Genomic DNA, 57671 nt, shown 5'->3' with positions numbered 1-57671 from the left:
TCGGGTACTGGAACAAAGCGAAGATGGTCGTTTTAATCGCGTTGAACTCAGCTTTAAAAAACCTGATGGTTCTTTGAGTTGCACTCAAGCAGATGTGGTTGAAGATGAAAGGAAAAATCTTTATTTGATGGGGGAATGTCATGGTATGGAAGCAGAGAAAACGCCTCAATTTTTTGTGAAAAATCTTGTCAATGTTGAACGAGTGGCTAGTAGAATTTAGCCATGAGTAAACGATTGAGTCGTAGTATTCAGCTATTTTTTCTAATGACCTTCGCCTTCTTTTTGGTGACGGCTTGCTACAGCAACGCTCCTATCAACACTGGCTCCCCAAAGGCACAGTTAGCAGCATCTGAGTGTCGCGTCATTCAGCATAAATTGGGCAAAATCTGTGTTCCTCTTAACCCGCAACGTATTATTGTTACGGATGAAACAACGTTGGAAGCGGTGGTGGAACTCGGCTTAAAACCATTAGCCGTACCAAAGCCAAATATTTTGGGTAGTAAAGTCAGTCTTTTTGGAGAAAAATTTGAAGGTATAACTTATATCGGTACAGAGAGCCAGCTGAATATAGAAAAAATAGTGCAGCTGCATCCGGATTTAATCCTAGGGCTTGTTGGTGCTAACTTGAGTCATTACAAGCTGTTGTCGCACATAGCTCCAACAGTTATACTCAACTTCACTAACACGACTTGGAAAGATACTTTTCTACAGATTGGTGAAATCCTAGGCAAAACAGAAAAAGCTAAAGAAGTGCTTGCTCAATATCACCAACGAGTAGAAAAATTGCGAAAAGTTCTAGGACAGAAACTGTCGAAAACAGAGGTTTCTGTGAGCCGCTTTTACATGGGAAGGCAAGCTACACAATTCCGAACGATAAACTCATTCCCTGTCAGTGTTCTACAAGAGGTGGGGTTTTCTATCCCGGTTGTACAACGTCAGTTGACTGTCGGCAAGCAAACCTATGTACACCTCAACCTAGAACGTCTCGACTTACTAGATGCAGATGTTCTGTTTGTGGTAATAAACCCAGGAGCTGAAGAAATCTTTGAAAAATATCAAAAAAGCCCAGTTTGGCAACTGCTGAATGTGGTCAAGAACAAGCGAGTCTACACTGTTGATTCTAGTTACTGGATATTTGGTAACATTTGGTCAGCTAACGCCATACTGAATGACCTGTTTAAATACTTGGTAGGTGCAGAGGTTCATGGTGATTAGTCAGTAATGCGTATTTTCTTTATCATTTGGCTTGGTCAGCTGGTTTCAACTATCGGCAGCTATATGACCAGCTTTGCTATCAAAATCTGGGCTTGGGAACTGACGGGTCAAGTAACAACATTAGCTTTGTTGGGGTTTTTTTCTCTTCTACCAAGCATCTTTATAACATTGGTCGCTGGAGTGATTGTAGACCGTACGAGTCGCAAATTTTTGATGATTATTGGCGATACAGTAGCGGCTGTTACAACTGTGGCAATTCTCTGGCTCTACCTCACAGACAATTTACAAATTTGGCATCTCTATGTCAGTGGTGCGCTCAATGGTGCTTTTAGTGAAATCCAGTCACTAGCCTATTCAGTATCAATCACAACGCTGGTTAGCAAACAGCACTATACCCGTGCAACTAGTATGAATTCTGCGCTTCATTACAGTTCAGTTATTATTGCTCCTGCACTATCGGGTATATTATATTACCTTATTCGTTTGAACGGAATTTTAGTCATCGATCTTGTTACCTTCTTAATTGCTGTTGGCACTGTCCTCAAGGTTCACATTCCTCAACCAAAACCCAGCAGCAATGTAGAACATCAGGAACACACAGGCATCTTTTGGCAACTTATCTTTGGATTTCGCTATGTGATTGCGCGTCCGAGTCTGCTAGCTATCATCGTGATTGCGTCCTTATTTTGGTTTGCTCATGACATAGGCGCTGCCTTGTATTCGCCGATGATTTTGGCACGCACAGGAAATGATGCCAAGATACTAGGCAGTATCTCTTCAGCTGCTGGACTTGGTGGTGTGATTGGAACAATATTGTTAAGTGTTTGGGGTGGTCCTAAGCGCCGCATCCACGGTTTTCTTCTAGGAATGGCTGGCGCTGGGTTGAGCAAAATAGTATTTGGTCTCGGTCAAGGATTACTCATTTGGCTTCCTGCACAGTTTTGCTCTTCGCTGAATTTTCCCTTACTCAGTAGTTCCAACACTGCTATTTTGTTATCCAAGGTAAAACCTGATGTCCAAGGACGAGTTTTCGCTGTCCGATCTACAATTCAGCAAGCTGTTTCTGCGATCGCTGTCTTAATAGCTGGGCTACTAGCCGATTATGTTTTTCAACCAGCGATGATGCCGGGAGGTAGTCTCACACCAATATTTGGCTGGTTATTCGGCACTGGAAAAGCTGCCGGCATGGCACTGCTGTATGTTATTTCTTCACTGTGCTTGTTAGTTTTTGGCTTGAGTGGATATGCCTTTCGTGTGTTACGTGATGTGGAAATGATTGTGCCGGATCATGATGCGGCTGATATCAAGTGAACCTGCAACTTGTGAAAAGTATGTGGTCTAGATGCTTACGCAGAAAATCATTGCAAATTTTACTATTGATACTTAGTTTCATTTTTGCTTTGGTTGTGGGAATCCAAAGCAATGGCTCGCACTCAAGTACTGAAATACTTTGGGACACTTATGGAGTGCCACATATCTATGGAAAGGATGTTCCAAGTGCTTTCCAAGCTTTTGGTTGGGCACAGATGCAAAGCCACGGAAACTTGCTTTTGCGTCTTTACGGTGAAGCACGGGGACGTGCTGCCGAGTACTGGGGAGAGGAATACTTAAAATCAGATCGTTGGGTACTGACAATGGGAGTCCCAGAACGCGCCCGTTCTTGGTACAAAGCACAAAGTCCAACTTTTCGCAGCTATCTTGATGCGTTTGCCAAGGGAATTAATGCTTATGCTCTTGAGCATAGCAATTTGATTGATGACGAAGTCAAGGTCGTGCTACCAGTCAAGGCAGAAGATGTGTTGGCTCACATACACCGGGTACTTCATTTTACTTTTGTTGTTAACCAAGAGCGAGTTGCAGGCATAAGTGAGCAAGAGCCACCGGGATCAAATGGTTGGGCGATCGCCCCATCACGATCCGCAAGTGGCAAAGCAATGCTGCTAGCTAACCCACACCTGCCTTGGTCAGATTTATTCTTATGGTATGAAGCACAAGTCACCGCCCCAGGTATTGATGCTTACGGAGCAACACTTGTGGGAATTCCCGTGTTGGCGATCGCATTCAACGACTCTTTGGGCTGGACTCACACCGTTAACACTCACGATGGTTGGGACGCTTACGAACTCAAACTAGTTGACAACGGTTATCGCTTTGATAACCAAGTTCGCGCTTTTGAGACAAAAACTTTATCCCTAAAAGTCAAGCAAAAAGACGGCACGCTGCAAACACAACCCCTCATTGTTAAACGTTCTGTTCATGGACCTGTCGTATCAGAAAAAGGCGGTAAAGCCGTAGCGATAAAGGTTGTAGGGCTTGACAAACCAGGTGTGTTGCAGCAGTGGTGGGATATGGCACGCTCCCAAAACCTCAAGCAATTTGAAACCGCACTGAAGCGATCGCAACTTCCAATGTTTACCGTGATCTATGCAGATAGAGATGGGCATATCATGCACTTGTTCAACGGTGACGTTCCGGTTCGGCAAAAGGGAGATTTTGAATACTGGCAAGGTATTGTCCCAGGCGATACTAAAAGCACATTATGGACAAAAATTTACCCCTATCAAGATTTACCACGCATTGTTGACCCACCTAGTGGTTGGTTACAAAATGCCAACGAACCACCTTGGACAACCACATTTCCAACCGCCATCAAACCAGACAATTATCCGCCTTATATGGCACCGCGTTTCATGGATTTTCGAGCGCAGCGTTCTGCAAGAATGTTGGCAGAGGATGAAAAAATCACTTTCGATGAAATAGTTGAATACAAGCACTCAACCCGCATGGAACTTGCAGATCGCATCTTGGATGACTTAATTGGAGCTGCACGCAAGCAGGGGGGCGAATTAGCACGAGCTGCTGATGTGTTAGAAGCTTGGGATCGGGAAGCGAATGCAGATAGCAGAGGTGCAGTACTCTTTGCTGCTTGGGCAGAAGAGATAGATTTAGATAAAGTGTTTAGCATACCTTGGAGTGAACAATCCCCGCGCACCACTCCTGATGGTTTAGCTGACCCCAAAAACGCAGTTGCCAAATTGGAAGTAGCAGCAGCTAAAGTTCAAAAGGCTTATGGGGCGTTAGATGTCAAGTGGGGAGACGTGTTCCGACTACAGCATGGCGATGTCGATTTGCCAGCCAATGGTGGCGATGGATCTCTTGGTATCTTCCGCGTTCTCAAATTTGCGCCAACTTCAAATGAGCGCTTTCGAGCAGTTGCAGGTGATTCTTATGTCGCTATTGTTGAATTTTCTCAACCAGTACGGGCGATGGTACTGACGAGCTACGGCAACGCAACTCAACCAGGTTCGCCCCATGTTGGGGATCAGTTGCAATTAGTTGCGAAGAAACAACTGCGTCCGGCTTGGCGATCGCGTCAAGATATCCTCTCTCATTTAGAAGAGCGCAAGGTGTTTTGAGACAAAGTAGGGGCGAATTATTCACCTTTACAATAGAGGGTATTTCACGTCTGCTTGACAGAAATTATCATTCATTTTAATCTTTATTGAGAAGTTGTATTAACTAGTACCAGACCTTAACCGTCAACGAAAGGAGATATCGCGGTCATTGCTAGGAATAAGATTTATGGAGAAGCCTTAGCTTTATGCAACCACAATCCAAACCTCTGATTGGCTTAGTTGTGGGTTGTCTCGTTCTCCTACTCTGCCTTATTGCAAGTATTTCCTATGGGGCGGCAGATATTTCATGGAAAACGATTTATGAGGCGTTCACAGCCAATGGTTCAGCAGATCACCTGATCATTCGTACCGTGCGATTACCGCGATCGCTCCTTGCCATATTACTAGGTGCTGCCATATCAGTCGCTGGTGCGATTATGCAAGGCATCACCCGCAATCCCTTAGCTGACCCAGCAATTTTGGGAATCAACGATGGTGCAGCGATTTTGGTCGTCACCGCCATATTTGTTTTCGGGTCATCCGAGCCGAGTTTGTATATTTGGTCTGCTTTTGTGGGTGCTGGTGCGGCTGCCATAGCTGTCTATTTCATTGCTTCCCTTGGTCGTGGTGGTATCACTCCCCTCAATCTCACCATCGCAGGTGCAGCAATCAGTACCTTACTGTTTTCACTCAGAAGTGCCATCCTCATTCTCAGTCAACGCACCCTTGAAGAAATCCGCTTTTGGTTAGCAGGTTCAGTTGCAGATGCTGAAGCCGCCATCATTTGGCAAGTGCTGCCCTACATCAGCATTGGCATGATTTTAGCATTCGCCATAGCAAAACAAATCACTATCTTGAACCTTGGTGAAGATGTCGCTAGAGGCTTAGGTCAACAAACCGCATGGGTGAAACTGACCGCTGCTGTGATTGTCCTGTTGCTAGCAGGTAGTGCAGTTGCTGTCGCCGGACCAATTGGGTTTATTGGTTTAGTCGTTCCCCACATTGTCCGCATACTTATTAGCACACATTATTACTGGATTATACCATATAGTGCCGTATTTGGAGCAACATTGTTGCTTTTATCAGATATTGTTGCCAGATTGATTATTCAGCCTCAAGAACTGCCAGTTGGAGTCATAACAGCTTTAGTCGGAGCGCCCTTGTTCATTTATCTAGCGCGAACAAAGGTGAAAAAATGAAAAAAGACTCACTGGTTTTCCGTTCCAAAACGCTTTCTGTATCCTTACGCATTCCCCGGCGCGTCCCCACTGTCTTGTTCATCTTGATACTTATCACTTTGACGGCGATGGTGATCAGTTTGTCTCAGGGAGAATATCCAATCTCGCCATTAGCAGTTATTCAAACCCTACTAGGATTAAACACAGGCAATCCTGACCACGCATTCATTATCAATACATTACGACTACCGAGAATCATCACTGCCTGTTTTGTTGGTATGGCATTAGCGGTTTCTGGAACCATTTTGCAAGGTATAACCCGCAATCCTCTTGCCGAACCAGGAATTATCGGGATGAACGCTGGTGCTGGTTTTGCCGCTGTAAGTCTGATTGTTGTGTTCCCAGATGTCGTCAGCGCGGAAGCCTTGCCTCTCTCTGCCTTTACAGGAGCATTAACTGTTGCAATCCTTGTTTATTTACTGGCATGGGATAAGGGGAGTTCCCCAATTCGACTGATTTTGGTTGGTATTGGCATTGATACTTTTCTCAACGCCTTCACAACGCTTATGGAGACATTTGGTGAAATTGACGATGTTAGTCGGGCTTTAGTTTGGTTAGCGGGGAGTGTTTCTGGGCGCAGTTGGGAAGAGGTTTTATCTCTGCTACCCTGGTTGATTGTATTTGTCCCCTTGGCTTTGGTCAAAGCACAACAATTGAATGCTCTTGCCTTGGGAGACGATATAGCCAAAGGTTTGGGGAGTCAGGTGGAGTGGCAACGCGGTTTGTTATTGCTAACGAGTGCAGCGCTTTGTGGTGCTGCTGTTGCCACTGCTGGCACAATTTATTTTGTGGGATTAATGGCTCCCCATATTGCACGTCAGTTGGTAGGTTCAACTCATGAGGGGTTAATTCCTGTTTCAGGAATGATCGGGGCGATGATTGTGGTTGTAGCTGATTTACTGGGACGAACACTTTTTGCTCCCACAGAAATTCCTTGTGGCATTGTGACTGCTGTAATCGGCGCTCCTTACTTTATCTATTTGTTAGTGCAAAATCGCAAACGATGATCCCTAAAGTTCACACGCACAACCAACTCTCAACCCGCAAGCTCACTTTAGCTTATGATGGCACAGCGATCATTAAAAACCTAGATTTAGCCATACCCGAAGGCAAGATGACTGCCTTAGTTGGTGCCAATGGTTGCGGTAAGTCAACACTGCTACGGGGTTTAGCAAGATTGCTCAAGCCGCGTGCTGGTACCGTTTATCTTGATGGAGCTGACTTGTTCAAGTTATCAACTAAAGATGTTGCCAAGCAGTTAGGTATTCTGACTCAAGGACCAGTAGCACCTGAAGGGTTAACAGTGAGAGATTTGGTTGCTTGTGGGCGTTACCCCTATCAAAACTGGTTGCAGCAGTGGTCAAAAGAAGATGAGCGGTTAGTCGAGTTAGCATTAGCAACGACTGGAATGACCGAACTGGCAGAACGTGAGTTAGATACTCTTTCTGGTGGACAACGGCAACGAGCCTGGATTGCAATGGCGCTGGCTCAGGATACGGATATTTTACTGTTAGATGAACCCACGACTTTCTTGGACTTGGCGCACCAAATAGAGGTTTTGGATTTGTTGTTGGAATTGAACCAGAAACAAGGACGAACTTTAGTCATGGTGCTGCATGACTTAAATCATGCTTGTCGTTATGCCGATTACTTAGTTGCAGTGAAGCAGGGGGGCGTTTATACCCACGGAACGCCAGAACAGGTGATGACACAAACAATGGTGCGCGAGGTATTTGGGTTAGATTGTCGAATTGTCCCCGATCCCGTAACCAGGACACCAATGTGTATTCCTATAGGGCGATGCAAAAGCTGAAGGATAGGTTGTGGAACGTGGTAATCGTCAAATGAGCGCGTCACGAAATTGCCCCAGCGTGCATCGAGAACGGATTCTTCGGTCAGAGCCATTCCGATACCGCTTGTAAAAACCTACGTATATCTGGGCAATAATCCTCAAATCTATGTAGAGGGAAGTTAGCGGTTTATCTTCCAAGAATACTATCCCCTGGCAAAAGCTAGAAAGGAAAGTATTTAAGTTGCAAAAACGCATCTACAAAGCCTCGCAACGTGGTGATGTCAAGGCAGTTCGTAAACTCCAAAAAACGTTGTTGCACTCCTGGTCAGCGAAGTGTTTAGCGGTTCGTAGGGTAACACAGGACAACCGAGGTAAGAAAACGGCTGGAATAGATGGGTTGAAAAACTTGTCCCCAAAAGCACGTCTTATCTTAGTACAATCCCTGAAGCTAGGTCAGAAAGCCGCTCCCACCCGAAGGGTGTGGATACCAAAACCCGGCTCAGAGGGAGAAAAAAGACCCCTTTCTATACCCACTCTGTACGACCGCACCTTGCAATCGCTAGTAAAACTAGCCTTGGAACGAGAATGGGAAGCTCGCTTCGAGCCAAACTCGTTCGGCTTTCGACCAGGAAGAAATGCCCATGATGCGATTAAGGCAATTTTCAACTCTATTAAGTTCAAACCTAAATATGTGTTGGATACCGATATTGCGAAATGTGTGCGCCGCGACAGTTAATGCGGTATCCCCAACCAAGTTGGGAGAGAATAAGGAGAAAGTCTCTAGGTCAACCAACTAACCTGGAGTCGAAAGACAAAAGGGACAACAGCATGTTGGTAAAGCTGGGAATAGAGAAAAGGCGTGAAAACTATTGTTCGGCAAGACCTGTGTGACATGGTGAAAGTTAAACTACCTGAAGCCCAATTCTGACGGTATACGCGATTGCCTATTCCTACAACGCCTAAAAGGAATAATCGTTTGTGTGTGGTTTTAAACATTTAAACCATACAACTCCTTCAAACGAAGTCAGCCAGCGATGAGATGGCTTAACGAATGAATGGGACACCTAAATCACACTGTTACGTACCGAGTTAATAAAGCGCGGGATGACTTACAGGGGGCGACCCCTATGGTTACAGAGTTCTCATAGTAGTCCGAGGACGGGAAAGCCGCCCACATGGCGAAGGAGAACAGGTATTCTTCACACTTACATCGAGAGGTACGCGAGATGCGAAACGCCGAAACGGTTTTAAGTGTAATCCGAGACAGAGGTTATCGTGACTTACCCCTGGATGATGTCTACAGGCAACTTTTCAATCCCAAGCTGTACCTACTGGCGTACAGTCGCATCTACAAAAATGATGGGGCAATGACACCAGGAGTCACAACTGACACTGCTGATGGGATGTCCATTAAAAAGATTGAAAACCTCATAGAAAATATTCGCTATGAACGTTTTCGGTGGACACCAGTGCGGCGAATTAATGTTCCCAAGAAAAATGGGAAAACTCGACCCCTAGGAATTCCCACTTGGAACGATAAATTGGTTCAGGAAGTAATACGTTTGATATTAGAAGCGTACTACGAACCCCAATTTTCTAACAGCAGTCATGGTTTTAGACCCAATCGTGGATGTCATACGGCACTAACAATAATAGACCGTACTTGGCAAGGAACCAAATGGTTTATCGAAGGAGATATTCGTGGATGTTTTGACAACATAGACCATAAAATCTTAATGTCAATTTTACGCGAGAAAATCCTAGATAATCGCTTCTTGAGATTGATTGAAAACTTGCTAAAAGCAGGTTACTGTGAGCAATGGAAATATTACTCTACCGTTAGCGGAACGCCGCAAGGCTCGATAATATCACCCATACTCGCAAATATATATCTTGACAAATTCGATAAATTTATCGAAGAGACACTCATTCCAGAATATACGCGTGGTAAATGTCGGACAGAAAATCCGGAGTATTCAAAACTCGTAAAACTCGCCTGGTACTACAGGAAAAATGGACAATTTGAAAAAGCGCGTCAACTGGAAATACAATACCAGAAAATGCCTTCTAAAGATGTCCGTGACCCTGGATATAGGAGGTTAAACTACGTCCGCTATGCAGATGATTTTCTGCTTGGTTTTATTGGCTCGTTTCAAGAGGCAAAGGAAATCAAGGAAAAATTAAAGACATTTTTGGCTGAAAATCTTCAGTTGGAACTGTCACCAGAAAAGACCTTAATTACTAATGCCAGAAATGAAGCAGCAAAGTTTTTAGGTTACGAAATTTTAGTTCAATATTCCGACACTAAGCATACCAATGGTAAACGCTCAATCAATGGAATTATTGCACTAAGAACTCCAGCAAGCTTTATAGAAGAAAAGTGCGCTCTATACATGAGGAATGGTAAACCCATTCATCGCCCTGAATTAATAAATGATGACGATTTTACTATTGTCAACATTTACCAGTCAGAATTTAGAGGATACGTACAATTCTATAGCCTTGCTCAAAACATTGCATGGCTGAGAAAACTTCAATGGGTTATGTCGAGTTCACTGATGAAAACCCTTGCCTGTAAACACAAAACTAGCGTGGCTAAACTCTGCGCCAAGTACTATAAGACGGTAAAACTTCCACAAGGTCTAAGAAAGTGCGTTGAAATAACCGTCCCAGTAGAAGGTAAGAAACCTTTGGTGGCTCGCTTCGGCGGCATACAATTAAAACGCAACCTAAAAGCAACCATACAAGACCTGCCGACAAAGAGAAAGCCCGCGTTCAGAAATGAACTAATCAAACGGCTTCTTGCGGATGAATGCGAGATTTGTGGAGCAAAAGGTAACATTGAAGTTCACCATATTCGCGCCCTTAAAGACCTTAAAACCAAGGGCAGGAAGGAAAAACCGCAATGGATGCAAGTTATGTCCGCACGTAGAAGGAAAACTCTCATGGTCTGCCCGCAATGCCATGATGCAATACACGCCGGTAAACCAAGATATAAACGAGTCTCGTGATGCATAGAATACTGGAGAGCCGTGTACCTGGAAATCTCGTAAGCACGGTTCGGCGGGGGCTAGTTAGAAAAGGAGCCAAATCTTTGGAAACCTCGCTAGCTAGCTACCCACTTTTGACAAAATTAATCACAATGTTCTGCTGTCAAAATTAAATACATTTCCCACCATCCGCCGACAAATTCGAGCATGGTTGAAAGCGGGAGTGATTGATTTCTCTGAATATGCTTTTAGAGAGAAATCTGACAACAAAACATCAATGGGAGTGCCACAAGGTGGGACGATTTCGCCATTATTAGCGAATATAGCCCTCCACGGCATGGAAAATAGAATTAAACAAATTGCTCTAACTTTACCCGAATGTAAAAGGGATAACCGTAGCGCAATAAGCTTAATTCGATTTGCAGATGATTTTATCATTCTGCATAAAAACCTTTCCGTCGTCCAAAGATGTCAGCAGATTATGGCGGAGTGGTTAAACGAATTGGGGCTGGAATTGAAACCAAGCAAAACCCGAATATCCCATACACTTAATATGTATGAAGGTAACGTTGGTTTTGACTTTTTGGGTTTCACTGTTCGACAATTTCCTGTAGGAAAATATCACAGTGGTAAAAGCTCAAACGGAAAATTACTTGGTTACAAAACTCTTATTACCCCAAGCAAAACAAAGCTAAAGACACACACGCAGAAGATAGGTAAATTGATTGATGGGCATAAGTCAGTTCCACAATCTGATTTAATAGCTCATCTGAATCCCGTCATCCGTGGATGGACGAACTACTACTCAGGTGTCGTTAGCAAACGCATATTTAATCAGGCTGATACAACATTATTCAGCCAGCTAAAAGCATGGGCAGAACATCGTCACCCCAATAAATCTTCAAGGGTGGAGTTGTCAAAAATATTGGCAAACCGTAGGGTCTGATAATTGGGTATTTAAACCCCATAATCAGAAGATTCGCTTACTAAAGCACCGTGAAACTCGTATCGTGAGACACATACAAGTGCAAGGAAGCCGTAGCCCGTTTGACGGTGATTGGGTGTACTGGAGTTCCAGGATGGGCAAACATCCTGAAGCGCCAACAAGGGTGGCAACACTCTTGAAGATGCAGAAAGGCAAGTGTGCTCATTGTGGGTTATTCTTCCACGATGAAGATTTGATGGAAATCGACCATAAAGTCCCCCGCTCAAAAGGCGGTAAGGATAAGTATGACAACCTTCAATTACTTCACGGACATTGTCACGATGCTAAAACGGCAGCAGATAAAGCTGTCGTCACAGTTCAAGAGATAGATGAGGATTATCTCAACCGTAATCCCTTTTAACTCTGAATTCATGGGTGTGCTTGACAAGCACCAAATCATCGAGGAGCCGTGTGAGGTTAACATCTCATGCACGGTTTTGTAGCCGAGTCAGGAGGGTGACTTCCTGGCTTAGGCATCCAGTTAGTTCATATAGCAGCTTGATTTGTTACGCTTCCATCATTCAGTGCTTGTGTGGGCGCGGGTGCTGCTGGTAGTGCTGCCGGAGTAGGTCCTTACCGTAGTCGTTCCCATTTGGCGTCCGCACCACGGTGTGGATGTGCTCGCGCGTAGGCTTACCACGTTCCAAATGCCGCAGCGCGATCGGCGTCTGATGATCGAACTCGATCAAGATTACCGGGCTGTGGATGCGGTAATAGAAGACGCTGTTCGGCCTCGTCCCGCCGATCCAAGCGAACCGGGTCTCGTCTAGATTCCACCGCACCTCGTCCATCTTGACCTTCGCGTGCCCATCGCGCATGTTCCCCACATACTCGCCGATCAAATCGAGCAATTGCTCCTTCTGCTTGGTCGTGAACTCCGTGGCGCGGATGCCGGCGTAGTCGAGAACGACGTTGTCCTTGAACGCTTCGCCCACGTTGTGGTTGCCGGTCTTGGAGACCTCGATGATCGCCTTTCGGCGTTGCGCTTCATCTAGCGCGTTGATCAGCGCCAGGCCGCGGTTCTGCTCGGTTTGCAGTACCGTCGTACCTTTGTACTTACCGGAGGAGGCCGTCACCGGCTCGGAGCCCATGAAAGTGGGCGTCATCACCACCTGGTCGCCCAGCACGAAGTAGTTAATGACCAGATGGTGACCGTCGAGCTGCCAACCCCACGGCTCCTTGTCCGAAGGCGCGCCCATCACTGTGATCCAGTAGAGCCACTCGCCGTATTCTGCGAAGTTCTTATTCAGCTCGCCCAGCGTATGGTTGAGCCGCATGATGTCGCGCGACTGCTTCAATCCCTTAGCGCTCAGGGAGGCGCGCAGCAGGTCGAAGGCCGCCTCGCGCTGTGCCTCAGTCATCTCATTGAAGCCCGTGCCCTGACGGATGTAGAAGTGCTGGTTCATCCACTTGCGCCATTCTGGGTCCTCAACCGAAAATATCGTCTTGGCGCGCTGCTCCGGAGTCAAAGTGGCGAGGAAAGCTTCGGCGGTTCTGCGGACGGGCGCGGTGGAGACTCCGGTCGAGCGGATGGGGAAGAGACCTGGGACAACGTCACCGTTTGTGGTGACGCCCTTAAACGGCTCGGCCAGACCACGGGCTTCGGCCTCTTGCGACATGCGCCGGAAGCGCTCGGCGAGAGCACCTGAGAGTTGCTGCGAGCGGGATTTAATGCCATGCGTCAAGACACTGACGAGACTGACGACGACGCTGATGCCTCCCATCATCAAGAATTTACGACGATTCATGTTCACAATGACCTCCTAGAGTTAGCTTTAACGGTTGTGTTGCAAAAACTTGTTGAGAACAGAAGACTCCTTAAAAAAGGGGCGTTGCATAATGGCGGTATGAATTGCTGACTTTCTGAGTGGGCAATACCAGCACTTCGTGGATTGCTGTCGCTGCGTTTCCGCCTGTTTGGGTTCCGCCACCAAACACAAAAATTCGATTACCAACTGTCGATGCCCCTAATCCATGTCGTGGGGTTGGCAAGGGCGGCAAAGCTTCCCAGCCATCGGTTTTTGGGTCGTATACCCAACTTTCGGCAAAAACTTTCTGCTCTGGAACCCACTGTTCGCCACCAAAAACGTAAAGCTTGCCGTTGAGTGCGGTCGCAGCCAGACCACCTTGGGCTTGAGGCATAGGCTCAAGCGCCTCCCAACGATCAAGCTTCGGCTCGTAGACCTCAAGATTTGGCACATTCACCTGCTGCGTCGTGCCATCAGCATTCTTGACAAACTTGCGACCACCAACCACGTAGATCTTTCCATCAATGACAGCCGACGCTGCACTGTTTCGCGCTGTTGGTGCATCGGCACGGGCTGCCCAGCGCCTAGTCGTCGGATCAAATACTTCGTTTCTCACGCTATCAATATGATCATTGAAAAGCCGAGCATCCTCAGTGGCTCGAACGCGCCCGCCAATTAGATAGATTTTATTATCAACTACTGCGGATATGCCCTCGGCGCGAGCCACTGGCAGGTCAGTCCCTCTAGTCCAAGTATTAGAGGCAGGATTGTATATAAATACCGTCGGCTGTGCACGCCAGTCCGGAAACCCACCTATGAAACCGCCAACAGCATAGAGCAAACCATTTACTGCCGACAGTGTGATATGATGGCGTGCTTCAGGGAGCGGTCTTAATACTGTCCACACATCCTTGAGCGGATCGTAAGACTCGAAATGCGCTGAGAACCTGGTGGGTGGGCTGAGTACACCGCCGACCACATAAATTTTGTTGTTCAAAACCTCTGGATAAAGCTCTTGCCGAGCTACCGTTGGCGGAGCAGCTTTTGTCCAATATAGCATCTGGCTTTGCGCTTGACTTAGTACGGGCGACCATAACGCAATGACCGAAAAGATTGGGAGCGACAGGGCAAGCAGATATCTAGGCGGCATAATACATACTCCATAACTCAAACATCTTTAAGCTAAGATCTTGCATCTAAGATGAAAGCCTATTAGTTGACAGATTACAGTGGGTAAGTAGTGCGGGCAAAGTTGCTGGTAGTTTAGCGAGAGCTAAGTAATAGAAAAGATCTGTCCTCCAAAAATTTTTGCAACACAACCAAATTCATCGCTGAAATTTTTGGAGTGGCTGCATAACCAATTCCCTTTGCAAGAAGTTTTCTGTCCTTAACAACTTTTTGCAACACAACCCTCTTGTCATCTCTGTGCTTAATTTGAAAATATCTATCAAAGATTACGCTCAATCGGCTCTTGTTGGGTCGAGGTTTCTGCTACAAATCCGCGAGACTTGTGACTGGATTGAAAGCGATCGCGGACATTACCAATGACGATGTATAGTACTGGGACGACAAATAGCGTTAAGAAAGTAGCGATCAGCATCCCGCCAAATACAGCTGTACCCAAAGATTGTCGGCTAGCTGCTCCTGCTCCTGTTGCAACTGCCAGCGGCCAAATCCCCAATAAAGTAGAAATCGCCGTCATCAGAATTGGTCGCAAGCGTTGTTGCGAGGCTTCTACCACCGCTTTAGTCAGTGGCAAACCCTGCTGCCGCAGCTGATTAGCAAATTCCACAATTAAGATCGCATTTTTGCTGGCTAGACCAATTAACATCACAAGACCAACTTGGCAGAACACATCATTACTTAAACCGCGTAACGACTGCGATAACAGCGCCCCAAAGATTGCCAGGGGAACTGCTAGCATAATAATTAAGGGGTCAACATAGTTCTCGTACTGAGCTGCGAGCACGAGAAAGACAAAGACAAGACCTAAAGCAAAAATAATTGGTGCCTGAGTGCCAGACTCTTGCTCTTCCAAGGCTATTCCCGACCACTCGTAGCCCATACTTGGCGGCAAAGCTTCTGCAGCTAGTTGCTTCATTGCTTCAATTGCTTGTCCGGAACTATAACCCTCAGCAGCTGAACCATTAATTTCAATAGCCCGGAATAAATTGTGGTGATTAATCACTTGTGCTCCTGTAGTCGGAGTCATTCGCACCAGATTACTTAAAAGAATCATTTGATTAGTTGCGGAACGGACGTAAAGTTTACCAATATCTTCCGGATTAGAGCGAAACTGCGCGTCTGCCTGCACATACACCCGATAAGTCCGCCCCTGCAAGTTAAAGTCGTTGACGTAGCGCGAACCGATGTAAGATTGCAGTGTAGTGAAGATATCGTCTATGTCGACTTGCAACGCCTCCGCTTTATCGCGGTCAACTTCAATCCGCATCTTGGGCGAATTTGCGGCAAAAGTGCTAAATAAAGATTGTAACTGAGGTGTTTGATTGCCTCGTCCTGTCAAATCTCTCATAACTTGCACCAGGTTATTCAAGCCACTGTTGCCTGCTTGATCTTCTAGATAAAACTGGAAGCCACTAAAACTACCTAGACCTTGAATTGCTGGCGGATTCGTCACTACTATTCTGGCTTCTGGGATTGCTGATAGTGTAGAGCGCAACTTGCCGATCATCTCTGCTGCTGACTGACCAAGACCTGTGCGCTCGTCCCAAGGCTTAAGATTGATAAAAATCACGCCACTGTTGGCAGTGGTGCCATTACCAAAACTAAAGCCACCGTTGACGAAAGTGCTCTCAACCTCTGGGAGTTTAAGGATTTCTTGTTCTGCCCGCCGCATAACTTCGCTGGTGTAGTTGAACGAGACTCCCTGCGGTGCCTGGATAATTGCAAAAATTCGTCCTTGGTCTTCTTCAGGAAGAAATGCTGTGGGTACGGTTTGGTAAAGCCAAGCTGTGAGTCCTAAAGAGGCAATGAATAGCAACACAACAATCGCTTTGACGCGTGTTAGGAGCCAAAGCAATCGCTCGTACCCTCGCTGCATGCCATTAAGAAACCAATAGACATCTCCGAAAATACTCAAATTGTTTGCCGAAGTGACTTTTAGCGTGCGATTGCCCAAGGGGCACTGCGCTTCGCGCAATCGCCAATTCCAAAAGTGAGCTAGACAACACGTAACAATAAGGGTTTGAGATGTTTCTTATTAAGAAGAGGGCAAAAATAAGTGGCTATGTACAGGAATTGTACTTGAGAATTATTCCGCTCTTTTATGATGAGAAAACTAAGGTTCCAAGTCGGAGTCTTACAAGTCCACAAATAGTCATAATTATTTGTTCATATTTATTAGGATTTAACCGAAACCGTTCTTGGGCTACTCGGAATATTTTCACGACACGAATTAAATGTTCAACAAATATTCGTTCCTTGGCCAATTCTTTATTTCGTTCTTTTTGTTCCGGAGTTAATTCTTGTTTTTTTGGCTTTTTCGTTGGGGTCTTGATTGATTCTTCTCCTGCGTATGCTTTGTCACCATGAAACCTCTGATTGGGGTCAAATCCTTTTTGATGTTCTCGAAATAAATTGATGTCACTTTTTGTTCCTGGTTTTCCTGCTACTACATCAATAATATCTTTCCCCTCAGGTAAAACGATAATTTGATTTTTCATAGTATGGTTTTTCTTTTTGCCAGAGTAATATTCTTTTTGCTCTTCATATTCCCCAGGCCGCTCTCTTGGCTGTTCATAGCTATCTACTATTAGCTCAAACTCGGTTAAAATTTCTTGAACAACTTGGTAGTCACTTGAGTTTTTTTTTACCTGCTCAAGTAGGCTTGGTGGTAATAATTCTCCTAGAATTGGAAACCAATAATTGAATGTATCGTTTGCAGTTGTCTCACTTACCCCAAATTGGATGCCCAGCAATTGAAATGTTGTTAAATGTCTGAGATATGTCAAAGTTAAAATTATTTGCTCTTCCAACGACAGTTTAGGTCTGCGACCTCCTCCACCCGCAATAATTCTTACCTTTTTAGACTCAGATGATACTTGTTTTTGGTTATGCACCTCTCTCGCTTGTTCTAAAAGTTGCTCTAATTGCTCATACTTGAGACCAATTAAACGCTGTGCATCTAGAGGATGATGTTGAATATGCTCAAATAGAGAACCCACAATAGTTTGGTAAAAATACATTTGTATATGATTTTACCAGGAATTATTTATTTTCCGGAGATGTCTAGTGGTTTCGGTGGATTTGCCGCTGTGTGGATGTGCGATCGAGGCGACACCCGAGCAGCCGTATCTAGGATTTAAGCTAGATTTAGACCCCGTTCAACTTTGTGACATTATTGCTCAAACTAACCCAGGTATAGATAAGAAGGAAAACTCGGTTAAAGGTTGGTTTATCAGCGATGCCGAGCCATCGTTGATTGATTGTGCGATCCGGCTGACCCGGCTTTTAGACACACCGCAGGATATTCCCTTCCTAGCACCGATGATCGTCCGCGAAATCTATTACCGTCTTCTGAGCAGGGCTGTTTCATTCCACAAGGGCAAGAAGTTTGTCAATATCATTAGAGAGAAATCTATGAGCAATTGTGATGGAAGTATGACCATTACGACGGAGTATATTGAGAGCGATTGCGCTCTGCGCAGTGCCCCTTGGGCAATCGCTCTAATAACTGAAAGATTAGCAGGAGCGTTACCCAGACGTATGGTGGAATCGTCTTCATCAAGAACTACATCTTTCACCCAATGCAGGCAATTTTCGATACTCCAATGACCGCGAATACCACAAGCAAATTCTTGTGCGGTACGAATCAGGCTACTAATGTAACAAACAACCTCATGGTATTGTTTTCTACCCCGTGTCCCAACTCGTTCAACCCGAATTAAAGACTTAATCCCAGTCCATCCTAGGTCTATTCCATTCAAATCATGAAAAACTTCTACTGTACGTGTTGTTAATCTATCTCTGGTTTTTTCGGTGGCTATGTAACGACTGGCTGGTGATCTGAGTGCAGCAACGCGTTTAATGTGACGATGTAGTTTTGGCTGATTGTCTTTAACAGCAATTACATAATCGTTGCCACTATCGATGATTAATTGACAAGTTTTTTTTGGCAATGTAAAGAATCAAGGCTGAATACAGCATCTTTGATCTCCAAAACGGCAATTAAATTTTGCACAGTTACGATTTCGCTCTCCGACTTGTTCTCAAGCTTTGAGATGCCCAAAACCAGTCCTTTTTTGCTCGCAAATACTGATACGATGCTGACAAAATTCTGACAAGCTTTTTTGTAGTTAGTGACTGTTCCTTTAATGCTTTTGCCATCGATGCTACACCACTCTGACTCCTGTAGTTCAACGTAGTTTTCAGCCCACTGATTAAATATTTCCACTAGCTTATCAAAGTCTACTCCCATCACTACACGTCGTATCGTTGAATACGAAGGAACGCCATGTTTTTGTATTTCAAACGTCTGGATCAATACTCGACGATGCCGTTTCACGAAATCTCCCCATGCACGATACCCAATATATCCACTCATGGTGCCCATTATGACAAACAGCAACACCAACCACAGAGGATGCCTTCGACCATCTAAAGTTCTGAAATCTTCAACAAGCTGCAGTTGTGAAATCAGATTTGCACCCATGATTTTTTCTCCCCTCAACAGTTGCAATTTTACCTGTTTTAGGGAATGAAACAGCCCTGGTCTTCTGAGGGGTGAACAAGGGGAAGCGGTTCGTCAGATTGCTACGTCTGGCAGTACCATGCAGCGCATTGCTGAGGTGATCAAACAGATCAAAGCTGATTTTACAAAGCCGCTGCGAGTTGAGGAGCTGGCTGTTGCAGCCAATATGTCTCCTTCGTCGTTTCATCGGCACTTTAAGGCAGTCACTTCCATGAGTCCGTTGCAGTATCAAAAACAATTAAGACTATTGACAGCGCGTCAGATGCTGCTTGCCGAGAATGTTGACGCGACTAATACTGCCTATCATGTGGGGTATGAGAGCACCTCACAGTTCAGCCGCGAATATGCCCGTATGTTCGGCGCGCCGCCAATTCGAGATATTGAACGTTTACGGACAGCTTGAGCGGAGGATGCAAGAAATAGCATGGCACTCACTCCCGAAGTTGCCAGTCGGATGACGCGATCAACCTTATTCGTCCGGCGCGATTCTCTGTTTCTCTCAGGTTGGCGTAATTTACGCCAGCTCGATCGCGATTTTGCCGAAGAGTTCCGGCGATAACTAGGCTTGGTAAGCGTCCTTGGCGTCCTCAAAGCGGAACCTGCGATCGATAGGCGGTCGGATTTTGTGGGTGTCGATCAGCTGCACCATCGCTTCATACATTTGGGCGTTGCCGACGGCGATGCCCCGGACAGTCGCACCCTTACCCATCAGCGAACCAAATTCCAGCAGACCATCATCAAACGTCATTAACCCCATTAGGGCGACTTCGCCACCATAGCTGAGTGCCGCCAGTGACTGGTTCAGCGCGCCTGTCCCGGCGGCATTAACCACCTTATTAACGCCACCAAACCGCTCGAACACCGCTTTTCCCCAATCTGGCATGTTCCTCATTCAGCAACACTTCTTTTTTTCCCTGCACCACAATTGTTCATAAATAAATTTAGGGGCTTCAAACCCTCTTGGCTTAAGAGAAACTAGTTCTTCCCTTCTGCCTCCTGCCCTCAGCATAGCTGCCTTTCTTCGGTGATGACGAAAAACCAGAAAATCTGGTTGATCACGGGTGTCTCCCGTGGTCTCGGAAAAGCACTTGCCCAGGCTGTGCTGGATAAAGGTGATATTGTGATTGGCACCACACGGGATGGAAAAGCCGATCTTAATGGAGACTCCAACAATCTTAAACTCTTTAAGCTTGAATTAACCGATTCGGCGCAAATTAAACAGACGGTAGAAGCGGCTTATCAGTTACATGGGCGCTTGGATGTGATTGTCAACAATGCTGGATATGGCTTGCTGGGTACGATCGCGCGAAGCCAGCGATGCAGAAATCAAACATGTTTTTGATGTGAATTTCTTTGGTGTGGTTCAGGTGATGAAGGCTGTACTGCCTTATCTAAGACAACAGCACAGTGGACATATTGTGAATATCTCTTCCATTGCAGGATTGACACCCATGGCCGGTTCAGGTTTTTATGCTGCGGCTAAATGCGCTGTAGAAGGGGTTTCAGAATCGCTAGCACAGGAAGTTGAGCCGCTGGGTATTAAAGTGACCTTGGTTGAAGCTGGTGCGTTTAGAACAGATTTTCTGAGCGATCGCTCCATTCACAACAGTCAAACCAGGATCGCAGATTACCTTCCAACCAGTGGTAAGGCGATGCAACATCTAGCTGATATCAATGGAAAACAACTTGGCAACCCAGATTTTGGTGCACAGGCGATGATCAAAGCCGTTGCAGCAGAAAATCCGCCCTTGCATTTGGTGCTGGGATCAGACGCACTGCAACGGACACGCGCCAATATTCAATCCCTGACAAAGAGTTTAAATGACTGGGAAGAGGTGCCCAAAAGCACAGACTTCCAAGAGAGAGATGGCTAGAAAATCGGCGTTGCTGAGTCGCACGATGGATGACGATACCATGCTAAAAGGAGCGGTGGAAGCCGCAGTCTTTAATTATGGAACGCCAAAAATTCATAAAATCTTCAGAGGTTAAGATGATACGTCCTGTTCTGGCGATGACGAAAGCTCCCACGGCTAAGGCAGATTCTCAATCAGATGTGACTGTGTTTCAGCCAAATAATGATGCAGCCACCTGTAGCGATTGCGCGGAGCGCAGTGCCGGAGGCAATCGCTGCTTGACGCAGCTTTCCCTCGATCAGTCTCCAGCGAGCGCAGACGTTGCCCAGGCAATTCAGTCCAATCCAGCAGGCGTACAAGATACTCAGATGATCGAACAGCGCAACAAGGAAATTGTCCAGCAGTATTTCGACGGCTGGCGAAATAGGACTGGCAACTTCTTTGACCTACTCGCCCCGAATGCAACCTGGACGATTACTGGGACTGGTGCAATGGCGGGTACCTATCGCAGTCGGCAGGAGCTCCTCGATCGGGTCATTAACCCAACCAGCGCCCGACTATCGACTCCAATCGTACCAACCATGCGCGGCATCTGGGCGGATGGCGATATGGTCATCGTCCTCTGGGACGGCGAGGCGACCGCCAGGGACGGCAAACCTTCCCGAAACACCTACACCTGGTATTTCCGAATGAAGGACGGCAAAGCGATCAAAGCGATCGCCTTTCTGGACATGCGTACGTTCACCGACTTGTGGACAAGGGTCTCGCCGAAGAACTAGTGCTGGTCGCCGTGTCGCTGATCTAGAGCGGCTTCCGCTTGAGCGAAGAGAATTGAGATTTCCGGCGGTATGTTTCTTTAACTTAACACAACCTTTATGACTTACAAAGCGGAAGAAAAGTAAATGCTAAACGACGTTTCTTTGGAACAAAGTCAGTCAATGCATCTTTCCTATGGACTTGCTGCCCTAAGCCAGGGCGATTGCCCAAGGGGCAGTGCCTTCGGCAATCGCCTCGTTCCCTGGGCGTCTGATTCGACCCGAGTAACCCGCGATTTACCGCCGACCGATTCACGCTCCTCGCGCAGATGCGCTCCGAGGCTCCCGTGACATTCCTGCCTGCACTTCAGGTTTACGCCGTGACGCGGTGGCAGGAAGTGCACGATGTTTTGGGTGATGCCGTGACATTCGCGTCATCCGAGGCGTTTAGCGCGGGAGTTCATTTTGCGCCCGAAGCCCTCGCCATCTATTCACCCACGTCGCCGCTCTTCGCCTATAACCTGATCAATGTGGACAAGCCGCTCCACACCCACTTACGTGACCCGCTCATGGCGGCGTTGCCAGACGACGGCTTGATTTCCGCATTGGTCGCCAGTCGCGCTGCCGGGGAAAACGAACTGAAATAAAAAGAGAATCGTGCGCTTTGCAACACTCGGCGCAAGGGTAAGAGGCGAGCCGCCGAACGGTCGCAGAAGGGCGTGGACGTGCGTCAGGGAGACTTCAACGACGCCGCCATGGTCACACCCGACCATGTCCTCACGTAGGCGAGAAAAGCACGAGACGGTATCTGAGAAGATAACGACGCCGACAATTCTAACGAAGCACAAAGCAAAATTCAAACAAAAAAGGAAAAACCATGATCTTGGTAACAGGAGCCACCGGACAGTTGGGTACAGCAGTAGGCCAAAATCTACTGGAAAAAATATCCGCCAACCAAATTGCCGCACTTGTGCGTTATGAAAGTAAAGCTTCGTCGCGGCTACCTTAACCGACTTATCAGGCAAAGAGGTAGATTATACACCTACTGAGAAATCAGCATTTGAGGCGCAAATGAAAGAACGCGGCGTCCCCGAAACAATGGTACTCGATGGCTCAATGCAAAGCCGAATTACAGCAACAGTTTTGGGCTTGGCAGCAGAAATCGAGCGGGAATTAATTGTACTGAGAACAACTGAAGCCCTCGCTAAACGTAAAGCCGAGGGAAAAACTTTAAGACGACCCAAAGGACGACAATCAACACATTTGAAACTAGACACGAGGGAAGTAGAAATTCGTGGCTATCTACATAAAGGTATTAGCAAGTCGCAGCCTTGCAGTTGACAAACATTCATTTAGACGAGAGACATCAGACAAGACACTTTGCTGTTGTCTTTTAGTGGTACAATTATACTAATCAAGTGTCAAATTCAATGCTTTTTACAGTCAGGCGAAGGTTGTGAGCAGAGTCATGAGCGCTGTTCAGGACAATTGCTTGGCTTTTATGCTAGAAGTGACTAAAAACTGAGAGCATAACTGAGCTTTTTTCAAGAAAATTGTCAAAAAAGCTCAATATTTTCATTGATCTACCTCCACAACGACTCATGCAAATTCCCTCATCCCCCTTTTCCTTCATCCCATTGCTGAGTAACGGCGCTGCATTTTCCCGTACCAATTAACACTTTATTTTAATCAGGAGGATTTTATTTCATGAATAGTTGTATATTGATGGCGGAAATTATTCAAGAGCCACAACTGCGCTTTACAGCGGATAACTTGGAAGTGACCGAAATGCTGGTGCAGTTTCAATCTTTGCGAGAGGGAGAACCTCCGGCAACCTTAAAGGTGGTAGGCTGGGGAAATTTGGCGAAAGAAATTCAGCAAAACTATCACCAAGGCGATCGCGTTCTTCTTGAAGGGCGTTTAGGGATGAACACGATTGAGCGTCCAGAAGGGTTTAAAGAAAAACGTGCTGAATTGACAGTACAAAAGATTCACTCTCTCGTAACAGCTATCAATACGAGTTCATCACCATCGGTTGTCCAAACACAATCAGCAACGGATACTTCCTTGCGCCGGGAACCGTCCTCAACGGTATCCTCCCCTATGGCGTCTCCCTCGAAAGCTGCTTCCAGTTATGAGTCGCACCTTCCCGCACCTACTCCAGCAACAAATAGCGTCGGCATTGTTCCCCAAGATGACATAGAGGAACAACGCCTACCCCAAAGTACAAATTTCGAGCGTAATACCTATCCAGTAACGCCTACCGAAGAACCCAACCCGGACGATATTCCGTTTGTACGACCCGTTTACTCCCGAACTAGTTGGGCGCATGAGCTTTTTGACTCTTATGAGTTAGAAGCTAACGCCTACTGGGAAGGAGTCAAGCAAATAAAACCCTAACGGGCTTAATTTGTTTAACTGGGTTATCCTGGTAGTGAAATTTCACCCCTGTGGACGTGAGAATGGTGTACAACATGGGGTGAACTACCCTAGGTTTTGCAACGCTTCCCCTAGGGCAACTATTTCAAAGTGACTTTTTCATTTTCGCCGACACTGGGTTTCTCACCTGTGGTTATCGCCTTTACTAGTCCAATTGTGTGTGCGACAAAGCCAGAGGGAGCATCCCAATACTCAGCCTTTTCTACACTAACTTTGAGCAAAGCAATATCGGGTTCATCTAGTTCCTTCGGAAACCAAGCTTTTAGTTGCGGCTTCCACAACTGTTGCAATTTATTGCGATCGCGTACTAATTGAGCTGGACCTGAGACTGAAACGTACTGTTGCTTATGTGGATCAGAGAAACTGACGTTGACCTGATGATGCTGCTCGATTTCCGTTACCTTATGGGTACTGGCGTAGGTAAAGAACCAAAGGTCGCCATCAAATTCGACCTCTGAATTAGTTGACATCGGACGACTGTGCAAACTTCCGTCTTCATCAACTGTAGTGAGCATTCCAATGTCAAGATCTTTGATCAGTTCACGCAGCTTCTTAATTTGTTCAGGGCGGTTTTGTGAATCTGTCATTTTCGCTACTCTTGTTTCTACTACCTAGCTTGAATATGAGCGTACTGCAAGTTGTTTGTTCGCTTAGTAAAGCTCTGTTATACTCTTAACGCTTCTCTGGAGTAGTAACTAGAGTCTAGGGGTGGAATTTTGCCACCGCAAGTGTTAACTCAAACAAATTAGACCTATCTTGATCTACTTTCATCGTTGATTGTGAGCGCAGCTCATGGAATCTTTTGCCATCAAGAGTGATCAAAATAGAACCACCGATGGACACAGATGGACACAGATGAATTATCTGTGTAGCCTACGGCACGGCTAACGCCTACATCTGTGGTTCTAAACATCCCTTAATCATACTTTTGCAAGTCAGATACGCTCAGTTTCTCTTCTTTATCGCCAGTTACGCTAAAACCGTGTCTCATACTCAACGACTAAACGACTTTCGTCTGCCAAGTTGGTTGAGCCGCGTACGAGAGTTTCATCATTGAGTCGATAGATGAGGTTGTAACGGAAAGGCTCATTAGTTAAGAAAACCCGCGATAGGGAAACAGAAAAATTCCTACTGATGTCAAATATACCTTCTGCTGTTAAGCCGAGAACGGAAGCCCTCGATGCTTGGTTGGAGATAGTGCTAGGATAGATGCGAAATTCACTAAAGCCGATCGCCTGTCCTATTGCAGTAATGCTTCCTTGCAAGTTACCAAATATAGTAGAACCAGCTAGGGTAACAAGTCCAGTCGTTGTATCCGTTTGACCCAAGCTATTAATAATAGAACCGCCTAACAGAGAAATAATTTCTGCCTCTCTACGACCCGGTTCGCTGGTCAGTTCTAAATTGTCAGTTAATTGACTAGCTGGTCCTTTTGCTCTGGCTATAACGCGAACAGTTCGTAACGTCCCAAAGTTGATTGCAGAAACGTCATTGATTTCGCTAGAAAAAGGAGAGTTCAAAGTACGACTACCTGTTCCTGTTGCCTCTGGTACAGTTGCCACAAGCCGGACATCTAGGACGGGGTCAAGTCCGCGACTGGGAGTAAACCGTGCAGTCTGTTCAAACCCCCGCTCTAAGGTAAACTGAGTGGTAAATAAATTGACTTGTCCTCCTGTCAGACGAATAACACCTTGGGGGCGGGGCTTGGCTAAAGTGCCATTGATTGTTAAGTTACCCTTTGCCTCAAAGCTGAGTAAGGACGGGCTAAGGTTGCCTCCTGGTACAAAGCCAAGTATAGGCTGAGTGGTGACGTTAACATCGTCGCCTAGAATTAACCGTAAACCATCAAACTCTATCGGTAAATTAGCTGGAATCGCGCCCGCTGTTGCGCTCCCTCCTCCCGTTTCTGTTGGTTGTGCGCTGAAAGTCGTTGTTGGGTTATCCGTGGCGCTCCCCTGTTGTGTATCTGTTGGTTGTGCGCTAGCAGTAGTAGATTGCTGTCCAATAGCAACCTGACCATCGCTCAGCTGAATGACCCCACCAATATCAGGAGAGAGCGCTGTTCCACCAATAATGACATCACCACTGACACCTCCTTGATACAGCCCTTGCAGATTCACATCCAAATTGTTTACCGATACAGTGAGGGGGTTTGTTGCGGCTAGCTGCTGTGCTGCTTGACTGGCAAAAATGGGAAGGACTCCTGCTGCCGTCACGTTACCCTGATTGTATTGCCCTTGAATGCTTTCGACAGTTACCCTATTGCCGTTAAATTGCAGTGTTCCTGTCACATTTGTCAAGGGGTCGGATAGGGCTTGAGCCTGAAAAGTCGCATTTTGGACTGAGGCATTTCCTGTGATAATTGGTTGGTTTAAAGTCCCTTGAATATCTACATCTACTTGCCCTTGACCATTAACCCAAGTCACTTGATTGTTAAACAGGTTCAATAGCGCCAAGCCTTCATTTTGCACGTTGGCGCTGATGCTGATTTGATTGCTATCTGGTTGCACAGAAGCGAAAGGCAGTGGGGCAGGTACGCTACCAGTAACCTTAACAGGCTCGGTTCCAGTTACTAACACGGTACTGTCAAAATTCAAACGAGCATTGTTATAGTTGAAACTCAATTCCCCTGTCTGCACAGGTTGCTTGTTGATAGTGGCATCGACTATCGTCAGTTCCCCGATGGCTGTAGGGTCTTTTAAATCACCACCTAGGGTAGCGACAGCATTCACCTGACCTGTGACATCAACTGGTAATCTTTCTAGGAACGGTTGTAACAATGATACAGGTAGATTGGCTAGGCGCAACTGTCCGGAGAGTTGTTCAGTTCCCAACTGTCCCGTAAAAGCGAGGAGTCCTGGATTCAAATCCACACTCAATGGCAACAGTGTCACGACACCATCTGCAAAAGTGCCTCTCGCAATGACTTGATCAATCGAGTACTCACCCCATTGCCAGTCATCACCCTGAACATTAAAGCTGGCGTTCAACCCTGACTGCAATGAGCCAGACACTTCAATTGCTCCGCTAACAGCACCCTGTAATTCTGCAAGTGTGGGCACAGTCGTTGGTTCGTCTCGCTGTTCCTGTCGGTTTGCTATTAAATCTTGAATTTTTGAGAAATACTCTAACTGTGTCAGCAAATTTGCATCTGGTAAACTGATAGGCTTCGTTTGAAGTACCTCTGCTCCTGCAAAATCTGGAGTTTGCAACCCTCCACCAACATCTTGAAAATCAAAAATATTGAACGCTTGTAAAACTGTCTCGATTCTGGTTTTGTCAAAATTAGCTTGAGCTTGAAATTGTGGGTCGTTTCCCGGTTGCAAATTTCCACTTAAGGATATGCGGCTTTGACCTATCCGCAATTCACCATTTGTTAAGCTAGCAGTCCCATCGGTGTAACTAATATTTCCTCGAAATTCATCTGCTGTGACTCTGCCGATGCGAGGTTGAGCAACTGCTACATCTCCTGCAACTGCATATGTGTCTAAATTAACCACTAAATTTCCAGATATTTGTCCGGCAAGAGGTTGTAATGCATTGCCTGGGATAAAGCCCTCCAAAACAGCTACAGGAAAATCTTGCACGTTGACGAGCAAGTTTTCGCCTTCGGTTCTCCCAGTTGCAACTGTTCCATCACGTCGAACTAAAAATGAGGTTGGGCGATTGTTCGCGTTAACATTAACTGCAATTCGGTCTTGTGTCCCCGCAAGTTGCAGTTGTCCCCCTTGCCCCCCTTGATAATTTACATTCCCAGCTAATACTGGGTCAAATGCCAAAGTATTGACCTTAAAGTTCTCTAACCGAATGTTTCCAGTAGCATTAGGTGCTGTTGGAGTCCCTGTGACTTGCCCCGTAAAATCTAGCTGTCCCGCTAGCGCTACGTTACCAGGAAGAGTAGAGCTAGCTTTTTGCAGATTGTAATCGCGCGCCTGGACATTCAAGTTGAAAGCAGAGACTTGCGGTGTACCCGTTTCTGGTATCTGGACAGCAACAACACCGTTAGCACTCAATCCAGGGGTCGTTGCGCGTTGAATGATAACCTGTTGACCATTCCACTGGACTTGTGCTGTGAGTGGTTGTGCAAGCAGCGCTAATTGTGACAAGCGGACTTGTCCTGCGGCTCGAATATTTGCTAAGTTGAAGGACTCAGTTGTTCCAGCTATCTGCAAGTTACTACCAAGCCGACCTTGCAGTTGTTCTGAGAAACGGTTAAGTTGAACTTGGGCAACATCCGCAACTGCTTGCCAGCGACCAGCATTTAGGTTAATGTTCCTGAGGTTAACTGTGCCTCCGGCTACACTACGGAGGTTTGCTTGTCCTGAGGCTTGAATCGTTGAGGGTTGGAAGGAAGCAGTTGTTCCTGACAAATTCAACTCACTGCTTAAGACTCCTCCCTGAAGCTGGGGTGGTATCTGTGCAAAACGGCTCAATTGAATTTGCTCGGCATCAACAAAAGCCTGCCAGCGACCTTGTACAACTTGACCTCTCCCCGTGATTGTACCGCCTGCTACTTTGAAAAGCCCATCTTGGAAGAGAATACTGTTCCCTTGTTGATTCACAACAACTTGTCCAGTTGTGGGGTATGTGGCTTGTGGCGCGGAAAGCTGCGCGACTGTTTGCAGGTTGCCAAGTGAGCCAGAAATCTTGGCGTTTGCCGATACATTACCAACGGTGATGGTAGGAGAGGTGTTATAAGCCTTGGCAATAGCATCGCCTGGTAAATTCTGAGCTTGCACATTGAACGATATTCTACCTTGGGGTGCAAGCTGAAGTTGACCGTTTGCTGTAATTTGTCCTCCCACTTCTGGGGTCGCCTTAATGCTGGAAACAGCGACTTCTAACGGTTGTGTGCCAAGTGAACCAGAGATTTTGGCGTTAGCAGATACACCACCAATATTGATGGGAGTTGAAAAGCCGTAACCTTGGGCGATCGCATTTCCTGGCAAACCCAGAGCTTGAACATCTAGAGCAACCCTACCATTGTTTGCCAGTTGAATTTGACCATTCGCTGTGATTTTTCCTCCTGCTGGCGGTGTCGTTTCGCCAGACAAGCTAAGTAGGGGCTTATCAAGAGTGCCAGAAATTTCAGCCTTTGCCGATACATTACCAAGACTGGTAGGGGGAGTAAAGCTGTAGGAGCCTGCAAGCACATCCCCTGACACACCTTCAGCTTGAAGATTAAATATTACCCCACCTTGTTGGGGTTTAGCCCCTAATTTAATTTGACCGTTCCCTGTAATTTGCCCACCTGCTGCTGGAATTAACCGCAGGTTGGAGACGGTCACTTGAGATGCTGCTTCAGAGACATTGAGGCGGAAATCAGTGTTAATATTCTGGAACAGAACGCGGTCAACTTGAACAGGTGTTATATTGCTTGCCGTTCCACTGAGAACTGGTTGTTGGATAGCTCCTTGCAACTGAATCTTTGCTTGCACATCTCCAGCTACTGGAACTGGTAAATTGAAATTCAGCGTGTCTATGACATTTTTAGCACTGGCTGCTTTTACCTGAGCTGAAATGTTGTACCCTTTTTGGGTATTGAGTGTCCCACTTGCCAGAACAGGAACTTTGCCATAATTTGTACTGAGATTGTCCAGAGCAATTGTCTGACCTTGGAAGACTAATCTTCCATTGGAATTGATAAACTTTTGGGGAACATTTTGAATCTGAGCCGTGACTTGATTAGCAACAGCTGTTCCCGTGATGGCAATGTTCTGCTGATTGTTGGACTGTTGCTGATTGAGTGGTAATTGAACGGTTAAGTCACCATTCACTTGACCTGCTTGCAAAGCAATTGGTAGCTCAATTAATCGACTAACATCAGATGCTTGGAGGTTTTGCGCTTGAACTTTGAGGTTAGTTGTTTGCTGTGCATTCAGTTGTGTCTTGCCGTCTATTTTAACTGAGCCGCCCTTAGTTGGTTGAGCGTTGAGTTCATAACTAATAGCTTGTTGAGGGAATCGAGCTATACCATTGACTTGGTCTAAGGTAACTGAGCCTTTGGGTTTGTTTGGTGTAGGATTTGGGTCTAACACCACATCCCCATTTTGAATTTGCAGCGTCTGTAACTCAGTTTGAATAAAACCTTGTCCCTCTCCTTGCTTAAGTTCAGTCGTCACCCAACGTCCCTGCTTATCTTGGTCAATGTAGACATTAGGCTGAACTAGAGTGACATTTAACGCCAAAGTTCGGTTAAAAATAAGTCGCAAGGGGGAGAACTCTACCTCTACAGCTTTCGCTGCAACTCGGTCTCGGTCTGTGGGAGTTGCTGGTACCGATAATGAGCCAAATCTCAGACTAGAGAGCGAAAAGCGCTCAACTGCCCCTAATTTTACTTCTCTTCCAAGCAACTGCTGGAGATTGCTCTGCACCAACGGTGCTAATTCTTTATAGATGTAGTTCCTCGCCCACCAATAACCACCTGCAATTCCAGCCAGCAAAATCACTCCGAGAACAAGACTAGTACGTCCTAAGAGGAGGAGCCATAGACGACGACGGAAGATAGGCTCCTGTTCATTTCCTGAATTTGGAGGGCGCGTCATAGTCGTTACCGGTATTATTATCTGAAGTGAGCAGTGAGATGGACTGTTTCCTGTTTTATCAGTGAGTCAAAAGCTATGGCTTCAAGTTGTGACTTCAAAACAACACAGAACTATGTTACTGGAAAGTGTTGTTTGTTGGAACTACACTTATAAGTTCTAATCAATCTGACTGCTCGAGTGTATTAGTATTTAATGACTATACCTGGAAGATAGGCTTCAATAGTGGAATCCCTGTGGAGAAATTCAAATTCTCGAGAAAAACACGACTTCAGAAGTAGGGTGGCACTATCAAAAGGCATAATTTTCATTTTTCTTATCAACGAATCAATAAGCTTGTGAATGAAAAGCGTGGTATTACCTTAAGTACCGCCCTACGATTATCAAAGTTTTTTGGCAATAGCCCACTGTTTTGCTTGAATCTTCAACAGAATTGGGATATATACCATGTGTTTAAGGAACAAGAGGAGGAACTTAACACTATTGTGCAATTTATAATAGTAACGATGATGAGGCGATCGCCAAAGGCGGGGCGTAGCCCATCGCCAAAGGCGGGGCGTAGCCCATCGCCAAAGGCGGGGCGTAGCCCATCGCCAAAGGCGGGGCGTAGCCCATCGCCAAAGGGGCGGTTCCTAAAGGAGCATCGCTTCCAGCGGGGCTGAGTCCAGAGGATACGCACTCGCGTTCGCGCATCGCCCACTTTTCAAGAGAACCAAAACCTGTTAACAAGTTCTTTGGTGTGAGCACCCGTTTTCCCCCAGAACCAAGAGACGTTCGCAGGCGGCTATCTCGCTTCTGATCACTAGCAAGTCTCTGAGGGTGCATTTAAAAATAGATATGTGTGAGGTTGTCAATGGGATTTTCTACATCCTACGTGCAGGTTGCTTGTGGCGGATGATTCCTCATGTATCAGCTGCTTGGCAGTCGGTTCCATCTGGAACAATTATGACACCCAAAGGCAGCGCTAGTGCCAATAGCAAAAACTAAGCTTGAAGTAGCTAACCCATGTAAAAAGCTAGACTGAATGCAGAGATGAAAACAATAACAGGAATCACAGTACTAAACTCTACTTTCCGTGTCCTCAAGATTTCTACAAAAGATAGAGGAAGAACAATGGGCCATAAAACAGTCGTGATCAGAAATAATACAAAAGACAAAAATGTGTCTTCTGGAGAAGCACTAGGATGACGGAGGGAAAATCTTAACCAGGTGATAAAAAAATAGCCCGTCATCAGCAGGTAACTAATAACCAAAGCCAATTGCATCTTGTTCACTGTAGCGACTCCTTGAATTATCTAAGATTCAAAAAACACCTAGACTCATTCCAAAAATTTATTAGCATGAGCTAGAGATTTGCAAAACAACTGCCATATGTTGAAATAGACGCCAACAATTCATTTATGAGTTAGCTAAATGTTAATATAACCTTGAAAACGCTCAAATCGGTACATACACCTAATTTGGCGCAAAATTGAAAGAAACAGGAATTCTACTCAATAATCGTAACTATCCCAACCTTTGTGTAGTCTAAAGTTTAAAGCTTGGTCATAAAAAATTCATACAGCAGAATACATCCGTCAGAAGTCAGAAATAAAATTTGCTCTGTGTCTGGCTTTTAGACCTCACGATTGTACTTCACTGACTTGCAATGCGCTGTATATCCTAAGTAAAATCGAGCCAAACTCATACTACTCTAAAACTAGACCAAACATCTTGGGTATAAAGGCATTTACATAAGTACAGAACAAACTCAAGTGTAAATCTATTGGCTTTGTTTGCCATTACTCAGCAGTTCTGCTTAAATTTCTCTACCAAATTTTCATCATCAAAAAGTCAAATAATCTTTGACAAAAATGCTACACATCCTCAGAAAAAAAGAAACGCTACTGTATCAGAATAACCCAGGGAAAGAGGTATCTATGCTACAAAAGGAGTCAGACTGTGGCTCAATTGTGCTGAAGATAAACTTACAGCGGTTTGCGGATGAGTGCGGTACAAAACTTCGGTCTCAAAGCCGGATATAAAGCCTGTTTTACTTCTGAGTTCTGACGGATGTATTCTGTTTTAAATGCCGCAATACAATAATAGCCTAGATTTACAAATAAATCGTGGTCAAAACTTTTACAAAACTCTTGTTATATTTCTATTGACTCTAGCCAAGTCTAAGGTACACCGTGTTTTGAAAATCCACTTGTCACAAACCAGAATTCGACAGGGGTCGGTAGTTGTAGCAAGGATTGGAAACTTTTTGAATGTATTGTTTGATTGTATCTATGTCAATAAAGTCATCAGCAACATCAATCAAGCTGTCGCTCGTCATTGAGCGTATGCTGACAATTTCAACCCGAACTCCTTGGTAGGAAAGAGCATTAACCGCATATGTTAAATCTCCATCACCACTGACTAACACCGCAGTATCGTAGTAAGGAGCCAAATTCATCATATCTACAGCAATTTCTACATCCAGTTTGGCTTTTTTAGAACCGTCTGGAAGCTGTACTAAATCTTTAGTGACGACTCGATACCCATTCCGACGCATCCAGAGCAGAAAACCCTGTTGTTTTTCATTTGGGCGATCAACTCCAGTGTAGAAGAAAGCACGCAAAAGCCTTGCATTCTCAGTTAAACAATAAAGAAGTTTAGCGTAGTCAATTTCAATACAAAGTTGTAAACAAGCATTAAATAAATTTGCTCCATCAATGAAAATAGCTACTCGACCACGATTTGAACTAGTAAAAATGCATTGATCAGCCCTAGTGTCTGGCATTTTCGTATCTTCTTCTTTGTGCTCAGTATTTATACGTGGGCGTTTCTCTTGCAAGTGTGGTTGCTCTATGGGTAATTTATATTTATTTTTTGCCTTATTAAAAGCAGCAAGATTCATTGATACCTCTGAATTTCAAATTTTGTCTTTTTGGGAAAATTGACAATAGATAACTTGTACTGGTTTTTCACCTTGACAAAAAATAATCTAACGTCAATATAGTCAAATAAACTCTACTCATCTTGACTTTCCAAAATCCAAAGTACAAAGCCCAAGGTTTTTGACTTTCTACTCTGGACTCTTTACTTTACATATACGCCGCTCATATGGAAGCAGCGCACCTGTGAGGTAACACAGCTTGAGTGAGCCATCGACACTAAATATATTGTAACTAGGCGTGAGACTCATCGATATGCAACACAATATTGAATTGATATAGTTTCCAGCCGAAATTAAAAAAAGAATTATAATATAAAGGCTGTCTGTGATGGTTAATACAACAGCTTCTATTGAGAAAATCATGCAACTAGTTTAAGCTGAATCCGCTGATTTTTCCTCTAAAATCTTCAAAATAGACATAAGTAATTCTATTAAGCGTATTGCTAATAACTTGAATTTTTGCAAAAATTTAGAAAAGAATTTTGTGATGAGCTAATTGGTAATTCATATAGTTTAGATTTAAAAAGTAAATGAGGGAAGGCTTACCTTCCCTCATCTATCAAACTGTAAGTAAAACTAAGCTGAAGCTGCATGGGTAACTTGAGGAGCTTCCGTAGTACCATGAATTGGTCCTTGTACCGTCAAAACTGAGCAGGAAGCATTATGCAGCACATAATTGCTGACACTACCAAGGAAAAACTCACTTAAACCCCGGCGACCCCGACGACCCACTATAATCAAGTCAGCCTGCCAATTCCGAGCAACTTCACAAATCACTTGACCTGGATCGCCAAGATTTTGAGAAAATTCAGTTATGACACCTGCTTTGTTTGCTTGCTCGGCAAAAGAGCGCAGCATATCTAGTCTCTGTTGCTTCAGTTGTTCCCATTGCTGCATATATTTATTAACAGCTTCTGTATGTAAATTTGAGTAAACACCATTAGGTTGCAGTAACACAGGGTTTAAATATCCCCCATCAAAGGGAGAGAGAATGTGCAGCAACATAACATTTCCATGAACTGCTTTTGCCAAAGATAGAGCTTCATCGAAAATATGCTGACCAATCTCAGAATTGTCTAATGCAACGAGAATTTTGTGAAACATAGTTATTATTCCTTTCTCCCAAAAAAGCATTCTTGCCACCGACTAAGGGAATCTCTGCAATACCAACTTCACCTAAAGGCAATACAAAAGCTTTGTCTTTAGAGACTTCTGGGGGGGGGGTTTTGGATAAACCGCTGCTTCTACCATTGTTTTGCTCCCTTATGACACATCAAGCTGAGAGGGCTATACAGTAAGCAAATGCTTCGCTTGTCCAATACTTATGATTATAGGAATAAAAGTTGAGAATTTTGTGAAGATATCGGTCAACAAAAACCTCTCTAAACTGATATTTCTCTAGAGGTTATGACTGATAGATTATGTACATATATTACAAAAAATAGAAGATTTTGGGTGTGTCTCACAAGTTCCTCACAATTGCAATTTACTCTTAAGGCATGAAGAAAAGTTTGTTGTCCGGTTTCTATTTGGTTCTCAACTCACTGCCCTAATTTACGAAGAATACATTTAGTACAAAAATCTTAAAAAATTATGAATAACTGTCCTTGCTGCTCCCGTCCACTGTTACGCCATATTCGTCATCAGGAAGTTTACTGGTTTTGCCGTAGCTGCTGGCAAGCCATGCCAGTGTTGAGTGAGCAAAAGTGTACTTCATTACCAGAGGTTTATATCACAGAATTTCCTAGCAAGCTTGAGAAAAGAGAAAAGAGCAATGTCCTTTGTTTGAACAAGCGGGAGGCTATAACTGGGTGGATAGGAGTGTAAACAAAATTTACCTAAGGTTGTAACAACGATAGATTTTTGCTAATCTACCTAATCTGCCTCTCTAGAAAATAAGTTTCCAATTGTTCCTTGCATAACACCCTCGAATCAATTCGAGGGTTTTTTATTCTTAAGGTTTGTAAACTTATCTGTGACATTTATACAGGAAGGTTAATTATCTACAGTAGCTCTTCTAAAATCAATATTGATACGGCTTCTTTATACTTGTTTATACTTGTATTTGGATTAAAGTTGCTAACCATTAGGCTTCATTTTTATAAATTAAGTTTTTGCAATGAAGATATTAGTTGTAGAAGATGATCAACTTGTTGCCCATGCTCTCGCCGCTGTTCTGACCAACCAAAACTATGTTGTCGAAGTTGCCTGTGATGGTCAGGCAGCATGGGATTTAATTGAAACGTTTGACTACGATTTAATACTTCTTGATGTCATTTTGCCAAAGATAGACGGAATCAGCCTTTGCCGACAAATCCGGTCTAAAGGTTTGCGGATGCCAATCTTGCTATTGACTGGGTGCGATAGTAGTCACGAGAAGGCTATTGGATTAGATGCAGGCGCAGATGATTATCTCGTTAAACCGTTTGATGAAGAGGAATTAGTTGCTCGTATACGAGCGCTATTGCGTCGCGGTAGTGTGGCATCACAACCAGTGCTCAGTTGGGGGAATTTGCAGCTTGATCCTAAAAGCTGCGAAGTAACTTATGCAGAAAAGCATTTGTCGTTAACTCCAAAGGAATATGCACTGCTAGAACTTTTCTTAAGAAATAATCGCCGCGTATTTAGCAGTGGCATGATTTTGGAACATCTCTGGTCTTATGAAGACACTCCAGGTGAAGAAGCCGTTCGCACCCATATTAAAGGTTTACGACAGAAACTAAAAGCTGTAGGAGCATCTGGCGATCTCATTGAAACAGTGTATGGAATCGGCTATCGGCTTAAGCAACAAGCCCAAGCAAAGCGAGCAACAGGTGGGGAAGATGAGGGAGATAAGGCAGAAGTACCCCCTCACCCCCTGACCCCCGCCCCTGTTAATGAAACTCAACAGCAAACACTGGTGGGAGTCGCTGGAGTTTGGAACAGATTTAAAGGGCGGGTTGATGAACAGGTGAGTCTGCTGGAGGAAACTGCTCGTGCTTCAGCCCAAAAAGCTCTGACTCAAAAACTTCGCAAGGAAGCACAAAAAGAAGCCCATACACTGGCTGGGTCATTGGGCACTTTTGGTTTTTGTGTTGGCTCAAAAGTAGCAAGAAAAATTGAGCATTTGCTGAAATCTAGTAAAGCGTTAACTCCAGATGAAACGAACGAGTTGTGCGCTTTAGTAAAGCAACTGCGCCAAGAACTTGAGCAAAACCACAATGAAACTTTATCTTTGTCTGCAACTGGTGATGAGCAATCCTTGCTGTTGGTAGTTGACCACGATGCTTATCGGCAAGATGTTCCACATCTATGCACTCTAGCTGAAGAAATCGAAAAAGAATCTGTCAAATGGGGGTTAAAAGTTGCAATTGCTACTACCATCGAACAGGCACGGCATCAACTCTATCATGAACATCCCAGTGTTGTGCTCATTGACCCCAGCGCTTTCCCCAATCATGAGGACAGCTTTAGCTTGTTGGCAGAATTAAACCAACGAAAACCCCCCGTCCCAGTGCTTGTTTTTACTGAGCAAAGCGATTTCACCAATCGATTACAAGTCGCTCGCAGTGGTACGCACTCCTTTTTGCAAAAGCCCATGCCTATTTCACAGGTACTAGAGGCAGTCACCCAAGTATTACAAAATGCTCCCTATGCAGAGGCTCACGTACTAGTTGTTGACGATGACCCCAAAATAGGCGCAGTGTTGCAAACCTTGCTCAGTCCTTGGGGAATCAAGGTAACAACCCTCCAAGACCCGCAACGCTTCTGGGAAACTTTAGAAGCTGTTAAACCAGATTTGCTCATTTTAGACGTAGAAATTCCTGAAGTAAATGGTATAGAAATTTGCAAAGTAGTTCGCCATGACCCATGCTGGAGTGAGTTGCCAATTCTATTTTTAACGGTTCATAGCGATGCCAACATCGTTAATCAAGTGTTTGCAGCAGGTGCAGATGATTTTGTCAGCAAGCCTATCGTTGGTCCGGAATTGGTGACTCGTATTATTAATCGTCTTGAACGAATTAAACTGCGACAGTGCATAACCCAAACCAACCAGGCTAAATCAGAACTGAATGAGTACCAGCGAACACAGGAAGAACTGCGAAACTCTCAAGCTCTGTTTGCTGGCATTGTATCAATTGCAGATGACGCAATTATTTCCATTGATGGCAATCAATGCATTACCTTATTTAATCAAGGAGCCGAAAAAATTTTTGGCTACTCGGCACAAGAGGTTCTTGGACAACCCTTAGATATTCTGTTGCCATTGCGATATGCCCAAGCACATCATGTGCATGTCATAGATTTTGGTGAATCCGCAAAAGTAGCCCGCAGGATGGGAGAACGTCGTGAGATTTATGGTCGTCGCAAAGATGGTACAGAATTTCCCGCAGAGGCTTCTATCTCTAAGTTAAAGTTAGGGGAAGAAATCGTATACACAGTTTACTTGCACGACATTAGCGAATGCAAGCAAGTAGAACGGATGAAGGACGAGTTTGTTTCTGTCGTCAGCCATGAACTCCGCACGCCCTTAACTTCGATTCATGGGTCTCTTGGAATGCTAGCCAGTGGTTTAATTGAGCCAAACTCAGAACAGGGGAAGCGCTTATTGCACATTGCTGTGGATAGTACCGAACGCTTGGTCAGGTTGATCAACGATATCCTTGAGATTGAGCGTATTGAGTCCGGCCAAGTGAAAAAGGAAAAACAATTGTGCAATATTGCTGATCTGATTGCAAAAGCGGTGAATGTGATCCAACCTCTCGCGGACAAAGCCGGAATTACCCTTGCCGTTTCTAGCTTATCTCAACAGTTATGGGTAGACCCAGATCGCATTGTCGAGACTCTCACTAACCTCTTAAGTAATGCCGTCAAATTTTCGCCCGTTGGTTCTACAGTCTGGTTAAGTGCCGAAATTCCAGGGGATAAGGAGGAACCTACTGACCCTACTCCCCCCACTCCCTTTTCCTCCCCATCCCCTGTCATATTATTCACAATTCGCGATCAGGGGCGTGGTATTCCATCTGATAAGCTTGATAGTATTTTTGAACGCTTTCAACAGGTTGACTCCTCAGATTCCCGCAACCATGATGGTACTGGTTTAGGCTTAGCAATTTGCAAGAGTATTGTGCAACACCATGGCGGACACATTTGGGTTGAAAGTGTGCTTGGAGAAGGCAGTACCTTTTACTTTACTCTTTCTCACTTTCCTATTCCCCACTTCCCTATTCCCCCACAGCCAAACTCCTCATCTCCCCATTACCCAACGGACAGTTCTCTCAACGGGACGGCTGTAAAGGGCAAGTGACAGATCAAGAATTTGAAGAGCAAGCCATGAATTTACTTCAGGGGATGGCTGACAATTTCCAACAGGATAGTAGCAATGACAACAAAGAGAATTCTGGTGGTTGATAATGAGCAGTACATTCAAGAAGTAACCAAGATTTGCCTGGAGACAGTAGCTGGCTGGGAGGTACTAACAGCAAGTTCGGGCAAACAAGGCATTACTAAAGCCGAAAATTGCCAACCAGATGCGATTTTGTTGGATGTGATGATGCCAGATATGGATGGTCTGACAACCTTTCAAAAGCTACAGGCAAATCCTGCAACTCAAGCTATTCCAGTGATTCTATTAACAGCGAAGATACAAGCTTCTGACCGACGCCGCTATGCTCAGATAGGCATAACAGCAGCGATCGCCAAACCCTTTAATCCTTTGGAACTTGCAAATCAAGTTGCCCATGCTTTAGGCTGGAGTTTATAGAACCCATTTGAGATCTTTTTGCTAGCTAGCAGCTAATCGTTTGAGCATCAATCGGATAAAACAAAGTTTGAGCTTGGCATTGGCACGAGCGAGTGTGCGGTCAAAGTTTTTGACTAAACTTTTACATCGCTCTACCCAAGCATTGGATCTCTCTATCACCCATCTAGCAGCCACCGGAACAAATCCGGATTGTCCTTTGGCTTGCTTTTCAGCTTTTGATGGCTTGGCAGAGAGTTCAAATTGGATTTTGGTCATGATCTGGGGATAAATTTGCTCTAAGGCCGGGATAATTTTTTCAGGATGATAGCCATGATCTACCAAGATAGTTGTTTTGGGCAATTCCAGTGGTTTAGATTGGAAATAATCGATATTTTGTGAGAGCATTTCAATCAACCCCTGGTCATCAGATACGTTGGCGGTGGTGCAGTGAGTGAAGAAAGGGAAACCCAATATATCCACTGCTAGATGTCTTTTAATCCCGTTGGTTGCTTTGTAAAAACAAAACCCTTTCGACTCAACACTGGCATTACAAGTATTTTTGACCGCTTGTGAATCAATCAGGATCAGGGTTGTCCAGTGTGGTTTTTTTTTACTTGTTCACGCACTCCCTGATGTAAATTAGCCATAATTGAGTCCAGGATGCCATCTTCACACCACTGCTTGTAATGCCAGAACACAGTAGAATAGGGCGGCAAATCTCTGGGTAAGTCTGCCCAGTTGCAACCATTCTTAAGTTGATAAAATATCCCGTTCAATATTTGCCTCTTTGTCCACACAGGAGGTCTTGTTTTCTTCTTGGTCGGCAATAACGGCTCGATAATTTCCCATTCCAAGTCTGTCACGTCGCTTGAATATCCCATTTTTCGCCCTGACCTGATTCTATTCTACTGTTTGTGCCGATTTTACTTCTTCACCTCAAAGATCTCAAATGGGTTCTATAAGCAGGTGTAGAGGGCAGATTTTCACCGTTGGTCTGATTGCTGCTCTTGAGCAGAACGCATCGCTTCTCTACCAAGCAGAAACATCCCCGCTACACCCAAACAGACAAACCAAATATATTGATACCAATACTTCCCAATTTGCTGAACTGTACTGAGTTCTGGATGCAGCGTATTCAAGTACAGCAACAGCACAACTATCATCAAAGCCCCAAACCCTACAAAGCTTAACCCAACCCGAATGCGTGCAGGTCGCAGTTCCCAATCGCTAATTTTCTCTAGATCAATCTCTGCTAACTCTTTTAAAGAGTCCTCTGCTACAGACGAAGCAGCTTCCACACGCCTAGCCGCCTTTGGTGACAAAATCGGCACAATTGCTGCAACTGCGGGACGGCGCAGCAAACCTTCTGTGTTTCGTAGTAATTCCAAAGGCTTACGAAGCGCTGGGGGTTGAGCAAATTCTACCTTTTGTGAAGCAGTTCGGGCAGTGGTTTGGGGTTCAAAGTCCATAGTAGCCTTTCTGTGCAGCTAGCAGCCATTGAGGCAAATAGAAAAAATTTTGCCTTTTTACTTTATTCTACAAAGCGCCGCAAGAATCAGAAACCATCGAGAAATGTAGCTTACGGCAGTTTTCATGTATTTGAACCATAATCGAACGCCCTTACAGTGTGGTTTATTTACCTGAAAATAGCTGTAAATAGTATGAGCTACTTTTTCATCTGTTTTAAGGAGCCTCTGGCAAGACATTCCCAGGTAGAACCTGGGAACAAGTCAATCGCCAGTAAAAAAAGCTAACGGTTGACAACGACCTCTTATGAAGTAGCTGCTTGCAACTCCTCAAGTCGCGCCAGAACTTCTTTACTGTGAATAGCTGGATTGACTTTGACAAAAGTCTCGCGTAAAATACCGTTCGGGTCAATGATAAAGCTGTGGCGCACCGAAACAAAGCTCATCCAAGAACCGTAAGCCTTGCTGACTGCACCAGTGGTATCAGCTAACAGGGGGAATTTTAGTCCTTCTGAATCGCAAAATTCAGCGTGGGAATTAACATCGTCAGCGCTGACGCCAACAATTTGAGCTTTTTTTTCTATGTATTTGGGCAAGTCTTGCTGAAAGCGACGGGCTTCTATGGTACAACCAGGGGTAAAGTCTTTGGGATAAAAGTAGAGGACTACCCACTGACCGCGCAAGTCAGAGAGGGCAAGTTTGCCGTCGCCAGTGTTGGTTGGTAAAGTAAAGTCTGGCGCAGGTTGATTTATTGCAGGAAGTTTGCCACCTAGAGCATCAGCCGTTGGGGCAAAATTGAACCAACTGATGACAGCCAAACAGATGGCAAATAATATGCTCAAAAAAGTGCGACGTGAAATCATTATGTATGCACAGAAACAGAACTTAAAATAAGTTTACAGTTGCTGGCTGCCATTCTCATATTCTTGAGATTCTGAAGTGCTTTCCACGCTTTCGATATATTGGCTATCAAGGAGAAAGGCTCCTTTGGCAAAGCGAATGCCCCAATACCCACCGGGACGGCGGTCAAGAACTATACCTTCTTCACCAAGGTGAATCACATCAGGGGGGCGCAGCATGGGCATGGGTTCAGCAGTTTTCACATAGGGCGGTAGTGCCACAACGCGAACTTTACTACCAATAGCAAATTCTTTGGACATTTTGAGAGAGTTTTGGGTGATGAGTTTTAAATTAATTCATAACTCATAATTGTTGGTAGGGAACTTGGCAAATTTTCTGATGACTGCTCTATATCTGCGTAAGGGTTTACAACAGTAGAAATAATAGTGTATTATTAGTTCTTACTGAAGAAATAAGAAAATATAGACGACAAGGTAGAAGTTGTATTGCCAGTCAAGGCAGAAGACGTACTGGCTCACCTACACCGGGTACTCTATTTTACTTTTACTTTTGTCGTCAACTGAGAGCAGGTTGCAGGCATGAGTGAGCAGAAGCCGAAAGCATGTGTAATGGTTGGGCGATCACCCCATCGCGATCCGCAACTGGCAAAGCAATGCTGCTAGCAAACCCACACCTGCCTTGGTCGGATATATTCCTGTGGTACGAAGCACAAGTGTTGATCTAAGTATAACAGAGCAACACTTGTGGGAGTTTCCGTCTTGGTGATGTCATTCAACGACTTTACGACAATTTTGATGAATTTTTACTAGCTCGTGAGAAATTCGGGTGGAGCCGTTTGACCAAACTACCTCCAGCTAAAACACTTATGCCTAGTATGCCTAACATTGAGGAAGATTCGGGCACAGGCGTAACACGCGTTATGGAAAAAGAGGTTAGTGGATAAGCTATATTAACTGGTATGGTACTAGAATCACCATAGTCAGTCCCTGTATAACCTATTTCTATGTATTGATAAGTGTCAAATACGTTATATGACATACCTCCTGCAGTGTAAGAAAATCCAAATTCATCCAATTGCAGAGAGTCAGCGTATAAGACATTGTTGTTATCAGGAAATGTATTTGGAGATAACAACGAGTCAATTTCCACTCCATTTCTTGTCCCAGTAATATCTGTAATCTGATAAGTATCTGTGGCTGGGTCGTAAGGGTCGGTTGTGAGTACCCCACTGGCAGTGACAGTGTCAGTAGGAGAGATAACACTCACACCAGTGTAAGAAAAATTAAAAGTAGCGGCTAAAACAGGAGCAGCGCTCATAGTTGTCAGAAAGCAGACAACGCCAGAGATAGTAGCTGCTAGTTTTTTGTCAACGTTCATTCCATCCTCCTTTTTTTTCCAAAGCATTGTGATAAGCAGGAAAAACAACCCAGGCGTAGTTGAGCAGCTTGCTCAGATTCTCATTTGTGTGGAGCGAACAGCTTTCGGTAGAGGCTACGCTACCACGTCAAAGGGCAGCATCATCTCGTTATCCTCGTGACTTAGCATATGGCAGTGCCACACGTATCGCCCGGTGAATGAGTTGCCAAAAGGCAGGTTTTCTGCAGCTTTAGCACCAAACGGGACGATAATGCGGACAACCTCGAACGCGTTGACGACCACCGAATCCTTCCAACCAGCCTCGTTTTCTGCTGGCGGTGTTGCCGAACTTGTCGTATAAGGAGTAGGGTCTACTGGTGGGTAACCATATGGCACTGTTGGTGCATATGCGTGGTCTATGAGTACCGTACGCGGGCCAGTGGCGCTATATGCTGCGATGTACTGGTCATAACTGATCGATTGCCGATTCAGGATCTGAAACGGCACCAGATGCAAGTGTACTGTGTGGGCGAACGGCTGAAGATTAATGAAGTTCCACTGCTCTACAGTATCTACCTGTGGTCGCTCCATCAACTCTGGGTATTTAGCCGCTTCATCCCAGTAGACGGCGTTGAGCATCATCGCCAAGGCAATATTATTACTGTCCACGATATCCGTTAACGTCAGGTAACGCTGTCGCACTGGCGGAGTCGTAATCTGCGTTATCTGTGGTTTGTTGACTCGCAGTTGAGTGGGGATAGTTTTAGAAACGGCAGCACCTTGGTTCACCGTAAACTGCATGATTTCTGACAGTTTGGCGTAATTCTGATTGATGAGTGTGGATAAACCCTTTGGATACGGCGCAGCAGCGTCATTTTCCAAGACGATCTTGTCTCCTGGCTGGCTGCTGGAGAAGTCAATCAGCACGTCAGCCCGTTCGCCGGGACCGAGTAGCAATTCAGACAGATACACTGGAGCGTTCAGGAACCCTTGGTCGCTGCCAATTTGAATCAGCTGCTGCTTTGACGACAGCTTGAAATTGTAGAATCGGGAGTTTGAGGCGTTGACGATCCGGAAGCGGTACACTGTTCGATCAACATTGAGATTTGGCCACGCCTTACCGTTGACGACAGCAACGTCACCGTAAAAGACATCATCCCAAGGGTATGGGTAGTACAGCGAACCATCGGAGTTAAACGACAAGTCTTGGATCAGCAGCGGCACCTCATAGGGAGCTCCAGCAGGGATACCGAGAGGTCCATTGCCACCCACAGGATCGTCGGTGTCCCTAATCAGGTACATCCCAGCCAACCCAGCTTGAATGTTCTGACCGGTGATGCCGAGTGAATGGTCGTGATACCACAGCGCTGTGGCTTCTTGATTGTTGTTGAATTTGTACTCATAGCTCTGTCCGGGCAGGAACGTATCCTCCGGATAACCGTCGTATTCGGCTTCTACGTTGGCACCGTGTAGGTGTATTACTGTCCGTGGGTTAGTTGCATCGGACTGCTGTACGCCATGCAACGACGTATCGAGCGCCCCTGCCAAAGGGTGGGAACCAAGGTTGTTGACTGCGGTAATGCTAACTGGAGTCCCCTTTGTGACCTCGAAAGTCGGACCAAGGTATGAGAAACCACCGTACCCGAAGGTAGGCGTGGCTCCCAGGCTACTGTGGAACGAGTGTGAACTCGAGGCGATTGTCAAGGTGCTAGGCGGCGCACTTGCGTAGGAGATAGGCAGAGACTCGGTAAATTTTGAAAGTGATGGCGAGGCTGCAATGGTTCTCTTTGGCTTTAACATCCCTGGGATGAGAAGTCCTGCTCCTAACCCCGCACTCGCTATTAGAAGTTGTCTTCTGGTGAACATTGTTCCTTCTGTGTGCTAGTTGTTTGATTGCTGTTGTCAACTGAAGATGCTTCCGATCAATGGAGCTTTTCTAAAAGCTATTGATTCTGTCCTAAAGCCGCTTGATTGGCTTACTAGAGCTTGCGGATATGGCTTCGGCTCTGTTTGTTCCTGTAGCTTCAAAGGTTTTAGTTTTGGCACAGTAATTATGTTTCTTTCGGTAGATGTTACAGAAATACTGATAGTAGATCTACCACGGATGCAATGAATATTGCTAGGCAATTCGAGAATCAACAGAGGTTTCATCAAAACGCAGACCTAGAGGGCAGTCCCGAACTGAGCGAACGCGAACGCGAAGTATTGCAACTGATGGCAACAGGCAAAAGCAATCAGGAACTCGCCAGTACCTTCGATATCACCGAAAGTACAGTCCATTTTTATGTCAAAAAAAAGCTCGGTAAGTTAGAGGTCAAAGACCGTATGCTAGCAGGGTTAACAGATCTACGGCGTGGCATTGCTTCCCTGTCGTTTTTAACAAACTTGCTTTCTAACTTAGGTAAAATATTTTACAAGCCTTTAATATTGTTAATTTTTTTTACACTAGCACCAGTTAGGTCTTTTGTTTACACAAAACAAGAATCCTCAGGGAGTGACAAATATTAAAAAAATAGGTAAATTGAGCATACAGTAGTAAATAAATGTATAGTCCCACTCTTCATAGGACGCCGTTACCTGTTGCCAGCAAGTTGAGAAAAGGAATTGCAAGGCGTGGCGTCAATCATAGGGCTTCCCGCAAGGTACACAGATGCACACAGATGAGGCTGTACTTCATCCGGATGAGAACCGCTCTAGGATAGAGGGCGATCGCTATGCTCCACAACTAATGAGTTTCATCATATTGCAGCCATGAAAGAACTACAGAACATCATCACAGTCTTCAAGCAATATAAAAGGTCTGGTCAGCGCACTGCCCTCGCGACTGTTGTCAAAACCAGCGGCTCTGTCTATCGTAGACCGGGCGCACGTATGCTGCTCACCGATGATGGTCAAATGATTGGTGCTATTAGCGGCGGGTGTCTAGAGAGTGATGTATTTGAACGGGCACAACGAGTGATGTTTTACTCAGGCAAGCCAATAGTAGTGCAATATGATACCACCTCCAGCGATGATATTGTGTGGGGCTTCGGTCTTGGCTGCAATGGAGTGGTGTCTGTGCTCATTGAATCCCTCAGTGATGCCTCTGCAAGCAGTCAAGTTGAGTTCATCGCCGACTGTTTTGATCAACATCAACTAGGAGTGATTGCTACTATCTTTCATGTACAGGGAGAAACCCAGGCAAAAGTTGCCTCAAGGCTGTTCTTAAAACAAGATGGCACTGTAGTACACGACATTGAAGAGTGTCAGTTTGCCCAAAAGGTATTAGAGGATGCCCGACGAGTGTTACAAAACGGGCATTCATGCATTGAATCCTACTTACTCGCTAATGGTGTTGCCGAAGTTCTCTTGGAAGTGATTCAACCACCTGTTCCCTTGCTGATATTTGGCGCAGGTCACGATGCCATTCCGCTTGTACATTTTGCGAAACAACTTGGTTGGCATATCACGGTGATTGATGACCGACCAGGTTACACAACACGCGATCGCTTTCCTTTAGCAGATAAGATCATTTTCTGCAATCCAGAAGACCTTGAGGCACATCTTATTCTCAATCCACGCATGGTGGCAGTGGTGATGACTCACAAATACGTCCACGATTTAGCCCTGCTGCGAACTCTGCTGCCGTCCCCTGTGCGTTATATTGGTATGCTGGGACCGAAAACTCGACGAGAGCGATTACTTCAAGACTTACAAGCCTCTGGATTCATGCCAGCACTCGACCAATTGCGTCGTCTCTACGGTCCGGTCGGTCTTGACATCGGTGCTAACACCCCTGAGGAAATTGCCCTTTCCATTTTATCGGAGATTCAAGCCGTTGTTGCTAATCGTTGCGGTAGCTCTCTTAGAGAACGCACCGAACCGATTCATTCCCCACAAGAGGAACTCACATGTCTGGTGTCGGTCTAATTGTCCTGGCGGCGGGTGCATCCACCCGCATGGGCACACCGAAGCAACTGCTCAAGTATCAACAGCAGAGCCTACTTTGTCATCTGGTTGAGGAGGCGACTTCTTCGGTCTGCAACCCCGTTATTGTTGTGGTGGGGGCACACGCTGAACGCATTAAACCAGAGTTGGAGCTGCTCGATGTACACACTGTCGAAAATCTAGACTGGTCTAATGGGATGAGCACCTCAATTCGATCTGGCATAGAAGCCCTCAATGTCATTAAACCAGATGTAGAAGCTGTTGTGCTGATGCTGTGCGATCAGCCGTTTGTCTCCACTCAAATTATCAATCGCCTGGTTGAGAGCTACTGGGCTACAGGTCAGCAAATTGTTGCTTCAGAATATGCAGGAACCTGGGGTGTACCTGCGTTATTCAACAGCACTTTGTTTTCAAAGCTCACTACGCTTAATGGTACTGCTGGTGCAAGACAGGTTATTAAACAGTATGCTCAGGAAGTTTTTACTATTGCTTTCCCAGAGGGTGCCCTCGACCTGGATACACCAGAAGATTACGAGCGGTTTTTGGCAAAAAATCAAATTGGATTTCAGCACTCACGATAAAGCTTTTGTGCATAGAAGATAAATTTGAAAAAAACGCACTCCAATTAGGAGTACGGTTTCTTTTCTTAATAAAGCGTCAACAACAAATCTTGGGCAATCTCAACTTGCTTTGTCCTGATAGTTCTGAAAAAGCTTAAAAACCTTATTGTCCAATGCAGTGGAAAGTTTTGAAGCAATAAGACTCCTTGAAACCCAGTAAAAGGATTGCGGCAAACTTAGTTTGCGCCAAGGAACACTCTCTGTCGTGATGCTTGGGTTTTCAACCTCTTGCGCGAGGAGAATCTTTCCAGAAATACGATGATGAGTGATACTATGTGAAAATCTGCTTGGTAGTTCAAAAAGTTGAAGATCTTGCAGAGATTGAAGAACCTTTTTAGCTTCTGAGACTTCAATTGCTGCAATTAAGGGGAACCCGACAGTGTTGGACAGAAATCCCTTTGTTCTGTTTGCAATAGCAAGTGTATCAGTTGCCTTTCTCCAAACGAGCAAAGCAAATAACTCCACATCGACAGCATCACGCCGTGGTTTTCTAGGAGGACAGCTTTCGATGCAATTTTGTGCAAAAGCTAGACACTGTTGCTGTACTGGACACAAAAGGCACAGAGGTTTCGATTTATGACAAACAGTTGCTCCTAACTCCATCATTGCTTGGTTAAAATCACCAGGACGTTCTTCAGGAATCATCTGAGCAACATGGGTTTGAATGGCTGATTGCCCAGACGAACTCCATACATCCTTAGATAAAGCAAGCAAACGACTCACAACCCTCACGACATTGCCATCGACGCAGGCAACTTTTTCATTGAAGCAAATACTTGCAATCACAGACGCTGTGTAAGGACCGCAGCCAGGTATTTTGAGCCACTCACAATAAGATTGCGGAAAATAACCATCAAGCTGCTCAACAATAAACTTTGCACCTTTGTTTAAATTGCGGGCACGAGCGTAATAGCCCAACCCTGACCAGAGTTGACGCAGTTTCTCCTCATCACAAGTCGCAAGGTCGTAAACAGTGGGGAGGTGCTTGACAAATTCTGAGAATTTTGGCACAACCACAGCCAGAGTCGTTTGTTGACTCATGACCTCACACACCCAGGTGTGATAAATGTTTATCTCCTGACGCCAAGGTAGTGGTCTGTGATGATGGTCATACCAAGCAAGGAGTTTCTCTGCACATTGATTCACTGTCAAACCTCTGTCCTGTCCAAGATAAATCCTAGCAGCACATCCTCTCCTACTAACAGCTTGGTATCGTTACAGCAGAACTCAGAACTCAGGAGTCAAATTTCCTCTCTGTCTGGCTTTTAGACAAAGCGCGTTGTAGTTCATTTACTTGCGATGTTCCGAGACGCTGCGCGAACACGAAAAATCTCACAACTCAAACCGGATGGTTATAGTACTTTATTTTACACAATTTTTAAAGAAAAAAAAGTAATAGTTACCTTAATATTAATCCTCATTAGGGATAATTGTATAACATCTTTGCCCCAGCACCTATAACCCTAATAGGCGTTAACGAGGTTATGCAGTTTTCCGTAACTCAAGGCGAAGGGTTTGGTATAGATCCTTTGTGAACTTATTAGTACCGATGAATTAAGTAAATTTTGTTGATTGATTTTTATTTCTTATCACTCCCATGCTCACTCATCATTGCAAGTCGGTATACCTATCACTTACTTCCACAGACCTACCAATTTGGTCTGTGGTCGAAACCGCAGTGACACTCTATCAAAAAGACCACAACCGATTCCATTTACTATTGACTACACCGTCTCTAAAAAATTGTGAAGTGGGCAACTTTTTCAATTTAGAGAAAGTGCCGTGCCAAGAGCAAGGCAATGCTAATGTCCCCAACGGTGGACGAATTTTGTGGTTGGAGATTTCTCCTCAAAGAATCATCATGACTATGCAAGGTAATGCTCAGTTGAATTACCGTCACTCTTGGGAACAGGGGGTTTATGGCGTGACTTGCTATTGGTTACCAACTGATTCATCACAACATAATAAACCTATTCGCTTGCGTAATTTTACTCGTAGCGTAACACTCAGCGGACACCCTTTGCCAGAGTATTTGCGGGTGGAATATGAATTGTGGGTGGGAGAACTCCAAGTGGGACATTACATCCTGAATTTGGAAATTAAACATTAAATGCAATCGTTTACGGGGCGCCTACATCTGTAGTTTCATTTTCACAAATCGGCTTTTACAAGAGACTTAATTAACACCAAAGCAGCTGGGATAACCAGCTGCTTTGCTAATAAATACGTTGTTAGGTTCCTGTTAGATAACTGCCGTAACGCCTGCCATATCTAAAATTTGCGGAATCAAATCTTCGCGTTTGACTGCCATCATATGAACACCTTGACACAATTGACGTGCTATTTGGACTTGCTGGGCAGCAATTTTCATCCCTTCCTCAAGTGGGTCTTTTGCTTGTGCCAACCTATCTATGATGTGCTGGGGAATATTTACACCCGGTACACACCGATTGATAAACTGTGCATTTTTTGCTGATTTTAAAAGAAAAATTCCCGCCAAAATCGGTTTATGAGAGCCTACGGCTATTTTGTCCATAAACTTTTCTAACCGCTCAAAATCTGTAATCAATTGACTTTGGAAAAATTGCGCCCCGGCTGCTAATTTACGCTCAAACCGACTTTGCAAACCTGACCAACTAGCACATTGCGGATCGACCGCTGCACCGGGAAATAAATCGAGCGCACCATCACTCAGGGGTTGCTCGTTGCAGTCAACACCGTGATTCAGTTTGTGAATCAATTGCAGCAGGCGCACGGCTTCCAAGTCAAATACACTTTTGGCGTCGGGATGGTCGCCTGCTTTGACCGGGTCGCCGGTCAAAGCTAAGATGTTATGGATACCCAGGGCATGAGCGCCCATGAGGTCGGCTTGCAAACCAATACGGTTGCGATCGCGGCATGCAATCTGACATATTGGCTCAATGCCATTTTGCAACAAAATCGCCGACGCCACGACTGAACACATACGCAGCACCGCGCGGCTACCATCGGTAATATTGACGGCATGAACCCTCCCCTTAAGGGTCGCCGCCATTTTGATCATATGCGCTGGATCTCCCCCTTTGGGAGGAGCTACTTCAGCAGTCACTAAAAACTCACCCGCTTGTGCGGCTGTCCGGAAGGCAGTCAAGGGGATTGAGTTATGGATATTCGACATAGCATTGAAGATTTTGGATTTTAGATTTTTGATTGATCGTCAATCTAAAATTTAAAATCTAAAATCTAAAATTGCTACAGTGGTACTGAGTAGCCCATGGCGGCTTTTACTTCGGCGAGAGTTTGATTGGCGATCGCCTCTGCTTTGTGCTTTCCATGTCGCAACACTGACTCTAGATAGCCTTTGTCATCCATCACGGCCTGATATTTGTCTTGGATAGGTTTAAGGGCTGCAATCACTGTGTCCGTAAACAAAGGCTTAAATTGCCCCCATCCCATATCCTGACACTCAGTCGCTACCTCTTGCTTTGTCTTGCCGGAAAGCAACATATACAATGTTAATAAATTGTTACTTTCAGGACGCTCTGGATTGTCAAATTCCAAACCACGAATTGCATCGGTTTTACAGCGCTTAATCTTTCTTGTAATCTCATCAGGTGAATCTAGTAAATTTATTCGGCTCATCTCTGATGGATCAGACTTCGACATTTTCTTAGTTCCATCTGTCAAACTCATCACCCTTGCGCCTTCCTTGCGAATCATCGGTTCTGGTAACTTCAGCACTGGCTGATCTGGTTTGGCAAATAAGTGATTAAACCTATTGACAATATCTCGTGTCAACTCCAAATGTTGCTTTTGGTCTTCACCGACTGGGACTTTATCTGGTTTGTAGAGCAAAATATCAGATGCCATGAGTACTGGGTAGTCCAACAAGCCAACATTCACATTTTCTCCTTGCTTGAGTGCCTTTTCCTTAAACTGGATCATGTCTTCCAGCCAATTGAGGGGTGTGATGCAGTTGAGCAACCAAGTGAGTTCACTGTGGGCAGAAACGTGAGATTGTATAAAGATAGTGGAGTTGTTTAAATCAAGCCCACATGCCAGATATAGAGCAGCTAAGGTGTAACTATTGGCTGCCAGATCCGCTGGCTCTTGTGGCACGGTAATGGCGTGCAAATCAGCTATAAAGAGGTAATTATCATACTGGCTTTGACCTTCTACCCAGTTGCGAATAGCACCTAAGTAGTTGCCCAAATGTAAATTGCCAGTTGGTTGAACTCCAGAAAGAACTCGTTTTTTGCTCATAAATTTCACTTTAGTATTTCTCTCCAATCCAGATTATCACTGGGGTAAGGAGAACACAGTTGTCAGAACACACAACACTGTTGGGCATCCCCATAAATAAATTTAGGTGATTTAAACAACTATAGATATTGACACCGACACACTGACAACCTCATACAATAATATTTAGTGTGAAACAGTTGGGAGAATAAGCTGTGGCAACTATTACCAATATCGGCACACTAACGCTCTTTCATCACTCTAAGCAGAGGAAAATAAGAAATACTCAGAATATAAGGTGTCTGGAACAGCGTCTCGCCTTGGATTCATCAATGCAATTAGTGTGAGACATCCAATCGATAAATGCGAAACTGGAAAGACCTTAAGCCGACGTTTTAAATTCGCCACCACAGCAAGAACGATTAAATAACGTAAAAGAAGCATTATGGCAAAAAGAACAGCTTTCCGGAATTATTAAATTTGGCTTTGAAGTAGCATTTATCCCTTACCAATTTGGTAGGGTTTAATATATTCTTCAAGGGTGCGAGATGGTTAAGGGACAAACTACTCAGCCACAAAAAATCTTGATTCTGGCAGCAATTCCCCACGGTTTGCGCTTGGATAAAGAAATTAGGGAAGTTGAAGAATGTATCCGACGTGCCGTAAGGCGGGATATGTTTGATGTTGATATTAGGACTGCTGTTAGACCCCAGGATATTCGCAGGGCGATCGCAGAAGAAAAACCCCAAATTGTCCATTTCTGCGGACACGGTTTAGAAGATGGAAGTTTGCTGTTAGAAGATGATGAGGGACAAAACAAAGCTGTGCCACCAGAAGGGCTGGCATCGCTGTTTGAGTTACACGCGGATTATGTAAACTGTATTCTATTAAATGCTTGTCACTCAGTCAAATCTGCTGAGGCAATTAGTAAATATGTTAATTATGCCATTGGCATGAACCAGCAGATTCAGGATCAATCGGCAATCCAGTTCGCTCAAGGTTTTTATGATGGATTGGGTTACGCAACTTTGAAAATTCAAGATGTATTTCAAAGAGCCTTTCAGGAAGGTTTAGTGGCGATTAAACTAGAAAACCTTTCCCAAGCCGAGATTCCAGTTATTAAAACAAGAATAAATATAGATAAACCACATAAACCAATGGATATTTCGTTACTAGTGAAATTTTTAACGCCCTGTCTGCCATTTCTACTGAATGTGGGCAATAAGGCGGTGGAAGGTGCATCCCAGAAGCTTGGTGAGGATGTTTGGCGAAAGGGGACAGTTATTTGGGGTAAATTGCAACCAAAGGTAGAAGGTAAAGCAGCGACTTTGGAAGCAGCTAAGGATGTAGCAAATGACCCAGAAGATGAAGATTTACAAACTGCATTGCGGGTACAACTGAAGAAAATTTTAGAAAGGGAACCCACACTGGCAGCAGAAATTGCTCAAATTCTATCAGAAAAATCCACTACAGAGGCTGGTGGTGATAATACTCAGCAATATGTCAGTGGAACTGGCAACCAAGCGATCGGAAAAATGGAGGGTAATGCCAAGGCAATTGGTAAAGTACACGGCAACGTAAATATGTAATGAAGGTAGCTAGGACTTATGTCAACTGAGCCAAAAACTCAACCGAAACAGCCTTCAAGTGAAATTCAACAGGTTTTAGGAGGTAATAAAAACCAATCTATTGGAAAGATGAACGGCGGTACTGCATTTGGTACAGTCGAAGGTAGTATATCAATAATATACAACTACTATTACCGTGAAGATACTCAGGTAGTACCTGTTGAATCTACTGAAGTTGCTGATGACAATCTTCCTTGTCCTTATCGCGGTTTGTTTCACTTTAGTCCCAATGATGCAGAGTTTTTCTTTGGACGTGAGGTATGTACAGGAGAACTTTTCGCAGCGACTCAAACCTGTAATTTTATACCCGTTTTGGGTGCTTCTGGAAGTGGTAAATCTTCGATAGTTCTGGCGGGATTAGTGCCCAAACTTCAAAATGAAGGTCACTGGCTATTTACTCACTTCCGTCCCGATTCAGATCCTTTCCATGCTCTAGCGTTGGCGCTAGTTCCCCTTTATACCCCCCATCTGGATCATACTGATAAGATAATCCAAGCTCGTAAATTGTCAAAAGCTCTTGGCGAGGGTCAAATTCCTCTAGCTGATGTATTTGCCCAGATTCACCAAAATCATCCAACAGATCGGGTGTTGCTAATTGCCGATCAATTTGAAGAAATTTACACTCTATGCACGGATCAGAAAATTCGCCTTAGTTTCCTGGATAATTTATTAGCTAGCTTTCCATCTTGCCCTTCTCAATCACAACACAAGCGTGTACTAGTTGCAACAATGCGGGCAGATTTCTTGGGAAATGCTCTGTTATATCCCCCTTTTGGGGATCTATTGAAAACTGATATCAAGCTTATCAGGTCGATGAATTGTGAAGAACTTGAGCAGGTAATTGTTAAGCCTGCTGAGAAGTTGGGGGTAACTTTTCAAGAGGGACTGGTAAAACGCATTTTGGATGATGTAGATTCAGAACCCGGTAATTTACCTCTGTTGGAGTTTGCATTAACGGAATTGTGGAAACGGCGAAAGGGAAAAGAGTTAACTCATGCAGGTTATGAGGATATTGGTGAAGTAAAAGGTGCCCTAGCTCGCCATGCTGATGAAAAATATGGCAACTTAACAGATGACGAGAAGGAAAAAGTACGGCGAATTTTCATCCAATTGGTGCATCCAGGGGAAGGAACGGAAGATACGCGGCGATTGGCGACGAAAGCCGAATTGGGTGAAGCAAGCTGGAGATTGGTGAAACAATTGGCGGATGCGCGATTAGTAGTTACTAGTTGTAATGCTGAGGATCAAGAAACAGTGGAGGTTGTCCATGAAGCACTGATTCGCAATTGGAGTGAATTACGACAATGGATGGACACAGACCGTAGTTTTCGTGCTTGGCAAGATCGGTTGCGGGGAGGAATCGATCTATGGAAACAGACGCAGCGAGATGAAGGGGCATTGTTGCGGGGTGTAGCGTTGGCGGATGCGGAAGAAAAGCTGAAACAACGCCGAGAGGATCTGTGCGAAGAGGAGCAAGAATTTATCCAAGCTAGTGTAGCACTGCGCGATCGCGAACAAAAGGAGCAAGAACGCATAAGGTGGAGTGAGGAAATTAATCAAATTAATACCCTAGCTCAAGTTTCGGATGGATTTTTGTACTTAGATCGCCGGAAAGCTGTCAAATCAAGTGTAATGGCTGCTGAAAAAATGCTTGCTTTACTCTCGGTAGGTGCAAATGTAGATGCAAATACCCGCACTCAGGTAGAACTGGCGTTATTAAATACAATTCACAATGTTGCCGCACCCAACACTTTGGGAGGACACGCAAACTCGGTTAATGGGGTCAGCTTCAGCCCCGATGGTAAAATGCTGGCTTCTGCAAGCGATGACCACACGGTGAAACTGTGGGATACCTCCACCGGACAAGAAATAAAAACCCTTACTGGGCATACAAACTGGATTTGGGGGGTCAGTTTCAGCCCCGATGGGAAAATGCTGGCTTCTGCCAGTAAAGACAAGACGGTGAAACTGTGGGATACCTCCACCGACACAGAAATTAAAACCCTGAGTGGGCATACAAAGGAGGTTCATAGGATCAGCTTCAGCCCCAATGGCAAAATGCTGGCGTCTGCAAGTGCTGACTACACAGTGAAACTGTGGGAAACTTGCACCGGCACAGAAATTAAAACCCTTACTGGGCATACAAGCGAGGTTTGGGGGGTCAGCTTCAGCCCCGATGGTAAAATGCTGGCTTCTGCGAGTCATGACAAGACGGTGAAACTGTGGGATACCTCCACCAGCAAAGAAATTAAAACCCTTACTGGGCATACAAGCCAGGTTTGGGAAGTCCACTTCAGCCCCGATAGTAAAATGCTGGCTTCTGCAAGTGCTGACAATACGGTAAAACTATGGGATACCTCCACCGGCACAGAAATTAAAACCCTAACTGGGCATACACAAGGGGTTGGGTGGGTCAGCTTCAGCCCCGATAGTAAAATGCTGGCTTCTGCAAGTGCTGACAACACAGTAAAACTGTGGGATACTTCCACCGGCAAAGAAATTCAAACCCTAACTGGACATACAAACTGGGTTTGGGGGGTCAGCTTCAGCCCCGATGGTAAAATGCTGGCTTCTGCGAGCGATGACCACACGGTGAAACTGTGGAATACCTCCACCGGCACAGAAATTAAAACCCTTACTGGGCATACAGAAAGGGTTAAGTGGGTTAGCTTCAACCCCAATGGTAAAATGCTGGCTTCTGCGAGTGATGACAAGACGGTGAAACTGTGGAATACCTCTACCGGCAAAGAAATTCAAACCCTGACTGGGCATAGAGATGCGGTTTGGGGGGTCAGCTTCAGCCCCGATTGCAAAATGCTGGCTTCTGCAAGTGCTGACAATACGGTAAAACTATGGGATACCTCCACCGGCACAGAAATTAAAACCCTTACTGGGCATAGAGATGCGGTTCGGGGGGTCAGCTTCAGCCCCGATGGTAAAATGCTGGCTTCTGCAAGTGCTGACGACACGGTAAAACTGTGGGATACCTCCACCGACAAAGAAATTAAAACCCTTGCTGAGCATACAAAGGAGGTTAATAGGATCAGCTTCAGCCCTGATGGCAAAATGCTGGCTTCTGCAAGTGCTGACAACACGGTGAAACTGTGGGATACCTCCACTGGCAAAGAAATTAAAACCCTAACTGGGCATATAGAAGGGGTTTTGGGGGTCAGCTTCAGCCCCGATGGTAAAATGCTGGCTTCTGCAAGTGCTGACAACACAGTGAAACTATGGAGATGGGATTTTGAGTATTTACTCAAGGAAGGGCGCAATTTTATGCGCGAGTACTTTAAAACCAATCCCCCTGATAATGAAAGCGATAAGCATCTGTGCGACGGTGTAGGCATTCCTGCAAGCGTCAATATACAAGCAGAACTCAACGCCTTATGTGAGATCCTAGCGAAGTTAGAAACCTCAGACCGTCGTAAAATTGACAATGCCTTTGAAGATGCCCAGGACGAGCTAAATAAGCCACAACCAGATAAAAACGAGGTGGGTAAGGCATTAGATCGAGCTTTTGACTATGCAAAGAAAGCCGAAGGGTTTGCTTCTATGATCGCAAAACTTCAGCCACATATCACTAACATTACTGCTTGGCTAGGTGATAATTGGCAATTGGACTTTGGACAAAGCTTTCTTCTTTAGATTTATTTATAGCTAAACTCTTATTGATCATAGGACTTACGCACTTTACAAATCAACTCTTGTGTGCATAACACTCTAGCGCCAACTTCCGTGCGGTTCTGCAATAGTCAGATCGAGCAAGAATTTCCCATTTCTATCTCACTCATGCATAAGTTGATTTTGCTTGCACTTAATTAAAGAAGGAAGGGCAGCAAATAAGTCTGATTCACATAATCAGATTTTTGTCAATGCGTAAGCCTAGATCAGTGTAAGTTCAGAAGATAACTACTGTAAATTAATACCAAATACGGAAAATCATGCTACACATCTTTATCTTTGTCCCTACCTCCCTACCTCCCCACCTCCCCATCTCCCCACCGATTAACCAGGTGGAATCAATGGCTATGTCTAATATTGGTGGATTTACACCCGATCATTTATTGCAGCAAATTTATGGAACAACGGTTTTAGATGAGCATGTAGATGTAGAATTGAGTGATGAGGAGTTAGAATTAATAGCCGGTCGTCCAAGACATGCCAGTGGCTATACTTCAGATCTCTTCGTAAATGACAGAAAAATAATAGATTTTCGTTCTGATGTTCAGCAATATGTGACCCGGAACGACCACCAAGGACTAATTAACCACATCATGGGACGATT

At 45.0% G+C, this 57671-nt stretch carries 55 protein-coding genes and 3 pseudogenes (1 of these 58 only partly in view); 36 read left to right on the top strand and 22 right to left on the bottom strand.

Annotated elements, in window-relative coordinates; all coding sequences use genetic code 11:
* The 11 genes from MAS10914_RS0119680 to MAS10914_RS35735 form a co-directional block, all read left to right on the top strand.
* On the top strand, nt 1-220 hold the end of the coding sequence (locus tag MAS10914_RS0119680; protein ID WP_232224197.1) for a sucrase ferredoxin. Its footprint begins 827 nt before the window's first position; only the last 220 of its 1047 coding nucleotides appear in the window; the start codon falls outside the window, past its left edge; the stop codon is at nt 218-220.
* A 2-nt stretch (nt 221-222) separates the two neighbouring features.
* Nucleotides 223-1215 carry an iron-siderophore ABC transporter substrate-binding protein gene (locus MAS10914_RS0119675; protein ID WP_026082679.1) on the top strand — a complete coding sequence of 331 codons (993 nt, stop codon included), beginning with the start codon at nt 223-225 and terminating at the stop codon, nt 1213-1215.
* Between the two features lie 6 nt (nt 1216-1221).
* The gene (locus MAS10914_RS0119670) at nt 1222-2526 is read left to right on the top strand and encodes an MFS transporter (protein WP_017317661.1); all 1305 of its coding nucleotides are present in this window, start codon (nt 1222-1224) and stop codon (nt 2524-2526) included.
* 20 nt (nt 2527-2546) lie between these two features.
* Entirely contained in the window at nt 2547-4631 is a 2085-nt protein-coding gene (locus MAS10914_RS0119665) for an acylase (protein ID WP_033366234.1), read from the top strand.
* A gap of 185 nt (nt 4632-4816) precedes the next feature.
* Entirely contained in the window at nt 4817-5809 is a 993-nt protein-coding gene (locus tag MAS10914_RS0119660) for a FecCD family ABC transporter permease (RefSeq protein WP_017317659.1), read from the top strand.
* Entirely contained in the window at nt 5806-6855 is a 1050-nt protein-coding gene (locus tag MAS10914_RS0119655) for a FecCD family ABC transporter permease (protein ID WP_017317658.1), read from the top strand. The genes MAS10914_RS0119660 and MAS10914_RS0119655 overlap by 4 nt, the downstream gene beginning before the upstream one ends.
* Complete coding sequence (locus MAS10914_RS0119650) at nt 6852-7661, top strand: ABC transporter ATP-binding protein (RefSeq protein ID WP_017317657.1); 810 nt, start codon at nt 6852-6854, stop codon at nt 7659-7661. The genes MAS10914_RS0119655 and MAS10914_RS0119650 overlap by 4 nt, the downstream gene beginning before the upstream one ends.
* A 184-nt stretch (nt 7662-7845) precedes the next feature.
* A complete protein-coding gene (locus tag MAS10914_RS30575; RefSeq protein WP_071599840.1) occupies nt 7846-8376 on the top strand; it encodes a reverse transcriptase N-terminal domain-containing protein in 531 nt (176 codons plus the stop codon).
* A 490-nt stretch (nt 8377-8866) separates the two neighbouring features.
* Nucleotides 8867-10651 carry a reverse transcriptase domain-containing protein gene (locus tag MAS10914_RS0119640; RefSeq protein WP_026082323.1) on the top strand — a complete coding sequence of 595 codons (1785 nt, stop codon included), beginning with the start codon at nt 8867-8869 and terminating at the stop codon, nt 10649-10651.
* A 121-nt stretch (nt 10652-10772) separates the two neighbouring features.
* On the top strand, nt 10773-11576 hold the full coding sequence (locus tag MAS10914_RS35740) for a group II intron maturase-specific domain-containing protein (protein ID WP_332248840.1): 804 nt from the start codon (nt 10773-10775) through the stop codon (nt 11574-11576).
* 64 nt (nt 11577-11640) lie between these two features.
* Nucleotides 11641-11976: an HNH endonuclease gene (locus tag MAS10914_RS35735; protein ID WP_232224196.1), complete on the top strand. Its 336-nt coding sequence runs from the start codon at nt 11641-11643 to the stop codon at nt 11974-11976.
* Nucleotides 11977-12136: 160 nt separating this feature from the next.
* Here the strand turns inward: MAS10914_RS35735 and MAS10914_RS0119630 are convergent, their stop codons facing one another.
* The 4 genes from MAS10914_RS0119630 to MAS10914_RS0119610 form a co-directional block, all read right to left on the bottom strand.
* Nucleotides 12137-13363 carry a DUF3500 domain-containing protein gene (locus MAS10914_RS0119630; protein ID WP_017317655.1) on the bottom strand — a complete coding sequence of 409 codons (1227 nt, stop codon included), beginning with the start codon at nt 13361-13363 and terminating at the stop codon, nt 12137-12139.
* A gap of 70 nt (nt 13364-13433) precedes the next feature.
* On the bottom strand, nt 13434-14513 hold the full coding sequence (locus MAS10914_RS0119625) for a Kelch repeat-containing protein (RefSeq protein ID WP_017317654.1): 1080 nt from the start codon (nt 14511-14513) through the stop codon (nt 13434-13436).
* Nucleotides 14514-14810: 297 nt separating this feature from the next.
* Complete coding sequence (locus tag MAS10914_RS30565) at nt 14811-16463, bottom strand: efflux RND transporter permease subunit (RefSeq protein ID WP_408605873.1); 1653 nt, start codon at nt 16461-16463, stop codon at nt 14811-14813.
* Between the two features lie 184 nt (nt 16464-16647).
* A complete protein-coding gene (locus tag MAS10914_RS0119610) occupies nt 16648-17568 on the bottom strand; it encodes an IS5/IS1182 family transposase (protein ID WP_017314084.1) in 921 nt (306 codons plus the stop codon).
* Nucleotides 17569-17614: 46 nt separating this feature from the next.
* Here MAS10914_RS0119610 and MAS10914_RS36270 point away from each other — a divergent pair, with 46 nt between their 5' ends.
* Nucleotides 17615-18157 (top strand): AraC family transcriptional regulator, encoded by a 543-nt coding sequence (locus MAS10914_RS36270; RefSeq protein ID WP_332248817.1) that lies wholly within the window; start codon nt 17615-17617, stop codon nt 18155-18157.
* Here the strand turns inward: MAS10914_RS36270 and MAS10914_RS36265 are convergent.
* A pseudogene (locus tag MAS10914_RS36265) lies at nt 18052-19113 on the bottom strand (ISAs1 family transposase); the annotation flags it as partial. The gene MAS10914_RS36270 and the pseudogene MAS10914_RS36265 sit on opposite strands and share 106 nt — an antisense overlap.
* A gap of 39 nt (nt 19114-19152) precedes the next feature.
* On the opposite strand from MAS10914_RS36265, the gene MAS10914_RS0119595 reads away from it, so the two are divergent.
* Both MAS10914_RS0119595 and MAS10914_RS36260 read left to right on the top strand, forming a co-directional pair.
* Entirely contained in the window at nt 19153-19476 is a 324-nt protein-coding gene (locus tag MAS10914_RS0119595) for a helix-turn-helix domain-containing protein (protein ID WP_017317650.1), read from the top strand.
* Between the two features lie 21 nt (nt 19477-19497).
* A complete protein-coding gene (locus MAS10914_RS36260) occupies nt 19498-19632 on the top strand; it encodes a hypothetical protein (protein ID WP_017317649.1) in 135 nt (44 codons plus the stop codon).
* Here MAS10914_RS36260 and MAS10914_RS31685 read toward each other — a convergent pair whose 3' ends face one another.
* The gene (locus MAS10914_RS31685; protein WP_017317648.1) at nt 19633-19965 is read right to left on the bottom strand and encodes a zinc-binding dehydrogenase; all 333 of its coding nucleotides are present in this window, start codon (nt 19963-19965) and stop codon (nt 19633-19635) included.
* A 135-nt stretch (nt 19966-20100) separates the two neighbouring features.
* Between MAS10914_RS31685 and MAS10914_RS35035 the strand changes: the two genes are divergently transcribed.
* The 8 genes from MAS10914_RS35035 to MAS10914_RS0119555 all read left to right on the top strand — a co-directional run bounded on the left by MAS10914_RS35035 (nt 20101) and on the right by MAS10914_RS0119555 (nt 24081).
* On the top strand, nt 20101-20415 hold the full coding sequence (locus MAS10914_RS35035; RefSeq protein WP_232224194.1) for an SDR family NAD(P)-dependent oxidoreductase: 315 nt from the start codon (nt 20101-20103) through the stop codon (nt 20413-20415).
* Complete coding sequence (locus MAS10914_RS31680) at nt 20357-20947, top strand: SDR family NAD(P)-dependent oxidoreductase (RefSeq protein ID WP_198014990.1); 591 nt, start codon at nt 20357-20359, stop codon at nt 20945-20947. Before MAS10914_RS35035 ends, MAS10914_RS31680 begins: the two co-directional genes overlap by 59 nt.
* Entirely contained in the window at nt 20940-21062 is a 123-nt protein-coding gene (locus MAS10914_RS36255; protein ID WP_269635066.1) for a hypothetical protein, read from the top strand. The genes MAS10914_RS31680 and MAS10914_RS36255 overlap by 8 nt, the downstream gene beginning before the upstream one ends.
* Nucleotides 21025-21705, top strand: a complete 681-nt coding sequence (locus tag MAS10914_RS0119575) for a nuclear transport factor 2 family protein (RefSeq protein WP_017317647.1) — start codon at nt 21025-21027, stop codon at nt 21703-21705. The genes MAS10914_RS36255 and MAS10914_RS0119575 overlap by 38 nt, the downstream gene beginning before the upstream one ends.
* Nucleotides 21706-22028: 323 nt before the next feature.
* Nucleotides 22029-22328: a hypothetical protein gene (locus MAS10914_RS0119570; RefSeq protein ID WP_156818197.1), complete on the top strand. Its 300-nt coding sequence runs from the start codon at nt 22029-22031 to the stop codon at nt 22326-22328.
* A gap of 230 nt (nt 22329-22558) precedes the next feature.
* A complete protein-coding gene (locus MAS10914_RS34405) occupies nt 22559-22690 on the top strand; it encodes an SDR family oxidoreductase (RefSeq protein ID WP_017317645.1) in 132 nt (43 codons plus the stop codon).
* A gap of 62 nt (nt 22691-22752) precedes the next feature.
* Nucleotides 22753-23022: a recombinase family protein gene (locus MAS10914_RS30555; protein WP_017317644.1), complete on the top strand. Its 270-nt coding sequence runs from the start codon at nt 22753-22755 to the stop codon at nt 23020-23022.
* 366 nt (nt 23023-23388) lie between these two features.
* Nucleotides 23389-24081 (top strand): single-stranded DNA-binding protein, encoded by a 693-nt coding sequence (locus MAS10914_RS0119555; RefSeq protein ID WP_026082678.1) that lies wholly within the window; start codon nt 23389-23391, stop codon nt 24079-24081.
* 119 nt (nt 24082-24200) lie between these two features.
* Here the strand turns inward: MAS10914_RS0119555 and MAS10914_RS0119550 are convergent, their stop codons facing one another.
* On the bottom strand, nt 24201-24707 hold the full coding sequence (locus MAS10914_RS0119550) for a pyridoxamine 5'-phosphate oxidase family protein (RefSeq protein ID WP_017317642.1): 507 nt from the start codon (nt 24705-24707) through the stop codon (nt 24201-24203).
* A gap of 387 nt (nt 24708-25094) precedes the next feature.
* Nucleotides 25095-30665, bottom strand: a complete 5571-nt coding sequence (locus MAS10914_RS0119545; protein WP_017317641.1) for a translocation/assembly module TamB domain-containing protein — start codon at nt 30663-30665, stop codon at nt 25095-25097.
* A gap of 287 nt (nt 30666-30952) precedes the next feature.
* Here MAS10914_RS0119545 and MAS10914_RS36250 point away from each other — a divergent pair.
* A pseudogene (locus MAS10914_RS36250) lies at nt 30953-31102 on the top strand (helix-turn-helix transcriptional regulator); the annotation flags it as partial.
* A gap of 52 nt (nt 31103-31154) precedes the next feature.
* Here MAS10914_RS36250 and MAS10914_RS34400 read toward each other — a convergent pair.
* Nucleotides 31155-31487 (bottom strand): hypothetical protein, encoded by a 333-nt coding sequence (locus tag MAS10914_RS34400; RefSeq protein WP_017317640.1) that lies wholly within the window; start codon nt 31485-31487, stop codon nt 31155-31157.
* A 12-nt stretch (nt 31488-31499) separates the two neighbouring features.
* Between MAS10914_RS34400 and MAS10914_RS33595 the strand changes: the two genes are divergently transcribed.
* Nucleotides 31500-31649, top strand: a complete 150-nt coding sequence (locus MAS10914_RS33595) for a transposase (protein WP_017317639.1) — start codon at nt 31500-31502, stop codon at nt 31647-31649.
* An 11-nt stretch (nt 31650-31660) separates the two neighbouring features.
* On the opposite strand, the gene MAS10914_RS0119530 is transcribed toward MAS10914_RS33595, so the two are convergent.
* The 3 genes from MAS10914_RS0119530 to MAS10914_RS0119520 all read right to left on the bottom strand — a co-directional run bounded on the left by MAS10914_RS0119530 (nt 31661) and on the right by MAS10914_RS0119520 (nt 34689).
* Nucleotides 31661-31927 carry a hypothetical protein gene (locus MAS10914_RS0119530; protein WP_017317638.1) on the bottom strand — a complete coding sequence of 89 codons (267 nt, stop codon included), beginning with the start codon at nt 31925-31927 and terminating at the stop codon, nt 31661-31663.
* 929 nt (nt 31928-32856) lie between these two features.
* Entirely contained in the window at nt 32857-33546 is a 690-nt protein-coding gene (locus MAS10914_RS0119525; RefSeq protein ID WP_017317637.1) for a LabA-like NYN domain-containing protein, read from the bottom strand.
* Between the two features lie 615 nt (nt 33547-34161).
* Nucleotides 34162-34689, bottom strand: coding sequence for a universal stress protein (locus tag MAS10914_RS0119520; RefSeq protein ID WP_017317636.1), 528 nt, complete (start codon nt 34687-34689; stop codon nt 34162-34164).
* A gap of 489 nt (nt 34690-35178) precedes the next feature.
* On the opposite strand from MAS10914_RS0119520, the gene MAS10914_RS32985 reads away from it, so the two are divergent.
* From MAS10914_RS32985 to MAS10914_RS0119510, 3 genes are all read left to right on the top strand, one after another.
* Nucleotides 35179-35412, top strand: a complete 234-nt coding sequence (locus MAS10914_RS32985; protein WP_071599839.1) for a hypothetical protein — start codon at nt 35179-35181, stop codon at nt 35410-35412.
* A 292-nt stretch (nt 35413-35704) separates the two neighbouring features.
* Nucleotides 35705-38872: a response regulator gene (locus tag MAS10914_RS0119515; RefSeq protein ID WP_017317635.1), complete on the top strand. Its 3168-nt coding sequence runs from the start codon at nt 35705-35707 to the stop codon at nt 38870-38872.
* A gap of 75 nt (nt 38873-38947) precedes the next feature.
* A complete protein-coding gene (locus tag MAS10914_RS0119510) occupies nt 38948-39328 on the top strand; it encodes a response regulator (RefSeq protein ID WP_026082676.1) in 381 nt (126 codons plus the stop codon).
* A 21-nt stretch (nt 39329-39349) separates the two neighbouring features.
* Here the strand turns inward: MAS10914_RS0119510 and MAS10914_RS0119505 are convergent, their stop codons facing one another.
* The 5 genes from MAS10914_RS0119505 to sipA all read right to left on the bottom strand — a co-directional run bounded on the left by MAS10914_RS0119505 (nt 39350) and on the right by sipA (nt 41933).
* Nucleotides 39350-39886: a transposase gene (locus tag MAS10914_RS0119505; protein WP_232224257.1), complete on the bottom strand. Its 537-nt coding sequence runs from the start codon at nt 39884-39886 to the stop codon at nt 39350-39352.
* A 5-nt stretch (nt 39887-39891) separates the two neighbouring features.
* The gene (locus MAS10914_RS0119500) at nt 39892-40188 is read right to left on the bottom strand and encodes a transposase (RefSeq protein ID WP_017314682.1); all 297 of its coding nucleotides are present in this window, start codon (nt 40186-40188) and stop codon (nt 39892-39894) included.
* A gap of 102 nt (nt 40189-40290) precedes the next feature.
* Nucleotides 40291-40776 carry a hypothetical protein gene (locus MAS10914_RS0119495; RefSeq protein ID WP_017317632.1) on the bottom strand — a complete coding sequence of 162 codons (486 nt, stop codon included), beginning with the start codon at nt 40774-40776 and terminating at the stop codon, nt 40291-40293.
* Between the two features lie 302 nt (nt 40777-41078).
* Nucleotides 41079-41636 (bottom strand): peroxiredoxin, encoded by a 558-nt coding sequence (locus tag MAS10914_RS0119490; protein ID WP_017317631.1) that lies wholly within the window; start codon nt 41634-41636, stop codon nt 41079-41081.
* A gap of 33 nt (nt 41637-41669) precedes the next feature.
* The gene (sipA, locus tag MAS10914_RS0119485; RefSeq protein ID WP_017317630.1) at nt 41670-41933 is read right to left on the bottom strand and encodes a regulatory protein SipA; all 264 of its coding nucleotides are present in this window, start codon (nt 41931-41933) and stop codon (nt 41670-41672) included.
* A 162-nt stretch (nt 41934-42095) separates the two neighbouring features.
* Here sipA and MAS10914_RS34395 point away from each other — a divergent pair.
* A pseudogene (locus MAS10914_RS34395) lies at nt 42096-42413 on the top strand (penicillin acylase family protein); the annotation flags it as partial.
* A 1-nt stretch (nt 42414) separates the two neighbouring features.
* Here MAS10914_RS34395 and MAS10914_RS0119480 read toward each other — a convergent pair.
* Both MAS10914_RS0119480 and MAS10914_RS0119475 read right to left on the bottom strand, forming a co-directional pair.
* Nucleotides 42415-43011: a hypothetical protein gene (locus MAS10914_RS0119480; RefSeq protein WP_017317629.1), complete on the bottom strand. Its 597-nt coding sequence runs from the start codon at nt 43009-43011 to the stop codon at nt 42415-42417.
* Nucleotides 43012-43125: 114 nt separating this feature from the next.
* Nucleotides 43126-44538, bottom strand: coding sequence for a multicopper oxidase family protein (locus MAS10914_RS0119475; RefSeq protein ID WP_232224192.1), 1413 nt, complete (start codon nt 44536-44538; stop codon nt 43126-43128).
* A 52-nt stretch (nt 44539-44590) separates the two neighbouring features.
* Between MAS10914_RS0119475 and MAS10914_RS36245 the strand changes: the two genes are divergently transcribed.
* The 4 genes from MAS10914_RS36245 (at nt 44591) to MAS10914_RS0119455 (ending at nt 47498) form a co-directional block, all read left to right on the top strand.
* On the top strand, nt 44591-44719 hold the full coding sequence (locus tag MAS10914_RS36245) for a hypothetical protein (protein ID WP_269635065.1): 129 nt from the start codon (nt 44591-44593) through the stop codon (nt 44717-44719).
* Nucleotides 44720-45099: 380 nt separating this feature from the next.
* Nucleotides 45100-45498 carry a response regulator transcription factor gene (locus MAS10914_RS0119465; protein WP_017317626.1) on the top strand — a complete coding sequence of 133 codons (399 nt, stop codon included), beginning with the start codon at nt 45100-45102 and terminating at the stop codon, nt 45496-45498.
* Between the two features lie 243 nt (nt 45499-45741).
* Nucleotides 45742-46899: an XdhC family protein gene (locus MAS10914_RS0119460; RefSeq protein WP_017317625.1), complete on the top strand. Its 1158-nt coding sequence runs from the start codon at nt 45742-45744 to the stop codon at nt 46897-46899.
* Nucleotides 46881-47498, top strand: coding sequence for a nucleotidyltransferase family protein (locus tag MAS10914_RS0119455; RefSeq protein ID WP_017317624.1), 618 nt, complete (start codon nt 46881-46883; stop codon nt 47496-47498). The genes MAS10914_RS0119460 and MAS10914_RS0119455 overlap by 19 nt, the downstream gene beginning before the upstream one ends.
* A 99-nt stretch (nt 47499-47597) precedes the next feature.
* On the opposite strand, the gene MAS10914_RS0119450 is transcribed toward MAS10914_RS0119455, so the two are convergent.
* Nucleotides 47598-48683, bottom strand: coding sequence for an A/G-specific adenine glycosylase (locus MAS10914_RS0119450; RefSeq protein WP_026082675.1), 1086 nt, complete (start codon nt 48681-48683; stop codon nt 47598-47600).
* 451 nt (nt 48684-49134) lie between these two features.
* On the opposite strand from MAS10914_RS0119450, the gene MAS10914_RS0119445 reads away from it, so the two are divergent.
* On the top strand, nt 49135-49647 hold the full coding sequence (locus MAS10914_RS0119445) for a hypothetical protein (protein WP_017317622.1): 513 nt from the start codon (nt 49135-49137) through the stop codon (nt 49645-49647).
* Between the two features lie 132 nt (nt 49648-49779).
* Here MAS10914_RS0119445 and MAS10914_RS0119440 read toward each other — a convergent pair whose 3' ends face one another.
* On the bottom strand, nt 49780-50694 hold the full coding sequence (locus MAS10914_RS0119440; RefSeq protein ID WP_017317621.1) for a methylenetetrahydrofolate reductase: 915 nt from the start codon (nt 50692-50694) through the stop codon (nt 49780-49782).
* 74 nt (nt 50695-50768) lie between these two features.
* Nucleotides 50769-51779, bottom strand: a complete 1011-nt coding sequence (gene trpS, locus MAS10914_RS0119435) for a tryptophan--tRNA ligase (protein WP_017317620.1) — start codon at nt 51777-51779, stop codon at nt 50769-50771.
* Nucleotides 51780-52306: 527 nt separating this feature from the next.
* Between trpS and MAS10914_RS35725 the strand changes: the two genes are divergently transcribed.
* From MAS10914_RS35725 to MAS10914_RS35030, 3 genes are all read left to right on the top strand, one after another.
* Complete coding sequence (locus MAS10914_RS35725; protein WP_017317619.1) at nt 52307-53347, top strand: CHAT domain-containing protein; 1041 nt, start codon at nt 52307-52309, stop codon at nt 53345-53347.
* A gap of 18 nt (nt 53348-53365) precedes the next feature.
* On the top strand, nt 53366-57031 hold the full coding sequence (locus tag MAS10914_RS0119425; RefSeq protein ID WP_017317618.1) for an nSTAND1 domain-containing NTPase: 3666 nt from the start codon (nt 53366-53368) through the stop codon (nt 57029-57031).
* 296 nt (nt 57032-57327) lie between these two features.
* A partial coding sequence (locus MAS10914_RS35030) for a hypothetical protein (RefSeq protein ID WP_198014988.1) occupies nt 57328-57671 on the top strand: 344 nt, incomplete at its 3' end.

This window comes from Mastigocladopsis repens PCC 10914 (assembly GCF_000315565.1).
GTDB classification, from domain to species: Bacteria; Cyanobacteriota; Cyanobacteriia; order Cyanobacteriales; family Nostocaceae; genus Mastigocladopsis; species Mastigocladopsis repens.
The sequence above is the reverse complement of the archived record's forward strand: the minus strand, read 5'-3'. Positions and strand labels throughout refer to the sequence as shown.

Excerpts from the sequence above, each read along its gene's own strand:
- MAS10914_RS0119440 (WP_017317621.1), bottom strand. The coding sequence starts at position 50,694 with ATGTCGAATATCCATAACTCAATCCCCTTGACTGCCTTCCGGACAGCC.
- MAS10914_RS0119575 (WP_017317647.1), top strand. The coding sequence starts at position 21,025 with ATGGAACGCCAAAAATTCATAAAATCTTCAGAGGTTAAGATGATACGT.
- MAS10914_RS0119670 (WP_017317661.1), top strand. The coding sequence starts at position 1,222 with ATGCGTATTTTCTTTATCATTTGGCTTGGTCAGCTGGTTTCAACTATC.
- MAS10914_RS31680 (WP_198014990.1), top strand. The coding sequence starts at position 20,357 with ATGGCTTGCTGGGTACGATCGCGCGAAGCCAGCGATGCAGAAATCAAA.
- MAS10914_RS0119555 (WP_026082678.1), top strand. The coding sequence starts at position 23,389 with ATGAATAGTTGTATATTGATGGCGGAAATTATTCAAGAGCCACAACTG.
- MAS10914_RS0119445 (WP_017317622.1), top strand. The coding sequence starts at position 49,135 with ATGCTCACTCATCATTGCAAGTCGGTATACCTATCACTTACTTCCACA.
- MAS10914_RS0119490 (WP_017317631.1), bottom strand. The coding sequence starts at position 41,636 with ATGATTTCACGTCGCACTTTTTTGAGCATATTATTTGCCATCTGTTTG.
- MAS10914_RS0119495 (WP_017317632.1), bottom strand. The coding sequence starts at position 40,776 with ATGGACTTTGAACCCCAAACCACTGCCCGAACTGCTTCACAAAAGGTA.
- MAS10914_RS35725 (WP_017317619.1), top strand. The coding sequence starts at position 52,307 with ATGGTTAAGGGACAAACTACTCAGCCACAAAAAATCTTGATTCTGGCA.
- MAS10914_RS31685 (WP_017317648.1), bottom strand. The coding sequence starts at position 19,965 with ATGAGGAACATGCCAGATTGGGGAAAAGCGGTGTTCGAGCGGTTTGGT.
- MAS10914_RS35035 (WP_232224194.1), top strand. The coding sequence starts at position 20,101 with ATGACGAAAAACCAGAAAATCTGGTTGATCACGGGTGTCTCCCGTGGT.
- MAS10914_RS0119550 (WP_017317642.1), bottom strand. The coding sequence starts at position 24,707 with ATGACAGATTCACAAAACCGCCCTGAACAAATTAAGAAGCTGCGTGAA.
- MAS10914_RS0119520 (WP_017317636.1), bottom strand. The coding sequence starts at position 34,689 with ATGTTTCACAAAATTCTCGTTGCATTAGACAATTCTGAGATTGGTCAG.
- MAS10914_RS0119500 (WP_017314682.1), bottom strand. The coding sequence starts at position 40,188 with ATGGGATATTCAAGCGACGTGACAGACTTGGAATGGGAAATTATCGAG.
- MAS10914_RS36255 (WP_269635066.1), top strand. The coding sequence starts at position 20,940 with ATGGCTAGAAAATCGGCGTTGCTGAGTCGCACGATGGATGACGATACC.
- MAS10914_RS0119545 (WP_017317641.1), bottom strand. The coding sequence starts at position 30,665 with ATGACGCGCCCTCCAAATTCAGGAAATGAACAGGAGCCTATCTTCCGT.
- MAS10914_RS0119460 (WP_017317625.1), top strand. The coding sequence starts at position 45,742 with ATGAAAGAACTACAGAACATCATCACAGTCTTCAAGCAATATAAAAGG.
- MAS10914_RS30555 (WP_017317644.1), top strand. The coding sequence starts at position 22,753 with ATGAAAGAACGCGGCGTCCCCGAAACAATGGTACTCGATGGCTCAATG.
- MAS10914_RS0119525 (WP_017317637.1), bottom strand. The coding sequence starts at position 33,546 with ATGAATCTTGCTGCTTTTAATAAGGCAAAAAATAAATATAAATTACCC.
- MAS10914_RS0119665 (WP_033366234.1), top strand. The coding sequence starts at position 2,547 with ATGTGGTCTAGATGCTTACGCAGAAAATCATTGCAAATTTTACTATTG.
- MAS10914_RS34405 (WP_017317645.1), top strand. The coding sequence starts at position 22,559 with ATGATCTTGGTAACAGGAGCCACCGGACAGTTGGGTACAGCAGTAGGC.
- MAS10914_RS0119655 (WP_017317658.1), top strand. The coding sequence starts at position 5,806 with ATGAAAAAAGACTCACTGGTTTTCCGTTCCAAAACGCTTTCTGTATCC.
- MAS10914_RS0119675 (WP_026082679.1), top strand. The coding sequence starts at position 223 with ATGAGTAAACGATTGAGTCGTAGTATTCAGCTATTTTTTCTAATGACC.
- MAS10914_RS32985 (WP_071599839.1), top strand. The coding sequence starts at position 35,179 with ATGAATAACTGTCCTTGCTGCTCCCGTCCACTGTTACGCCATATTCGT.
- MAS10914_RS0119465 (WP_017317626.1), top strand. The coding sequence starts at position 45,100 with ATGAATATTGCTAGGCAATTCGAGAATCAACAGAGGTTTCATCAAAAC.
- MAS10914_RS0119630 (WP_017317655.1), bottom strand. The coding sequence starts at position 13,363 with ATGAATCGTCGTAAATTCTTGATGATGGGAGGCATCAGCGTCGTCGTC.
- MAS10914_RS36260 (WP_017317649.1), top strand. The coding sequence starts at position 19,498 with ATGGCACTCACTCCCGAAGTTGCCAGTCGGATGACGCGATCAACCTTA.
- trpS (WP_017317620.1), bottom strand. The coding sequence starts at position 51,779 with ATGAGCAAAAAACGAGTTCTTTCTGGAGTTCAACCAACTGGCAATTTA.
- MAS10914_RS0119530 (WP_017317638.1), bottom strand. The coding sequence starts at position 31,927 with ATGCAATTGGCTTTGGTTATTAGTTACCTGCTGATGACGGGCTATTTT.
- MAS10914_RS0119595 (WP_017317650.1), top strand. The coding sequence starts at position 19,153 with ATGCAGCGCATTGCTGAGGTGATCAAACAGATCAAAGCTGATTTTACA.
- MAS10914_RS33595 (WP_017317639.1), top strand. The coding sequence starts at position 31,500 with ATGTGTGAGGTTGTCAATGGGATTTTCTACATCCTACGTGCAGGTTGC.
- MAS10914_RS0119510 (WP_026082676.1), top strand. The coding sequence starts at position 38,948 with ATGACAACAAAGAGAATTCTGGTGGTTGATAATGAGCAGTACATTCAA.
- MAS10914_RS0119610 (WP_017314084.1), bottom strand. The coding sequence starts at position 17,568 with ATGTATTTTTACCAAACTATTGTGGGTTCTCTATTTGAGCATATTCAA.
- MAS10914_RS0119455 (WP_017317624.1), top strand. The coding sequence starts at position 46,881 with ATGTCTGGTGTCGGTCTAATTGTCCTGGCGGCGGGTGCATCCACCCGC.
- MAS10914_RS0119480 (WP_017317629.1), bottom strand. The coding sequence starts at position 43,011 with ATGAACGTTGACAAAAAACTAGCAGCTACTATCTCTGGCGTTGTCTGC.
- MAS10914_RS0119650 (WP_017317657.1), top strand. The coding sequence starts at position 6,852 with ATGATCCCTAAAGTTCACACGCACAACCAACTCTCAACCCGCAAGCTC.
- MAS10914_RS0119515 (WP_017317635.1), top strand. The coding sequence starts at position 35,705 with ATGAAGATATTAGTTGTAGAAGATGATCAACTTGTTGCCCATGCTCTC.
- MAS10914_RS0119640 (WP_026082323.1), top strand. The coding sequence starts at position 8,867 with ATGCGAAACGCCGAAACGGTTTTAAGTGTAATCCGAGACAGAGGTTAT.
- MAS10914_RS0119625 (WP_017317654.1), bottom strand. The coding sequence starts at position 14,513 with ATGCCGCCTAGATATCTGCTTGCCCTGTCGCTCCCAATCTTTTCGGTC.
- sipA (WP_017317630.1), bottom strand. The coding sequence starts at position 41,933 with ATGTCCAAAGAATTTGCTATTGGTAGTAAAGTTCGCGTTGTGGCACTA.
- MAS10914_RS0119425 (WP_017317618.1), top strand. The coding sequence starts at position 53,366 with ATGTCAACTGAGCCAAAAACTCAACCGAAACAGCCTTCAAGTGAAATT.
- MAS10914_RS0119660 (WP_017317659.1), top strand. The coding sequence starts at position 4,817 with ATGCAACCACAATCCAAACCTCTGATTGGCTTAGTTGTGGGTTGTCTC.
- MAS10914_RS34400 (WP_017317640.1), bottom strand. The coding sequence starts at position 31,487 with ATGCACCCTCAGAGACTTGCTAGTGATCAGAAGCGAGATAGCCGCCTG.